The sequence below is a fragment of the Formosa haliotis genome, from assembly GCF_001685485.1.
GTDB classification, from domain to species: Bacteria; Bacteroidota; Bacteroidia; order Flavobacteriales; family Flavobacteriaceae; genus Formosa; species Formosa haliotis.
The window spans coordinates 985,172-1,042,842 of the sequence record NZ_BDEL01000001.1; the positions used below are offsets into that span (position 1 = coordinate 985,172).

At 34.6% G+C, this 57,671-nt stretch carries 48 protein-coding genes, 2 pseudogenes and 2 riboswitches (1 of these 52 cut by a window edge); of the genes and pseudogenes, 26 read left to right on the forward strand and 24 right to left on the reverse strand.

Going from position 1 to position 57,671, the window contains the following annotated elements; genetic code table 11:
* Both nusB and A9D35_RS04155 read right to left on the reverse strand, forming a co-directional pair.
* On the reverse strand, nt 1–894 hold the 5' portion of the coding sequence (gene nusB, locus A9D35_RS04150) for a transcription antitermination factor NusB (protein ID WP_235817847.1). It extends 51 nt beyond the left edge of the window; the window shows 894 of its 945 coding nt (coding positions 1–894); the start codon lies at nt 892–894; the stop codon falls past the left edge of the window.
* Between the two features lie 126 nt (nt 895–1,020).
* Nucleotides 1,021–2,124 carry a Glu/Leu/Phe/Val family dehydrogenase gene (locus A9D35_RS04155; protein ID WP_066219427.1) on the reverse strand — a complete coding sequence of 368 codons (1,104 nt, stop codon included), beginning with the start codon at nt 2,122–2,124 and terminating at the stop codon, nt 1,021–1,023.
* Between the two features lie 139 nt (nt 2,125–2,263).
* On the opposite strand from A9D35_RS04155, the pseudogene A9D35_RS04160 reads away from it, so the two are divergent.
* Together A9D35_RS04160 and A9D35_RS04165 are read left to right on the forward strand one after the other, a co-directional pair.
* Nucleotides 2,264–4,023, forward strand: a pseudogene (locus A9D35_RS04160) (ABC transporter ATP-binding protein).
* A 114-nt stretch (nt 4,024–4,137) separates the two neighbouring features.
* Entirely contained in the window at nt 4,138–4,527 is a 390-nt protein-coding gene (locus tag A9D35_RS04165; protein WP_066225751.1) for a PUR family DNA/RNA-binding protein, read from the forward strand.
* A 76-nt stretch (nt 4,528–4,603) separates the two neighbouring features.
* Here A9D35_RS04165 and A9D35_RS04170 read toward each other — a convergent pair whose 3' ends face one another.
* Both A9D35_RS04170 and A9D35_RS04175 read right to left on the reverse strand, forming a co-directional pair.
* Nucleotides 4,604–5,641 (reverse strand): 1-acyl-sn-glycerol-3-phosphate acyltransferase, encoded by a 1,038-nt coding sequence (locus A9D35_RS04170; protein ID WP_141675467.1) that lies wholly within the window; start codon nt 5,639–5,641, stop codon nt 4,604–4,606.
* Nucleotides 5,642–5,829: 188 nt separating this feature from the next.
* A complete protein-coding gene (locus A9D35_RS04175; protein ID WP_066219431.1) occupies nt 5,830–6,165 on the reverse strand; it encodes a tRNA-binding protein in 336 nt (111 codons plus the stop codon).
* 45 nt (nt 6,166–6,210) lie between these two features.
* Between A9D35_RS04175 and A9D35_RS04180 the strand changes: the two genes are divergently transcribed.
* Nucleotides 6,211–6,768 carry a thioredoxin family protein gene (locus A9D35_RS04180; protein ID WP_066219433.1) on the forward strand — a complete coding sequence of 186 codons (558 nt, stop codon included), beginning with the start codon at nt 6,211–6,213 and terminating at the stop codon, nt 6,766–6,768.
* Nucleotides 6,769–6,771: 3 nt separating this feature from the next.
* On the opposite strand, the gene A9D35_RS04185 is transcribed toward A9D35_RS04180, so the two are convergent.
* The 5 genes from A9D35_RS04185 to A9D35_RS04200 all read right to left on the reverse strand — a co-directional run bounded on the left by A9D35_RS04185 (nt 6,772) and on the right by A9D35_RS04200 (nt 10,355).
* Nucleotides 6,772–7,317 carry a YfiT family bacillithiol transferase gene (locus tag A9D35_RS04185; protein WP_369692146.1) on the reverse strand — a complete coding sequence of 182 codons (546 nt, stop codon included), beginning with the start codon at nt 7,315–7,317 and terminating at the stop codon, nt 6,772–6,774.
* 30 nt (nt 7,318–7,347) lie between these two features.
* Nucleotides 7,348–8,583: a DcaP family trimeric outer membrane transporter gene (locus A9D35_RS04190; RefSeq protein ID WP_066219438.1), complete on the reverse strand. Its 1,236-nt coding sequence runs from the start codon at nt 8,581–8,583 to the stop codon at nt 7,348–7,350.
* 114 nt (nt 8,584–8,697) lie between these two features.
* Complete coding sequence (locus A9D35_RS04195) at nt 8,698–9,633, reverse strand: peptidylprolyl isomerase (protein ID WP_066219441.1); 936 nt, start codon at nt 9,631–9,633, stop codon at nt 8,698–8,700.
* Nucleotides 9,634–9,787: 154 nt separating this feature from the next.
* Entirely contained in the window at nt 9,788–9,907 is a 120-nt protein-coding gene (locus A9D35_RS19100; RefSeq protein ID WP_235817848.1) for an arabinogalactan endo-1,4-beta-galactosidase, read from the reverse strand.
* A gap of 43 nt (nt 9,908–9,950) precedes the next feature.
* Nucleotides 9,951–10,355, reverse strand: coding sequence for a glycosyl hydrolase 53 family protein (locus tag A9D35_RS04200; RefSeq protein WP_066219444.1), 405 nt, complete (start codon nt 10,353–10,355; stop codon nt 9,951–9,953).
* A 410-nt stretch (nt 10,356–10,765) separates the two neighbouring features.
* Between A9D35_RS04200 and pta the strand changes: the two genes are divergently transcribed.
* Together pta and A9D35_RS04210 are read left to right on the forward strand one after the other, a co-directional pair.
* Nucleotides 10,766–12,859: a phosphate acetyltransferase gene (pta, locus tag A9D35_RS04205; protein WP_066219446.1), complete on the forward strand. Its 2,094-nt coding sequence runs from the start codon at nt 10,766–10,768 to the stop codon at nt 12,857–12,859.
* Nucleotides 12,860–12,893: 34 nt separating this feature from the next.
* Nucleotides 12,894–14,081, forward strand: coding sequence for an acetate/propionate family kinase (locus tag A9D35_RS04210; RefSeq protein ID WP_066219450.1), 1,188 nt, complete (start codon nt 12,894–12,896; stop codon nt 14,079–14,081).
* 167 nt (nt 14,082–14,248) lie between these two features.
* Here A9D35_RS04210 and A9D35_RS04215 read toward each other — a convergent pair whose 3' ends face one another.
* Nucleotides 14,249–16,450, reverse strand: coding sequence for an ATP-dependent DNA helicase RecQ (locus A9D35_RS04215; RefSeq protein WP_066219453.1), 2,202 nt, complete (start codon nt 16,448–16,450; stop codon nt 14,249–14,251).
* 203 nt (nt 16,451–16,653) lie between these two features.
* Here A9D35_RS04215 and A9D35_RS04220 point away from each other — a divergent pair, with 203 nt between their 5' ends.
* The 4 genes from A9D35_RS04220 to lptB all read left to right on the forward strand — a co-directional run bounded on the left by A9D35_RS04220 (nt 16,654) and on the right by lptB (nt 19,620).
* A complete protein-coding gene (locus tag A9D35_RS04220; protein ID WP_066219456.1) occupies nt 16,654–17,622 on the forward strand; it encodes a KpsF/GutQ family sugar-phosphate isomerase in 969 nt (322 codons plus the stop codon).
* Nucleotides 17,622–18,455, forward strand: coding sequence for a twin-arginine translocase subunit TatC (gene tatC, locus A9D35_RS04225; protein WP_066219457.1), 834 nt, complete (start codon nt 17,622–17,624; stop codon nt 18,453–18,455). The genes A9D35_RS04220 and tatC overlap by 1 nt, the downstream gene beginning before the upstream one ends.
* Complete coding sequence (locus A9D35_RS04230; RefSeq protein WP_066219459.1) at nt 18,448–18,798, forward strand: carboxymuconolactone decarboxylase family protein; 351 nt, start codon at nt 18,448–18,450, stop codon at nt 18,796–18,798. Before tatC ends, A9D35_RS04230 begins: the two co-directional genes overlap by 8 nt.
* An 81-nt stretch (nt 18,799–18,879) precedes the next feature.
* Entirely contained in the window at nt 18,880–19,620 is a 741-nt protein-coding gene (lptB, locus tag A9D35_RS04235; RefSeq protein WP_066219462.1) for an LPS export ABC transporter ATP-binding protein, read from the forward strand.
* Nucleotides 19,621–20,263: 643 nt separating this feature from the next.
* Here lptB and A9D35_RS04240 read toward each other — a convergent pair.
* The 5 genes from A9D35_RS04240 to A9D35_RS04260 form a co-directional block, all read right to left on the reverse strand.
* Nucleotides 20,264–21,586 (reverse strand): DUF5074 domain-containing protein, encoded by a 1,323-nt coding sequence (locus A9D35_RS04240; protein WP_066219466.1) that lies wholly within the window; start codon nt 21,584–21,586, stop codon nt 20,264–20,266.
* A 95-nt stretch (nt 21,587–21,681) separates the two neighbouring features.
* Entirely contained in the window at nt 21,682–22,815 is a 1,134-nt protein-coding gene (locus A9D35_RS04245; RefSeq protein WP_066219469.1) for a PKD-like domain-containing protein, read from the reverse strand.
* 13 nt (nt 22,816–22,828) lie between these two features.
* The gene (locus tag A9D35_RS04250) at nt 22,829–23,965 is read right to left on the reverse strand and encodes a YncE family protein (RefSeq protein WP_066219470.1); all 1,137 of its coding nucleotides are present in this window, start codon (nt 23,963–23,965) and stop codon (nt 22,829–22,831) included.
* Between the two features lie 16 nt (nt 23,966–23,981).
* Entirely contained in the window at nt 23,982–26,045 is a 2,064-nt protein-coding gene (locus tag A9D35_RS04255) for a TonB-dependent receptor plug domain-containing protein (RefSeq protein WP_141675468.1), read from the reverse strand.
* A 55-nt stretch (nt 26,046–26,100) separates the two neighbouring features.
* A riboswitch (cobalamin riboswitch) is annotated at nt 26,101–26,289 on the reverse strand.
* A gap of 329 nt (nt 26,290–26,618) precedes the next feature.
* A complete protein-coding gene (locus A9D35_RS04260) occupies nt 26,619–27,383 on the reverse strand; it encodes a CDP-alcohol phosphatidyltransferase family protein (RefSeq protein ID WP_066219473.1) in 765 nt (254 codons plus the stop codon).
* A 215-nt stretch (nt 27,384–27,598) separates the two neighbouring features.
* On the opposite strand from A9D35_RS04260, the gene A9D35_RS04265 reads away from it, so the two are divergent.
* Together A9D35_RS04265 and lnt are read left to right on the forward strand one after the other, a co-directional pair.
* Nucleotides 27,599–28,672, forward strand: a complete 1,074-nt coding sequence (locus tag A9D35_RS04265) for a putative type IX sorting system protein PorV2 (protein ID WP_066219477.1) — start codon at nt 27,599–27,601, stop codon at nt 28,670–28,672.
* A gap of 42 nt (nt 28,673–28,714) precedes the next feature.
* Nucleotides 28,715–30,313, forward strand: coding sequence for an apolipoprotein N-acyltransferase (lnt, locus tag A9D35_RS04270; RefSeq protein WP_066219480.1), 1,599 nt, complete (start codon nt 28,715–28,717; stop codon nt 30,311–30,313).
* Between the two features lie 55 nt (nt 30,314–30,368).
* On the opposite strand, the gene A9D35_RS04275 is transcribed toward lnt, so the two are convergent.
* Both A9D35_RS04275 and A9D35_RS04280 read right to left on the reverse strand, forming a co-directional pair.
* Nucleotides 30,369–34,028, reverse strand: coding sequence for an AAA family ATPase (locus A9D35_RS04275; RefSeq protein WP_066219486.1), 3,660 nt, complete (start codon nt 34,026–34,028; stop codon nt 30,369–30,371).
* A 12-nt stretch (nt 34,029–34,040) separates the two neighbouring features.
* Nucleotides 34,041–35,243, reverse strand: coding sequence for an exonuclease SbcCD subunit D C-terminal domain-containing protein (locus tag A9D35_RS04280; protein ID WP_066219489.1), 1,203 nt, complete (start codon nt 35,241–35,243; stop codon nt 34,041–34,043).
* Nucleotides 35,244–35,513: 270 nt separating this feature from the next.
* Here A9D35_RS04280 and A9D35_RS04285 point away from each other — a divergent pair, with 270 nt between their 5' ends.
* The 3 genes from A9D35_RS04285 (at nt 35,514) to A9D35_RS04295 (ending at nt 38,475) form a co-directional block, all read left to right on the forward strand.
* Nucleotides 35,514–36,461: a phosphatase domain-containing protein gene (locus A9D35_RS04285; RefSeq protein ID WP_066219491.1), complete on the forward strand. Its 948-nt coding sequence runs from the start codon at nt 35,514–35,516 to the stop codon at nt 36,459–36,461.
* A 4-nt stretch (nt 36,462–36,465) separates the two neighbouring features.
* Nucleotides 36,466–37,368, forward strand: coding sequence for a diacylglycerol/lipid kinase family protein (locus A9D35_RS04290; protein WP_066219494.1), 903 nt, complete (start codon nt 36,466–36,468; stop codon nt 37,366–37,368).
* A 225-nt stretch (nt 37,369–37,593) separates the two neighbouring features.
* Nucleotides 37,594–38,475, forward strand: coding sequence for an NAD(P)-dependent oxidoreductase (locus A9D35_RS04295; protein WP_066219497.1), 882 nt, complete (start codon nt 37,594–37,596; stop codon nt 38,473–38,475).
* Between the two features lie 119 nt (nt 38,476–38,594).
* Here A9D35_RS04295 and A9D35_RS04300 read toward each other — a convergent pair whose 3' ends face one another.
* From A9D35_RS04300 to A9D35_RS04325, 6 genes are all read right to left on the reverse strand, one after another.
* Nucleotides 38,595–38,870 carry a hypothetical protein gene (locus A9D35_RS04300; protein ID WP_066219499.1) on the reverse strand — a complete coding sequence of 92 codons (276 nt, stop codon included), beginning with the start codon at nt 38,868–38,870 and terminating at the stop codon, nt 38,595–38,597.
* 65 nt (nt 38,871–38,935) lie between these two features.
* Complete coding sequence (locus A9D35_RS04305) at nt 38,936–39,451, reverse strand: GNAT family N-acetyltransferase (RefSeq protein ID WP_066219501.1); 516 nt, start codon at nt 39,449–39,451, stop codon at nt 38,936–38,938.
* 70 nt (nt 39,452–39,521) lie between these two features.
* Entirely contained in the window at nt 39,522–40,103 is a 582-nt protein-coding gene (locus tag A9D35_RS04310) for a hypothetical protein (protein ID WP_066219503.1), read from the reverse strand.
* Between the two features lie 120 nt (nt 40,104–40,223).
* Nucleotides 40,224–40,316, reverse strand: a riboswitch (SAM-I-IV-variant riboswitch).
* 172 nt (nt 40,317–40,488) lie between these two features.
* Entirely contained in the window at nt 40,489–41,541 is a 1,053-nt protein-coding gene (locus A9D35_RS04315; RefSeq protein ID WP_066225757.1) for an ATP-grasp domain-containing protein, read from the reverse strand.
* Nucleotides 41,542–41,733: 192 nt separating this feature from the next.
* Nucleotides 41,734–42,465 (reverse strand): hypothetical protein, encoded by a 732-nt coding sequence (locus A9D35_RS04320; RefSeq protein WP_141675470.1) that lies wholly within the window; start codon nt 42,463–42,465, stop codon nt 41,734–41,736.
* 239 nt (nt 42,466–42,704) lie between these two features.
* Nucleotides 42,705–43,652: a hypothetical protein gene (locus tag A9D35_RS04325; protein ID WP_066219509.1), complete on the reverse strand. Its 948-nt coding sequence runs from the start codon at nt 43,650–43,652 to the stop codon at nt 42,705–42,707.
* Nucleotides 43,653–44,058: 406 nt separating this feature from the next.
* On the opposite strand from A9D35_RS04325, the gene A9D35_RS04330 reads away from it, so the two are divergent.
* Complete coding sequence (locus tag A9D35_RS04330) at nt 44,059–45,063, forward strand: sugar kinase (protein ID WP_066219512.1); 1,005 nt, start codon at nt 44,059–44,061, stop codon at nt 45,061–45,063.
* A 147-nt stretch (nt 45,064–45,210) separates the two neighbouring features.
* Here the strand turns inward: A9D35_RS04330 and A9D35_RS04335 are convergent, their stop codons facing one another.
* Nucleotides 45,211–46,332, reverse strand: coding sequence for a TlpA disulfide reductase family protein (locus A9D35_RS04335; protein ID WP_066219514.1), 1,122 nt, complete (start codon nt 46,330–46,332; stop codon nt 45,211–45,213).
* A gap of 115 nt (nt 46,333–46,447) precedes the next feature.
* On the opposite strand from A9D35_RS04335, the gene mnmE reads away from it, so the two are divergent.
* The 11 genes and pseudogenes from mnmE (at nt 46,448) to A9D35_RS04390 (ending at nt 57,573) form a co-directional block, all read left to right on the forward strand.
* Entirely contained in the window at nt 46,448–47,842 is a 1,395-nt protein-coding gene (gene mnmE, locus A9D35_RS04340; protein WP_066219517.1) for a tRNA uridine-5-carboxymethylaminomethyl(34) synthesis GTPase MnmE, read from the forward strand.
* Between the two features lie 185 nt (nt 47,843–48,027).
* A complete protein-coding gene (locus A9D35_RS04345) occupies nt 48,028–49,122 on the forward strand; it encodes a site-specific integrase (RefSeq protein ID WP_066219519.1) in 1,095 nt (364 codons plus the stop codon).
* Nucleotides 49,119–50,135, forward strand: a complete 1,017-nt coding sequence (locus A9D35_RS04350) for a hypothetical protein (protein WP_066219522.1) — start codon at nt 49,119–49,121, stop codon at nt 50,133–50,135. The genes A9D35_RS04345 and A9D35_RS04350 overlap by 4 nt, the downstream gene beginning before the upstream one ends.
* A 231-nt stretch (nt 50,136–50,366) precedes the next feature.
* Entirely contained in the window at nt 50,367–50,666 is a 300-nt protein-coding gene (locus A9D35_RS04355; protein ID WP_066219525.1) for a helix-turn-helix domain-containing protein, read from the forward strand.
* Nucleotides 50,663–50,959: a helix-turn-helix domain-containing protein gene (locus A9D35_RS04360; RefSeq protein WP_066219527.1), complete on the forward strand. Its 297-nt coding sequence runs from the start codon at nt 50,663–50,665 to the stop codon at nt 50,957–50,959. Before A9D35_RS04355 ends, A9D35_RS04360 begins: the two co-directional genes overlap by 4 nt.
* Nucleotides 50,946–51,866, forward strand: coding sequence for a BT4734/BF3469 family protein (locus tag A9D35_RS18305; RefSeq protein ID WP_083191604.1), 921 nt, complete (start codon nt 50,946–50,948; stop codon nt 51,864–51,866). Before A9D35_RS04360 ends, A9D35_RS18305 begins: the two co-directional genes overlap by 14 nt.
* A complete protein-coding gene (locus A9D35_RS04370) occupies nt 51,867–53,684 on the forward strand; it encodes a DUF3987 domain-containing protein (RefSeq protein ID WP_218017721.1) in 1,818 nt (605 codons plus the stop codon). It abuts the gene before it with no gap.
* 98 nt (nt 53,685–53,782) lie between these two features.
* Nucleotides 53,783–54,085, forward strand: coding sequence for a helix-turn-helix domain-containing protein (locus tag A9D35_RS04375; protein ID WP_083191765.1), 303 nt, complete (start codon nt 53,783–53,785; stop codon nt 54,083–54,085).
* Nucleotides 54,086–54,089: 4 nt separating this feature from the next.
* Nucleotides 54,090–55,034, forward strand: a complete 945-nt coding sequence (locus A9D35_RS19395; protein WP_066219530.1) for a class I SAM-dependent DNA methyltransferase — start codon at nt 54,090–54,092, stop codon at nt 55,032–55,034.
* Between the two features lie 44 nt (nt 55,035–55,078).
* A pseudogene (locus A9D35_RS19400) lies at nt 55,079–56,287 on the forward strand (N-6 DNA methylase); the annotation flags it as partial.
* A 5-nt stretch (nt 56,288–56,292) separates the two neighbouring features.
* The gene (locus A9D35_RS04390; RefSeq protein WP_066219535.1) at nt 56,293–57,573 is read left to right on the forward strand and encodes a restriction endonuclease subunit S; all 1,281 of its coding nucleotides are present in this window, start codon (nt 56,293–56,295) and stop codon (nt 57,571–57,573) included.
* The last annotated feature ends 98 nt before the right edge of the window (nt 57,574–57,671 follow it).

Consider the following 57,671-nt stretch of genomic DNA (forward strand, 5'->3'; position numbering starts at 1 on the left):
CTTAACTAGCTTATCTAAAATACCATTTATAAAAATACTACTTTTTGGAGTCGAATATTCTTTGGCAATTTCTAAATATTCGTTAATAGTAACCTTTACCGGAATAGATGGAAAATATTGAAGTTCGCAAACCGCCATTTGCATTAATATATAATCGATTTGTGCAATACGTTCGGCTTCCCAGTTTTTTGCTTTTTTATCAATTTCTGCATTTAATTTTGACTGATTTAAAATGGTCTTTTTAAACAGATTAATTGCAAACTCTTTATCGTCTAAATCCTTATATAATTTAGGCACAAAATACGAATCGGCTACGCTAGGTTTAGATTTGCGTAATAATTTTAAAATGGTTGTATTTACCGTAGGTAAATCGTCTAACCAAGTTAAGTTTTTGTCTTCTAAATAATCGTAAAGTTTTTCGTTTGGCGCAATAATTTCTTTGTACACATCTACTATAAAGTGCTTATCGGATTTAAAGTCTGATGTTCGCGTTTTCATATAATCGGCATAGATTTCGCTAGATAAAATCTCTTTATATATAACGTCTACATATTCGTTATCTAATTCCCAATTATCTACACCATAATTTCTAATGGTATCTTCTAACAAACTGTTTTGTCTTAATAACTGAAGGACTTCGTTATTAACTAATTTTTTGTTTGGATTTTTATCTTCGGAAGTAGCAAGATGCTTTAATTGCGATTTATCAAGATGATTTTCTACGCGTTTTTGAACCTCAATAAGTAACGATAATTGTAACAAGTATAAATGATACATATCGTCTAAACTATGAACTAAAAACTTTTGATCTGTTCTAAAATCATCACTTTCTCCACCTTTAAAAGCATAGATGGTTTGCATTACTTTTACGCGAATATGTCTTCTATTAAGCATAGTTACAAAGAACTTTTAACCTCCTTTAAAGGAGCATGAATGATAGCCTTAATGGCATTAAAATAAAAAAGCCGAAAGTTTTAAATAACTTTCGGCTGCAAAAATACGCTTTTTGGGCAAATAATATTATTTATTCCCTTCTTTTTTTCGTGTTTCAATTCTGGATTTTGCTACTTCTAGTGCTGCCTGATTTGGTGTTATATGGTGTATATCTGCATTGTTTAAAATTTCTAAAGTTGTATTGTAGATGTTTTGAGTTTTACTCATAATTTCATCTTTACCATAACCTGCAATTTCTGCATATACATTGATAATACCTCCTGCATTAATTAAAAAATCTGGTGCATAAACAATACCGCGATCTTGTAAAATAGGGCCATGAACCAATTCGTTTGCCAATTGGTTATTTGCCGCACCGGCGATAACTTTAGCTTGAATTTGATGAATGGTGTCGTCGTTTATTGTAGCTCCTAATGCACAAGGCGCATAAATATCTACAGCCTCGCTATATAAATTAGAACCTCTGTAAATTGTAGCACCGTAAGTTTTACTAACTGCTTCTAAGCGCGATTCGCTAATATCACTAATAATAACCTGTGCTCCTTCTTTAGTTAAATAATCTACTAAAGTTTCACCTACATGGCCAATGCCTTGAACTAGGATCGATTTACCTTCTAATTGATCTGAACCGAATTTAAATTTTGCGGCAGCTTTCATTCCCATATACACCCCATAAGCTGTAATTGGCGATGGGTTTCCTGCTCCCCCTTTAGATTCTGAAATTCCGGTTACATAAGGGGTTACTTCACGTACTAAATCCATGTCTGATGTTTCCATTCCTACATCTTCCGCAGTGATATATTTCCCGCTTAACGAATGTACAAACTCCCCAAAACGTTTCATTAATTCTGGTGTTTTTTGGGTTTTAGCATCACCTATAATCACCGCTTTACCACCACCAAGATTTAACCCGGTTACAGCCGCTTTATATGTCATTCCTCGCGACAAACGTAAAACATCATTTAGGGCTTCCCATTCGTTATTATAGTTCCACATTCTAGTTCCTCCTAAAGCAGGTCCTAATACCGTGTTATGAATACCAATAATTGCTTTTAAACCTGTATCTTTGTCATTGCAAAACACAATTTGCTCATGATTATTAAATGAGTGTTGACCAAAAACAGGGTCAACTTTATACAGTTCATTTGCTTTTAAAACTTCTGAAACCATTTTTAATTATGTATTAAGTATTATTGATTGTTTTGAAATATTAATAAAAACTAGTCGCAAATCTAAGTCAATATTATCATATCTTCAAATTAATCATTGTTAAATAACGAATAACTTAAAGTTAAAATTATATCGGTTAATGAAAGCCCTTAAACATCTCAATAAATACTTCTTAAAATATAAATACCAATTACTTGTAGGAATAGCCATTACAATTATTGCTCGAATCTTTTTATTATTCACACCCCGTTTTGTTCGTGAAATTTTTAAAGTTGTAGAAGATTACAATCAAGGTATTATCACCGAAGTTTCTGTCGTACGATCAGAGCTTTTAGAAGATATTTTATACATTATTGGTGCTGCAATTATTGCGGGGATATTCACCTTTTTAATGCGACAAACCATTATAAATATGTCGCGCCATATAGAATACGATTTAAAAACGAAATCTATCAGCAATACCAACGTTTGTCTTTAAATTTCTATAAAAAGAATCGCACAGGCGATTTAATGAATCGCATAAGCGAGGACGTTAGTCGTGTTCGTATGTATGCTGGGCCAGCAATTATGTACACCATAAATACCATAACCCTATTTATAATCGCCCTTATTTATATGTATAGTGAGGCGCCATCACTAACGCTATATACGGTATTACCACTTCCTATATTATCTGTTGCCATTTATAAATTAAGTAAAGAAATACACAAACGCAGTACCATTGTACAGGTGTATTTATCTAAACTTTCTACGTTTACACAAGAGAGTTTTAGCGGAATATCTGTTATAAAGGCTAACGGAATAGAACCGCAAACTTCCGAGAATTTTGAAATCCTTTCACAGGGAAGTAAAGAAAAGCAACTCGCCTTAGTACGCATTCAAGCTTTATTTTTCCCGATGATGATTTTACTAATAGGGGTGAGTAATTTAATAGTGATTTACATTGGAGGTAAACAATATATTAATGGCGAGATTGAAAGTTTAGGAACTATAGCAGAGTTTATAATTTATGTAAACATGCTAACCTGGCCTGTAGCTACCGTAGGTTGGGTAACCTCTATTATTCAGCAAGCCGAAGCTTCTCAAAAACGTATTAATGAATTTTTAGATATTGAACCAGAAATTAAAAATACGATTGAGGCACCGTCTCATATTTCCGGAAATATTGCTTTTAAAAACGTGTCGTTTACCTACGACGACACCAATATCCAGGCCTTAAAAGATGTTAGTTTTACAGTAAATCATGGAGAAACTCTAGCCATTATTGGAAAAACAGGATCTGGAAAATCGACCATCTTAGATTTAATAGGTCGGCTTTACGACTGCGATAAAGGAACTATTTATATTGACAACATTGCTATTAATCAACTCAATTTATACAGTTTAAGAGATAGTATTGGCTATGTGCCACAGGACGCCTTTTTATTTTCCGACACTATAAAAAACAACATCAAATTTGGGAAAGAAGATGCCACAGATCAAGATGTCATTCAAGCCGCAAAATTAGCACAGGTACATGGCAATATTTCAAAATTCGCTAAAGGCTACGATACCATTTTAGGTGAGCGTGGTATTACCTTGTCGGGCGGACAAAAGCAACGTGTTTCTATAGCCAGAGCCATAATTAAAGACCCTAAAATATTGTTATTCGATGATTGCCTTTCGGCGGTAGATACAGAAACCGAAGAAAAAATTCTAAAAAACTTATACCAAGTGGCATCTGGTAAAACAACTATAATTGTGAGTCACCGAGTGTCTTCTGCAAAAAATGCAGACAAGATTATTGTGTTAGACGAAGGCCGAATCATTCAAGAAGGATCGCATCAAGACTTAATAAATACAGATGGGTACTACAAAACCTTATATTTAAAGCAACTTAGTGAAAAAGAAATAACATAATTTGTTGGTTAGTATTTCTTTTTTTAGATTTTTGAAAGGAAATTGCTTTACGTTTATAAAATAAATTGCAACTTAAATTATACATTTTAAATCTTATTAATAGTAAATATGACTATGGATACTAATGACATGATGGAGAAAGAGGAGATTTTTTCTAAAGTATTACGAGCAGGGAGACGAACATATTTTTTTGATGTTAGAGCTACAAAGGCAGGTGATTATTATTTAACCATTACAGAAAGTAAAAAATTCACCAACGACGACGGGTCGTACCACTACAAAAAGCACAAAATATATTTATACAAAGAAGACTTTTCTGAGTTTAGAGATATTTTAAATGAAATGACCGATTACATTATTGATGAGAAAGGCGATGAAGTAATAAGCGAACGCCATCAGAAAGATTTCAAAAAGGATTACGAAACTAATCAAAGTGAAGAACCTGTTGAAGCTGGACATGCTTCTGCTGAAAAATTTACAGATATCGATTTTGATGATATTTAATTAAAATTGAATATAACTGATACGAACCGTTGCTTTTAGTAACGGTTTTTTTATGCTCAATCGTCATAATAAAGAACTACAATTTTACCGCTAGAAGGTCTACAACAAGAATTGCCATAATACTTAAAAAGGCTATGGCCCACCCCCAACTAAAACCAATAATTAATAGCAATACCAATAACCAAATAGGAACTAAGGTAACTCCTAAAGCAAACCGAAATGTTCCTACAAACTCCTTTTCCTTTATTTTGGGTTGCGCAACAAATTTCCAGAAAAGATAAACTGGTAACAACATACCCTTTAATACTACGGTAAAACTTGTTTTTGCAGGTTTTAACCATGTTTTTTTGGTTTTAAACCCCTCTCCTTTTTCGCCATGTTTTAAATAATGATTTAGGGCTTTCGGGTTTAAAAAATCTGCGCCTTCGGCTTCTAACTGCTGTAAGCTAGAATCATAATCATCAAAAATATGGGTGGTCAATTCTTTTATTTCGGTTTCTACATCCGTTTTCAAGATCTTAACCGCTTCGGTCCTTTCTAAAGTTTTATAACGGTTTGCAGAAATAGGAGCGCCTATATTTAGTAACATACTATCTGCAAAAGCTTCTGGCGAATTGTAGTTCACTCCAACAGGAATTAACTGCAAATCTATATCTGGATGGGTATCTAAAGTACCTAATACAATACGCGTAAACCCTTTGCTAAGCGGGCGGACTTTTCTAATTAAATTATGACTTCCTTCTGGAAAAATAACAAGAGCTTCTCGCCTACTTAATAAGTGTTTACAGGTTTCAAAAATGGCATTATTATTCAGTACCGTTTGCCAACCATCGCGTACACGATAAACTGGCAACATATTTAAACTTTTTAAAAATTTAGAAATCCAAGGTTTTTCGAACACCCCCGCTCGGGTTAAATAATAACAAAATCGTTCTAAACGTGTTGCCATTATTAACGGGTCTAACAAGCCATTTTGATGATTAGAAAGCAGTAAAACCGCTTTGTTTTTCGGAATAAACTCCGAGCCTTTAACACTTATCTTTTTATAATAAAAAAATAAACCTAAAGTCATATAACTTTTAAGCACCCTTAATTTAATCTGTTTTAAAATCATGCACACTTGTTGTTGGTTTACACCTATAAAAAGCCAAAACTAAAATTAATCTTAATAATAAAATACCATAGCCGAGAAAATTCAATACAAATGAAATGCTTAATGGAAAGAGATCAACCTATCTCCATTAAATATCCAACTCGATACCTGATCTAATTGAAAATGTTCCCGTCTATTTTCAACAAATACTACAATACTGGAGTTCCATTTTTAATAGGTTGCTCGGGATGTAAAAGCATAACATCGTTTTCTTTTACTGCACCCAACACCAAACATTCACTCATAAAATTTGCAATTTGCTTTTTAGGAAAATTCACAACTGCCACTAATTGTTTGTGCATTAAATCTTCCTTTTTATATAAGGTGGTTATCTGAGCCGATGTTTTTTTAATACCTAAATCCCCAAAGTCTATGGTTAATTGATAGGCTGGTTTTCTGGCTTTAGGAAAATCATTAATGGCGATAATAGTTCCTACGCGTAAATCAACAACACTAAAGTCTTCAAAATTTATAATCGGTTTCATTTTTTAAAAGTACAAATTATTACGAACTTTGATAAAAACAGAATTATGGCCGACACACCTTCTAATATGATGCCCCTTGGAACGCAAGCTCCAGATTTCAATTTACTAGATACCGTTTCTAATCAATTCAAATCCTTAAGTCAACTTAAAGGCACACATGCCACTGTTATCTTTTTTATTTGTAACCATTGTCCGTTTGTTATTCATGTAAATTCCGAACTCGTTTCACTAGCAAAAGATTACAAGGCACAAGGGGTTAACTGTATTGCCATTTCTAGCAATGATATTGAAATGTATCCGCAAGATGCGCCCGATAAAATGAAAATAAATGCTAAAGAGCAAGGTTATCCTTTTCCGTATTTGTTCGATGATACTCAGGCGGTAGCCCATGCCTACAATGCTGCGTGCACACCCGATTTTTATGTGTTTGATGAAGATTTAAAACTGAAATATCGCGGACAATTAGACGATTCTAGGCCAGGAAATTCACTTCCTGTAACGGGTAAAGACATCCGCCATGCCTTAGATTGTATCCTTGAAAATAAAGAAAATACAGCACTACAAAAACCGAGTATTGGCTGTAGTATAAAATGGTTTAAATAACCATTACATTTTAATCCAGCCTTTACGTTCTAACGCTTTTACTATATGAGCAAAATGATGATTGCTGTGCCACGCATAAATACCTATATTTTCTTTTAGTGGCACAACTTTATTGGTTTCTGGATGAATGAAACTTTTATTTAAATCCGTTTCACTTAAAGATTTTAAAAGGTAAACTAAACGCTTATGAACCGCCTCTATATGTAATAGCGACATACTCACTGGCGCATTAATAGCATCTTCTAAATTAGACCAGTTATCTTGATTGTAAGCCTTAATAACCGGAGTATCCTCTGTTAAACTCCATTTAAACCGGGTGTAACTATGATGGTGACTATCTGCTATATGATGGACCAATTGCCTAATCGTCCAACCTTCTGGTCGATATTCTGTATCTAATTGAAAATCGGTTAACGGTTTCACTAAAGCATTTAATCGCGATGGAAATCGGTTTAACACATCGATCCACGCTTTAACATCTTTATCTGTAATTGGGTTAGGACATTCAAACTGACCTATTGGGTATTTAAGTGATTCTAGAGTTTCCATAACCATTGCATTTTACTATAAAAAGTGTTTTTAAAACGAATACATAAAGCCAAAACTAATTCGCATAGCATCTCGGCTTTTATCGTTAGAAAGATACAAATCATTTGCCAAACCATCAATAGCCAATGTCTTTACCCCGTAATCTAATTCTAATCCAACAGTCATACGTTCGTAAGCATCATACATAAAATTAAACAAGCCATAATATTGTAAATGGTCTACATTTCCATTTAAATAAACATCATCTAAATCGGTGTTTACATCCGTAACAAGTACCCTAGAAACATCTTTTAATTTAAAATTTGTATAGCCCAATACGGCATTGGCATGAAGTTTTTTTGTGATATAATACTCGTAAGATGCCCAGCCACCAAAAGCGGGTGTTGCAGTAAATTCGGAATTGGTTGCTGCATACCCGTCATAACCTCGGCCTCCAATAGTAGTCATATAGGCAGTAATACCTTTACCACCTATAAACTGAAACTGCACATTGTTATTTCTCTCAGATTTATAAATACCACTTACCGTAAATCCATAGCCTATAAAATTATCGATTTCACCTTCAAGTTTATATCTAATATTTCTAAATATAGAGGACACTCTTAAATGTCCCCAATCTCTATTATATTTCAAGGCTGCCGTAACATCTGGTGTTACCTGAGGAACTTCCTCAACTAAGGGTTTAAATTCTAAAAACGATTCGTAATCGGCTACAGGAGCTTCTAAACTCACCTGATAAATAAAATCTGGATTCCGAAACGTGTTAGAATATTTTACATGAGGATTTCGTACCCAAACCCCAGAAGGAGGTCCTTCCCATTCCATAATATTAGGCCAAATATCTTCATCTCCAAAATTATTCCAAGTCTGCCCTATTTGCCAATGTTCGGTTTCTACATAAGCTTTTCTTAACCTTATTCTACCATTCCCTCCCCAAAAATCGGATTCAACTACAGCCGTCAACATTCTGCCATTTTTCATGATATACGTGGACTGTAATTTAATTTGGGTTTGGTACATATCAATGCTCAGACTTTTAGTGTCATCGGTACCAAAGACATTTATATACCCAACATTAAAGGTATCATTATCTTGAAGGCCGCCAAAAATATCAAAATAACCATTGAGTTTCATGTTAACACCCAAACTACTTTTTAATTTAGGAATACCATCTATAGAGTCTTTAGAAGCTATAGTTAAAAACGGATCTTGTGCAAAAGCGAACAGCCCGATGCAAAAACAAATTGTGGTTAGTAGGAGTTTCATTGCATATTGGTTTTAGAATATGAAATTACTCTAATTTAAAGAATCTCCTAAAAAATACGCATAAAAAAAGCTGCTAAAAAGCAGCTTTTTAATATTAATTAAAATGAAGTAAACTTATTTTACATCCATTAATTCTACATCGAAAATAAGTGTAGCATGTGGAGGAATTACACCACCTGCTCCTTGTGCACCATATCCTAAATCGCTAGGAATTACTAAACGTGCTTTATCGCCAACTTCTAATAACTGTATACCTTCATCCCATCCAGGAATAACTTGACCTACACCTATTGGAAATTCAATTGGTTCTTTACGCTTATAAGACGAATCGAAAACGGTACCGTCTTGTAATTGCCCCTTATAGTGTACAGAAACTGTTTGTCCTGTTTTTGCTTTTTTACCACTTTTAGATGCTTGTAGCACTTGGTAACGCAAACCACTATCGGTTTTATTAAATCCGGCAGAGATTTTATCTAATTCTGCTTCTTGCTTAGCTTTAGCTTCTGCTAAAAGCTTTTCGCGAGCGCCTTCGAAAGTTCTAAACGCTTCAACAGCATTAAAATCTTCTGCAGCTTTACCTACTCTAATTATCTCTAAATTCTCAATCGCATCTCCTTGTGCAATCGCGTCAACAATATCTTGCCCTTCAACAACATGGCCAAACACAGTATGTGCATTATCTAACCAAGGCGTTTCAACATGCGTTATAAAAAACTGACTTCCGTTTGTACCAGGACCAGCATTAGCCATAGAAAGAATTCCTGGACGATCGTGCTTTAAGTCTGGGTGAAATTCATCGGCGAATTTATATCCTGGATTTCCAGTACCTGTACCTTGAGGACACCCCCCTTGAATCATAAAATCTGGTATCACACGGTGAAATTTCAAGCCATCGTAATATGGTTTTCCTTGTGGCTTTGCCGAGTTTTCTAAATTACCTTCTGCTAAAGCTACAAAGTTTCCTACCGTACCAGGTGTTTTTTCGAATTCTAAAGCTACTAAAATGTCGCCTTTTGTAGTTTTAAATTTTGCGTATAAACCGTCTTGCATTTGTTTCTATTTTTATGAGCGGCAAATATAGAAAAATGATTCGCCATTTAAAACAATCTGCACGTTATGATGTTGTTAAAAACCAAAACACAATACATAGATTTTACACCAAATAATTATGGCTTTTAAAGACGCCTTTCCTTTAAAATTGAAATTATTTTAAAGCTGCATGATAAAATTGCAACCCTAAATTGGCCTTGTTATTAAAATCGAAGAGCGTAGCATTGTCCCAATGCGAACCCGATCCCCAAAGGGTGTTACAATGGGTAGACACCCAAGCAGGCTCCCAATATACTAGTCCTTCTCCACCAGTGTCTTTAATGATTTCGGCCTGGGCGATCAGGAAATGTCCAAGAATCCAAATAATAAAAATCTAACAACACCTGCATGCCTAATTTTTTCGCTCTAGAAATAGACTTTTTCACATCATCGTAGTTAGAATAATGGGTCCAGGTTGGGTTATGCCATAAACGAACACGAATCAAATTAGCTCCACAATCGCTAAAAATTTTATAAGGATCTTCGGCAACACCGATTTCGTTTTTATAAATAGCACCACAATCTTCCATTTCATTCACATAAGATAAATCTGCACCATAATAAAATGAAGTAAGAACTTCTGGACTTTCAATTTCTGGTATGTTTTGCCGAACTTGATCTGAACCACAAGCGACAAAAAAGATATAAAATAAGAGTGAAAGCGTTAAATATTCCATTTTCATGTGCTGAAATGATTAAAATTTCGAATAAAGTGAGATGAAACTGTAAAAAAATATCTAATTTCTATTAATTTTTTTTTACCTCATAAATTTACAGAAAAACACTCAAATCTGTGGTTAAAAACCCAAAAAGGAAGACCTAAATTTTAACAAATTTACACTTCATTAAAACGGCTGTATTTCACTGACACAGATTGGTTTACCAGTTTTAAAATTGTAAAAAAATACGGATTTTGTTTTATTAAAAATCTCGTTTTCAATACACTACAAAAATTTAACACGAAAACGTTTTCAATTTAACACAAAAATAATTTTAATTTTTTTTTCGCTTAAAATGTTAAAATTTAAGAAAACTATAACCTTAAAGCAGGGCTAAAATTGTTAATTTTGTGCCAAATAAAATACACATAGTGATGAGCAAAGGACTTTATATTGCCACCTTGGAACCCAACAGTGGAAAATCTATTATTTCGCTTGGTTTAATGCAAAACCTTTTAGGTAAAACCGCCAAAGTTGCCTACTTCAGGCCAATTATTGACAAAGATGCTAACGATAAACGAGATAATCATATCGATACATTAATGTCTCATTTTAATTTAGATATTCCTTATACCGAAACTTACGCCTTAACACGTAATGAAATCATTCAAAATAGAAATTCTGGAAACATCGGAAGTTCTATAGATACAATAATTAAAAAGTATAAGGCGTTAGAAGACAAGTACGATTTTATTTTAGTAGAAGGTACCGATTTCTTAGGAGAAGGTAGTGTATTTGAATTTGATTGGAATGTAAATATTGCAAAAAACTTAGGTTTACCAACATTAATTGTAAGCACAGGTGTCGATAAAACCTTAGAAGAATTTACTAACAACATTGAAATGGCTTATAAAAGTTATAAAAGTCACGATGTTGAAGTACTTGCTTTAATTGCTAATAAAATTGAACCTCAAAATATTGATGCGCTTCAAAAATCATTAAAAAGTTTTACACCAGACAATGTAGAAGTTATAGCCATTCCTATGGTAAAATCTTTAGCCTCTCCTACTATGAAGGAGATTAAAGAAACTTTAAACGGGAATGTTCTTTTTGGAGATGCTCATTTAGGGAATCTTTCTGGAAAATTTGCTGTTGGAGCTATGCAATTGCGAAATTTCCTTACACATATAGACGAAGGATCTGTAGTAATTACTCCTGGTGATCGTGCCGATTTAATTTTAGGTTCTTTACAAGCTCATATTTCTAGTAATTACCCAAATATTTCTGGTATTATTTTAACTGGAGGAATTCTTCCAGAAGAACCAATTTTAAAATTAATTGACGGTTTAACAACTGTTGTGCCTATCATTTCTGTAAACGATGGTACATTTAATACAACACATAGAATCGGGAATATTAAATCGAATATCTATGCAGAAAGTAAAACCAAGATATTAACGTCTATTGAAACGTTCCAAAAACATGTGCCTGTAGAAAACTTGTTAGAAAAACTTTCGTCTTTCGAAAACAAGGTGATTACACCACGTATGTTCCAATACAACTTAATACAAAAAGCACGAAAAGTAAAAAAACGTATTGTTTTACCTGAAGCGTCAGACCCACGTATTTTAACTGCGGCAGCGCGTTTAGAAGTTTTAGATTTAGTTGATATTATTTTATTAGGTAATCCTAAAGAAATTAAAGAAAAAGCTACCGAACTAGGCTTGACTTTAGATTACAATAAAACAAAAGTTATTTTCCCTTCAGATTACGAGAAATTCGAAGACTATGTAGAAACCTTCTACGAATTACGTAAACATAAAAATGTAAACATGGATATGGCTAGAGACATGATGAACGATGTGTCTTATTTCGGTACCATGATGATTTACAAAAACGACGCCGACGGAATGGTTTCTGGAGCGGTTAACACTACAGGACACACCATTCTACCTGCATTACAATTTATTAAAACAAAACCAGAATGTTCTATTGTTTCGTCTGTATTCTTTATGTGCTTAGACGACCGTGTTTCTGTATTTGGTGATTGTGCTATTAACCCTAATCCAAATGCTGCACAGTTAGCAGAAATTGCTATTTCTTCTGCAAGAAGCTCTGAAGCCTTTGGTATAGAACCTCGTGTTGCCATGTTATCTTACTCTTCTGGATCTTCTGGAAAGGGTGAAGATGTAGACAAGGTAAGAGAAGCTACAGAAATTGTAAGAAAACAATGTCCAGATCTTAAAATTGAAGGTCCAATTCAATATGATGCGGCTGTAGACTTAAAAGTTGGTCAAAGTAAAATGCCAGGATCAGATGTTGCTGGGCAAGCTACCGTGCTTATTTTCCCTGATTTAAATACAGGAAATAACACTTACAAAGCCGTGCAAAGAGAAACTGGAGCCTTAGCAATTGGCCCAATGTTACAAGGTTTAAACAAGCCTGTTAACGATTTAAGCCGTGGTTGTACCGTAGACGATATATTTAACACTGTAATTTTAACGGCTATTCAAGCACAAGGTATTTAATACTCACTATTATTATAATTATATAAAAACACACATGAAAATTCTTGTTATTAATTCTGGTAGTTCTTCTATTAAATTTCAACTTATCGAAATGCCAGCTGAAGTTGTCGTGGCCTCTGGTCTGGTTGAACGTATTGGTTTAGAAGAAGGCGCTATCCATTATAAGGATCAAACAAACGCTGTATCATTAACAATGCCTATTCCAAACCACGCTGCTGGTTTATCTAAAGTTGCAAGCATGTTAATGGACGAAAAAACAGGTGTAATTAAAGATGTTGCAGAAATCGATCTAGTTGGTCACCGTGTCGTTCACGGCGGAAAAAAATTCTCTGACCCCGTAGAAATCACTTCTGAAGTTAAGGACAGTATCCGTAACTTATTTTTATTAGCACCACTTCATAACCCACCAAATTTAGAAGGTATTGAAGTTGCTGAAGACATTTTTACATCAGCAAAACAAATTGCACTTTTCGACACAGCTTTTCACCAGTCTTTACCAGAAGTAGCATACAAATATGCTATTGCTAACAAATACTTAGAGGAAGATGACGTTCGTGTTTATGGATTCCACGGACTTTCTCATAAATATGTTACAGAAAAAGCAGTTGAATTTTTAGGAAAACCAGATGCTAAACTTATTTCTATTCACTTAGGAAACGGGTGTAGTATGACAGCTGTTCACAACGGTCAGAGTTTAGATCACACCTTAGGATTTGGTCCTAACGATGGTCTTATTATGGGTACTCGTAGTGGTGCTATCGATCAGTCTGTAATTTTCTTTTTAATGGATAAATACAAGCTAAACAAAGACGAGATTGTAACTATCTTATCAAAAGAAAGCGGTATGTTAGGATTAACTGGATATAGCGATTTAAGAGAAATTGAAGCTGAAGCTGAAAAAGGAAATAAAGAATGTATGATTGCTTTAGACATGAATACATACCGTGTTAAGAAATTTATTGGTGCATATGCTGCAGCTTTAAACGGATTAGACGCCATAATTTTTACAGCTGGTATTGGTGAAAACAGTTCTACTATGAGAAAAATGATATGTGAAAACATGGATTATTTCGGACTTGAACTAAACCAAGAGGAAAATGCTCAACGTTCTCCAAATGTTCGTGAAATTAGCACTCCAGAATCTAAAACTAAAATATTAGTAGTACCTACTAATGAAGAATTAGAAATTGCAACACAATGTTATTCAATTTTTAAAGCTTAATAGTTTTAAAGTTTTGAATCTTTTATGCTGTTAAATTACAACGTATGTTGAACATATTTAGCTATGTTCTAGACCGCAATAATACAGACATAAAAACTATAAATACTAAAAAAGCCTCGTTCATCATGATGAACGAGGCTTTTTAATTGATTGGTTACTACTGATTTTTAATTGGCAACTTCACTAATGAATTTAATACGGTATAATCGTAATTCTTCATCGTCATAATCTCCGTCAAATTCTTCAATAGCCAAATCTATTTTGTCGGTTTCAGATTCCATAAAATAATCATGAATTTCTTCCTGCTGATCTTCGTCTAAAATATCGTTTATCCAATAATCAATATTTAATTTGGTTCCAGAAAATACAATGGCCTCCATTTCCTTAATAAAATCTTTCATCTCCATACCTTTGGCAGAAGCAATATCATCTAAAGGTAATTTTCTGTCTATATTCTGAATAATATACAGTTTTAGCCCCGAATTGGAACCTGTAGATTTTACAACCAAATCGTCTGGACGCACAATATCATTATCCTCTACATATTGGGCTATCAATTTTACAAAATCTGCTCCGTATTTCTTTGCTTTTCCTTCTCCCACCCCATGCACATTAGATAATTCTGTCATAGAAATAGGATATTTTAAAGCCATATCTTCTAACGATGGATCTTGGAAAATAACAAAAGGTGGCACTCCTAATTTTTTAGCATTCTTTTTACGTAAATCCTTAAGCATACGCATTAAAGCAGCATCGGTAGTTGCGGCGCCTCCTTTAATAGACGCAATGGCATTGTCCTCTTGCTCGCTACTAAACACATGATCTTCGGTCATCATAAACGAGGTTGGCGATTTAATAAAAGCCTTACCAGCTTCATTAATTTTTAAAACCCCGTAAGTTTCAATATCCTTTTTTAAATACCCGGCTACTAAAACTTGTCGTAATAATGCCATCCAGTATTTATCTTCTTTATGCTTTCCTTTGCCGAAAAAGGGTTGTTCGTCGGTTTTATGCGATTTAATTAAGGCATTCGATTTACCAATAACCACATTAACTAAATCTTTCGACTTATATTTTTCTTTAGTATTCACCACCGTTTTTAAAAGCAAGACGGCATCGTCTTTAGCTTCGGTTTGCTTTTTAGGGTGACGAACATTATCATCCATATCTCCACCTTCTCCGGTTTCGTTATCAAACTCCTCACCAAAATAATGTAAAATAAACTTACGCCTAGAAATGGAAGTCTCTGCAAAAGCTACTACTTCCTGTAATAACGCATGGCCAATTTCTTGTTCGGCCACAGGTTTACCAGACATAAATTTTTCAAGCTTTTCAATATCTTTATAGGAATAATAAGCTAAACAATGGCCTTCGCCACCGTCACGTCCAGCTCTACCCGTCTCCTGATAATAACTTTCTATACTTTTTGGAATATCGTGATGAATTACAAAACGCACATCGGGTTTATCGATACCCATTCCGAATGCTATAGTAGCAACAATAACATCGACATCTTCCATTAAAAACATGTCTTGATGTTTTACACGCGTTTTGGCATCTAATCCGGCATGGTACGGCAAAGCCTTAATACCATTAACTTGTAATACCTGTGCTAATTCTTCAACACGTTTTCTACTTAAACAATAAATAATACCAGATTTGCCTTCGTTTTGCTTTACAAACCGAATAATATCGCTATCTACTTGTTTGGTTTTAGGCCGTACCTCGTAGTACAAATTAGGTCTGTTAAACGAGGCTTTAAAAGTTACCGCATCGTGAATACCTAAGTTTTTAAGAATATCTTCCTGAACTTTAGGCGTTGCGGTTGCCGTTAAACCAATAATAGGCACGGTCTCGTCTATACGTTTTATAATTTGTCTTAGGTTACGGTATTCTGGTCTAAAATCATGACCCCATTCACTAATACAGTGCGCTTCATCTATAGCTACGAAAGACACTTTTACAGAGCGTAAAAACTCTACATTCTCTTCTTTCGTTAAGGATTCTGGGGCGACATACAATAATTTAGTAACGCCATTTGTAATATCCTCTTTTACACGTTTAATTTCTGTTTTATTAAGCGAAGAATTTAAAACGTGTGCTATACCTTCTTCGTTAGAGATCCCACGAATGGCATCTACTTGATTTTTCATAAGTGCGATTAATGGAGACACAATAATCGCTGTACCATCTTGCATTAACGCGGGGAGTTGATAACATAAAGATTTACCACCTCCTGTCGGCATGATTACAAAGGTATCTTGACCTTTTAATAGACTTTCAATAACCGATTCTTGTAACCCTTTAAATGCGTTAAATCCAAAATGTTTTTTAAGTGCAGAATGCAAGTTAACTTCAACTTTTGACATGAACTGTTTTTATATTAATTTTACACATTTCATACATCGAAAAAAAAACAATTGCTATTAGTTAATTCGTTGTATTTAGAGAACCTTCATAGTTTTTTTCGTTAGTTTTGCACTGCAAACTAATCGAATTTATATTTGAAAAGTTCATATATGTTTAAAGGTAATAAAATCTTTAAAGCATTAACCTAAAAAAATATTAAATTTTGAACAACTACAATACCATCATAGACTCTGCAAATCAAGTGTTTGAGCTAGAAGGTCAATCTATTTTAAATTTAAAATCATACATAAATGACAACTTTGTCAAAACTGTAGACCTTATTTACAAGTCTAAAGGCCGTGTTATTATTACTGGTATTGGTAAAAGTGCCATCATTGCAAGTAAGATTGTAGCGACTCTAAATTCTACAGGAACACCTTCTATTTTTATGCATGCTGCCGATGCTATTCATGGCGATTTAGGACTTATTTTAAAAGACGATGTGGTGATTTGTATTTCTAAAAGTGGAAATACTCCCGAAATAAAAGTGTTGGTTCCGTTAATAAAAAGCACCAAAAATCCACTTATCGCTATTACTGGAAATGCAGATTCGTTTTTGGGTCAGCACTGCGACTATCTTTTAAATACACATGTGGAAAAAGAAGCCTGTCCTTTAAACCTAGCACCAACCACAAGTACTACAGCACAATTAGTTATGGGTGATGCCTTGGCAGTTTGTTTATTAGAATTACGCGGATTTTCAAGTGGCGATTTTGCTAAATATCACCCTGGAGGCGCACTTGGTAAAAAACTATATTTACGTGTTGTAGATATATCATCTGTAAACAATAAACCCGAAGTACATCCAGATACAAATATAAAAGACGTTATTATTAACATTTCTAAAAATATGTTAGGTGTAACAGCTGTGGTAGAAAACAAAAATGTAGTGGGTATTATTACCGATGGTGATTTAAGACGAATGTTATCTAAAACCGATAATTTTATAAATCTTAAAGCCAAAGATATCATGGGGCAATCTCCAAAAACCATTAATGAAGATGCTATGGCAATAAAGGCATTAGAGCTTATGGAAAAAAATGATATCTCTCAACTCCTAGTGTGCAAAGATGATAACACCTATGCTGGTGTGGTTCATATTCACGATTTAATAAAAGAAGGTATTATATAATGGCTAATAAAAAGAATGTAAACGAGATGTCTTTTTTAGATCATCTTGAAGATTTAAGATGGCATTTAATTCGAGCTACGGGAGCTGTAATGATAGCAGCCGTAATTGCCTTTTTAGCTAAAAGCTTTATTTTTGACACTTTACTTTTTGGACCTACAAGACCAAGTTTTTTTACCTACGATATACTATGTAAAATCTCTCAGTCTTTAGGTTTAGACGATAGTTTTTGTTTTAATGAGGCGGCTTTCGAAATACAAAGTAGAACCATGGCTGGTCAGTTTTCTGCTCATATTTGGACAGCAATTACCGCCGGGTTTATAATAGCATTCCCATATATTTTATTCGAATTATGGCGTTTTATTAGCCCTGGAATGCACCCTAGCGAGCGTAAAAATTCAAGAGGGTTTATTATTATTTCATCTATTTTATTTTTTATGGGTGTTCTGTTTGGATACTATGTTATTTGCCCGTTGTCTATAAACTTTTTAGGAACCTATCAAGTCAGTGAAAAAGTACATAACGACTTCGATTTAAGCAGTTACATTAGCTTAATACGATCGTCGGTTATTGCCTGCGGACTTATTTTTGAGTTACCTATAATTATATACTTTTTAGCAAAAGTTGGTATTATAACCCCAGAAATTCTAAGAAAATACAGAAAATTTGCCCTAGTTATCGTACTTATTGTTTCAGCAATAATTACACCTCCAGATATCGCGAGTCAAGTTATTGTGGCTATCCCTGTATTAATTTTATATGAAGTAAGTATTTATATTGCAAAGTTTGTAACCCGAAAAGAACGTAAAAAATCTAAAGCCATAAGAAATGTCTGATATCGTAACCGAATTTAACGACTATAGAGCCAAAATGAACGACCGCATTTTGAGCGACGATAATAAAATTATAAAACGTATTTTTAATTTAGATACCAATGCCTTCCAAGAAGGTGCTTTAGATGTTAAGACTAAAGAGCTTTTAGGCTTAGTAGCGTCAACTGTTTTACGCTGCGATGATTGTATAAAATATCATTTAGAAACGGCTTTCAAACTAGGAATCTCGAGAGCACAAGTTGTAGAAACTTTAGGTATAGCCACTCTAGTTGGTGGTACTATTGTTATTCCTCATTTACGTCGTGCTTACGAATTTTGGGATGCTTTAGAAGCGTCTAAATCTTAACCCAACACCCAAAAAAGTGATACTATTTTAGTATTTTAGCCACTCTGTATTAAAAATCGGAACTCATAAAAACACCAAATCGTGAAACTAAAAGCTGAACATTTAATGAAGTCCTACAACGGACGAAAAGTTGTAAAAGATGTCTCTTTAGAGGTGAATCAAGGTGAAATTGTGGGTTTATTAGGTCCGAATGGCGCCGGAAAAACAACCTCTTTTTACATGATTGTTGGTCTGGTGAAACCTAATGGCGGAACGATTCATTTAGAAAATACAGAAATCACAAAATATCCCATGTATAAACGTGCCCAAAATGGAATTGGATATTTGGCACAAGAGGCATCGGTTTTTAGAAAACTGAGTATTGAAGATAATATTTTAAGCGTATTACAACTTACCAAACTAAGCAAAAAGGAACAACTCATGAAAATGGAGTCCCTTATTGAAGAATTTAGTTTAGGACATATCCGTAAAAACCGAGGCGATTTATTATCGGGAGGCGAGCGTAGACGAACAGAAATTGCTCGTGCCCTTGCGACCGACCCAAGTTTTATTTTACTAGACGAACCTTTTGCAGGAGTAGATCCTGTGGCGGTTGAAGATATTCAGCGTATTGTTGCCCAACTTACCAAAAAAAATATCGGAATTTTAATTACCGATCATAACGTTCAAGAAACTTTAGCCATTACAGATCGTACGTATTTAATGTTTGAAGGTAGTATTCTTAAAGCAGGAGAACCTGAGGAATTAGCTAGCGACGAAATGGTTAGAAAGGTCTATTTAGGCCAGAATTTTGAGCTTCGTAAGAAGAAATTGGATTTTTAGGTCCTCACTTTTTTATTTCAAGTTATCTGATATCAGTTGTCTGTTGTCAGTGAATAGTGAATAGTGAATAGTGAATAGTGAATAGTGAATAGTGAATAGTGAATAGTGAATAGTGAATAGTGAATCTAAATTATGTCTAAAACAATCTTGGTTCTAAACGCTCTTATTTTTTCTCTATTTACTCCATTTTCAAATTAACTTCTTAAAACTTTACTACATTAAAGTAATGCATCTCAACTCCGCTCGATGTGACAGTCTGATTTGTCATTCCGACAACAGGAGGAATCTCATTTTCAAATCTTCAAATGGCTACATTTATAAATTAGTTAATTATTACATTGACACCCGGTCATTGAGTGCTATAATGCAGAGATATGAAATTGCAGTGTATCGAAATGCCAGATTTAAATTAAGGAATTATTCAGGTTTTCTCGACTAAAACAATTTAGGCAAAATCTTGTCATATCGAGCGAAGTCGAGATATACAAAGTCTTTCTCCTTTAATTTATCTAAATCAAGCTAAAAAATTCTTCTAAAAACAGATTGAAAAAGTAAATTATTATTCATCATAGAATCTTAGTAAAACATAAAAAGGCTTCAGAAACAATCTTCTGAAGCCTTTTACATTAATAAAAATTACGCCTTAATGAAACACATTAATTGCAGGGAAATAATACCCCGTAAAATCGATAGCTTTAGTTTGTGTACCTGTTAACCCATCAAATATGTATAAGGTATTTCGGCTATAACTTTCACCCCAACCTTTATCTAACGCATTTATAACAAGCTGTTCTTTTTCCAAATCGTAACCAATTCCCGATCCGAATATCACTTGAGTTTCTGGCAAACTAACAAACGGACTAGCCAATGAAGTCGCATCGCCGTCATATCTATAAATTTCATTTCCTCCACTCCAAGGGCCATTTTTAGCAATAAAAACAGCATCTGCACTTGCCGCCATAGAACCGGGATGCCATGCTCCCCAAACACCATTAGCTGTAAAACCTAAAGGAATGTTTTCGATTTCTAGTGTTGTTGGATTAATTTTTACTAGCGAAGTACCACCGGCTGTATATACTGTACCATCGGCTGTTTTGGTAATTCCTTGAGACATATTTTCAATAGTTTTTACAACTTCAAAAGTATTCACATCAAAAATTACTAATCCATTTCTAGCTGAAAGTGCATAAATATAATCTCCAGAAACTACCACATCTCCCATTTGCCCAGTAATACCAGCTAAAGGTCCTTGGGTTTCTAGGGTATTTAAATCTATTTTATAAATACCATCACCAGAAGTTAACACCCCTAAATCGTTATTAATTCCGGTAAAAGCTCTCCAACTCAAACTTTTATCAGCTTCAATACGCTTTTCTTCTTTTAAAGTATAGGCATCTGTAACCACTAAAGGTCCACCGGCTTTAGATACCAAATACAACTTTTCATTATAAATGGTTCCGAATTCTAAGGTTGAACCATAGGGTTTTAAATCTTTATCTGGATTCGTTTTCGCAAAAATACTATCCTCAATTTTTTCGGTGTCGTATCTGTAAAAACTAACCGTTCCTGTACCGTGTCCAAACCAACCTTCGTTTACGGTAAAGAATCCGTTTTCGTATGCACCCCAAGTTTTAACATCGTAAGTTAAAGATACAACGCCCCCATCGTTTCCTGCCGAAACGGTAATTTGCGATTCCCCACGGGTGTCTGGTTTATAAACATAAATAGAATCTGTGCTTACTACTTCGCCATTCATTTCCCATTTAAAAGTAGCTGCTTCACGCTGCGATAATTTTGGGTACAACGTGATGCTATCTCCCATAGTTAAGGTTGCACTTAAATCTTGATCTGCTTCAAAAGCTGGCGGAGTTGTTGGCGTAAAATCGTCGTCGTTACTACAACTTAGCCCTAATGCTAATACAAATGCAGCCGCTGCATATTTTAAATTTTTGAATTTGTTTTTCATGTTAAGTATTTAATTAATAATTATTCTATAATGAAACCCTGAAATGAATTCAGGGTGACACGTGACTTTATGAATATTTCTAGACTATTTATTGTTTAGTTTAGTAAGCTTAGATCTGCAATTCCTGATACTTCGGTAGATAATTCTCCTAACCAGCCCATATCGGCTTGAACTCCTGTTTGAATTTTAATAAAATCGATACCTTGAAGTGACACAGAATTCCCTTCGGCATCGATAGCATCGGCAATATCAATTTCATCTCCCCCGGTCGTATTATCGCCATAACCATAGTCGTAAGCCGCACTTGTAATCCAAGACGGATTACTCATATCTATATTAGTATCTGGCAGCATAGTCCCCGTAAGTGTATAAGATTCTGCTGTAATCCATTCTGGATAATAGGCTTGAGAATGGAACATATTTTTAACCACAGCTCCTGTATTACCTTCACTATCTTCCCAAGCAACATCATCGTCGGCCGTAGCTGGTTTAAAGTAAGTTACACTATAATTGCGTTTTGTATCTTCTAAATCGTGACCACTACCTTTAATCTCGTACCAAGTATCGTCTGCTAAACCATTGGCATTTTCGTCTTGCATTACCCAAATAATTCCAGGTTCAGAAAATGTTGGCAATGCATTTCCGTAAACAATAAAGTCTTTTTCATTTTCAGAATTTAAAACCGTATGGTCGAATCCTAACGTGATGGAACCACCCCAAGCTCCTAAACTTACCAGGCCATTTTTTCCGTTTAACACTCCTTCTGCACTTTCTAAATTCCCTGGGCTTTTATTTATAAATTGCCCTGGTGCTGGTAAAAATTCGAATAAATCCGTAACATAGGCTTTACTGTCTGGAGTTGTAGGGCGAATAAGTGCAGCGACTGAAATATTATAGTCGAAAACAAATTCACCAGCATCATTAGACGCACGGTATGTTAGCTCGTATTCTCCAGAAGTTTCAGGCATAAACTCGTACGTACCTACCGAAGACACTAAACTGTCTCCAATAGTCCATGCACTAGAATAAACTGCATCATTTAGGTTGATAGCTTCAAAATTCAGGGTTTCTCCCATAGTCATTTCAACAGCCTGTGTGTCTACCGTCATGCCTACTTCTGGTGCTAAAATAGGATCGTCGTTATTGTCTTTAGAACATGAAAAAAATAATGCCGCACATCCTAATACTAAGGCAGCATATTTACTCTTAAAAAAATTGAATTGTTTCATAGGTATTTATATATTAATGTTGATTAACAAATTGAATTTTGGCAGGAATATCGCCAGTTTGTACTTTCCATTTATATTCTCCATTCTTATCGAAGCAGTACAAATCTCCAGGGGTTACATAATCTTTGGCATCGGTAATGTAAATGTCTTCTGTGTCTGGGTTTATAGCGATCCCGTATGGGATTTGAATGAGTTCATCGTTGCCTTCTGCAAGAAAAGAATCTTCTAAAATGGTTTCTGTTTTTGTATCTATCGCGTCATAGGAAATGGTATTTTTTCCTGTAAAATAATTGAATTCGGTGCTGTAGATGTAAGCCGTATCGTTATGGATAACCATATTGCTAACCGCAAGATCGAAAGTCTTTTTTACCGTTTCGGTTTTGGTGTCTACTACAAAAAGTTTCGATGGTGTTTCAAAATAATCTCCTCTCGAGGACACGTATAAATCGCCTTCACTATCCATTTTTAAGCGGTGCAGATTGATGGCCACTTCAATACGATTGGTTTCAGTAAAACTTGGAATATCGATAACCGAAATAGTCGATTCGTAATTGGGCGGACTATATCCTCCAGAATTAGCTACATAAATTTTATTATTATAAGCGACTAATTCTTCAGGTTGTCTCCCTACATCCACTTTTCGGATAACACTTAAACTTGTGGTATCTATTTCGTTTACCTGCCCTAGTGGTGCACTGGGATCGCCAATAGTTCCTAAATAGGTGCTTAAATAGGCTTTCCCTTCGTAAAAGGTAATGTAGCGGCAATTATCAACATTTATTTGCTTTAATTTTACGCCAGTATTTACATCTAAAACTTCTACTTTATTAGATGCATTTACTACGATATACATTTTAGAACCATATATTCCAATATCGTTTGCAACATCTCCTAAACCTCCTACTTCTGATGGATTTGCACTTTTAAAACGTTCTCTTTTATATTCGCCCGTTTCAAAATCCATATAATCTAAGGAGGCTTTATTCATAAACATATTACCTTCGTTTATAAGGTAAAATCCTTTTAAGGCAGTGTCTGTGTCGTCGGGTAACTCCGGCGTTTGTGGATCTTCATCTGTAGGAATAGGATCTTCTGTTCGGCAGGAACTTAAAACTAAAATGGTGGCAAAAAGGAGGACATAAGTTTTCATTGGTACGTATTAAAATTTAAAGTTTATAATTAAGTGTAAAGCGATACGATCGCCCTGGCATGGGGAAATTTCGTATCACATCGTATTGCTGATCTAAGAGATTATTAATTTCTATACCCAACAGAAGTGGGTTTTTAAACCATTTAAAACCGTAAGTAAGCGACATATCATGCGTATACCAGGGTTGTAAATAATTTGAGGCAATGTTTGCTTTTTGACTATATCGACTCCCAGTATATATAAAACTGTAATTTAAATTGAATGCTTTATAGGCCGCCATAACCGTGGCGCTTCCACTATGCAAAGGGATATAAGGAATTTGATGACCATAACTGTTACTATTTGGGGTAACATCTACCGCGTGCTGATAGGCATAATTAAGCATCGCGGAAAGGTCGACACGCGATGAAATTTTTACAGAAGATTTTAATCCGAGTTCTAGTCCAGTAGTTTCTACTTTTCCTAAATTAAGCATCATCCACCTAAACAAATTAGCCCCAGGCACAGCAACTATTTTGTCTGTAATCCAAACTTTATACACATCGGCTTGAACTTCAAAAAAGTAATTAGATCCTGAATGTTGATACGAAAATCCGAAATCTATTTGTTCAGAATTTTCAGGTCTTAAAAACGTATTTCCAACAAAAGTGTAATACAAATCGTTAAAAGTTGGCATTCTAAAAATATTCTTATAAAAAGCTCTTAATCGGAAATCTGAATTTTTAAAAGGTTGTAAATTGATTAAAAATGAAGGTGAAAATTTTTGAAAATCGTCTGCCGATTCGTAGGCCTGAACTGTTTCATTCACTGTTGTGCTCAAGACACTTAATTGCAGATTTAAACGTTTAAAACGAAGGTTGCTGGCTAGAGCGTTTAACATTGAAAATCGTTTGGGATAAGCAAACCTGTACAAATTGGCATCTAGAGTATTTTCTTCGAAATCTGAAGCTAAAGACAGCTCCCAATACGGTTTTAACTGAACCGTATTTACTAGAGAGGTATAATATTTTTTTTGATGGTACTGATTATCTAATATCCCATCTAACGAAACGATTTCCGGATCGACATAACGCGTAAAATCTGTTTCATACTTAGCTCTAATAACAAAAAAATAAGCATCGTTAACCTGATATTTATATTCCCCTTGAATAAAATTATTTTTATCCCAAAGGCGTTGTGGCCGTGTAAACCGATTGGCTACAATAGCTCCAGGCAAACCACGCTCGGAATTAAAATAATAGTATTTTATATACCAACTCGATTTAGAAGAAGGGTTTCCGTATAAACCTGCTTCTACCCGATGCGATTTGATGTCTGCGTTTTTTCGAACAGCTGTCGTATCGTAGCTGCCATTGGTATATCTGAACTTATATTCGCCATCGGCAGAAACCAATTCCGAACTTATTCGCGTCGCTATTTTATCGCTTAACCGATAATCGAAGGAAAATGACGGATTAAACAAGCCAAAAGAGCCTGTTTTTAGAGTGACATCTGCGTCGTACTTTTTAGTAGCGTCCGTATTAGGCCCTTTAGATTTTAAGTATATACTGTTGGCAGAAGCATAGCCATTCGCCGATAAATCCAGATCGGTTTTTTGTCCCTGATACAAGCTTACTTGTTCCATATTATTTAAGGAATACTTCCCCAGATCGACCTGTCCGTTTTGAGCATTTCCTAAGCGAACACCATCGTAAAACACCCCTGTATGCTGCGAACCCATACTACGGATGTTTACAGTTTTTATGCCGCCAACCCCGCCATAATCTTTTAATTGTACACCACTAAAATACCGAATGGCATCGGCCACATTTAAACTATTTAAGCGCTGTAAAGTGGCACCATCTAAAGTTTGTACGGGAGCTGGAGACACGTGCTTTTTATACTGCGTAGCATTGTATTTTAAAACCACTTCGTTAAGGGTAGTTGCAGAAATACTATCCTGTTCTTGTGCCCAACAAGACATAGAAAAGCAGCAGACTAAATAGCCCGTGAAACCAATACCTAAAAACGATTTTAAAAACGCCACCTCAATTAATTTTGCACCAACGAGGATGGCTTGGCCAAGCATAACTATGGCCATTCCAATAGAGAAGAATGGTAAAATCCTAATCCCAGCTTTTATCCCCGAAAGCTATTTGAATTACTAGAAAATGGCAGGTCTTCTGACTTACTCCTTCCACCTGGCCTTCCCATTCTATTGAATAGTGACCGTAAATTAGGCTTCCGTTAAGAGCTTACAGCTGCGGGACAGTTCCGGATTTTCACCGAATTCCCTTTTAATGTATGCGTTAAAAAACGCAACAACCATTATCCTTTTTTAAATTTTAAAGAGCAAATCTAATCAAATATTTATAGAACAAACCATCTAAATTTGTCCGCCATATTATTAAATTTATTTTTAAACTAATTTTATTTCACTTTTTTTAAGCTTCAAAATTTTGTTTAAAACTGCGACAAATGTAACCGCTAAAAATGTAGATATTCATGACTTTTGTCATGTATAAGATTTATAATTTTAAAGTTGATTTTTTTAAAATTGGTATTGAATTATAGCATGAAATACCATCTAACCATATGCAATTCATACTGAATAGAATTCTATTCTTCAGATGATTGAAGTATTCAAAAAAACACGCCTAGTAAAGGAAAAAATTTAATACGACCCTTTAATAACCACATCTAGCATAGACATGGCTACATACGTAAGTATAATAATAGGAATCGCTGCAAATTTTAAAACAATAAGCAATACAATACTTATTATTAAAAAGATATAACGAATGGCATTGGGTTTAAAATCGAACGATTTAAATTTTAAGGCAAAAAGTACAATAGGTGCATTTAATAAAATGGTACTTGTAATAGTTAAAGCTATTAAAAACCCTTGATTCATGATAATGGCATTTACCATTTCGTTAGGTTGTAATTCTAAAATTAACGGTAACGAAATAATTAATAAGGTATTTGCTGGAGTTGGTAAGCCTTTAAAATAGTCTTGCTGTTCTTCATCTAAATTGAATTTTGCTAAGCGATATGCCGACGATAAGGTTATAAAAAAACCAATAACAGGTAATACCGATGGCATAATGGCATCGCCACTAAAATAGGCATTCCACGATCCTTCATCGGTAACCATTTCTGGTCTTTGCATGCTTAAACTTAATAATTTATACATCACTATACCAGGAACAACGCCGCTGGTAACCATATCGGCCAAAGAGTCTAATTGCAAGCCTAGTTCTGAAGACACTTTTAATTTTCGTGCTGCAAAACCGTCGAAAAAATCAAAAAAGATACCACCAAATACAAAGGCTGCTGCCGCTATAAAATGACTATGAGTCGCGAAGATTACAGCTATACATCCACAAAATAAATTCAGTAAAGTAAGGGCGTTTGGAATGTGGTTTTTAATCGACATATTTAAAGTTAGTTTTTGTAAAAAAACAAAGAAATAAGGTGTAAAACAAGGCCCTTTGTAAAAATAACACAATAAGATATCATTTTGTAAGTTACATATTTGGTCTGTTTATTATATGAACCGACTTTATAAACTGATTTGCAACCGAAAGAGAATGCAGAAAATAAAGTTTTTTACCCAATAAAATTATCTGCATATTTGTAAAAAATTTAGCATTGAGAATCCTTTTCACTATCCTATGTGTATTCCTTACGGCCTCGGTATTTAGCCAAGCTGCGAGAAAATACTCCAACGAATTTATGAATATTGGAGTAGATGCAGCCGCTTTGGGGATGAGCCACTCGGTTACGGCACAAACTGCCGATGTAAATTCAGGATATTGGAATCCCGCAGGATTAATTCATTTAGAAGATAATCAGCTCGCTTTAATGCACTCCAGCTATTTTGCTAACATTGCAAATTACGATTATGCTGCATTTGCAATGCCTATAGATGATAGAAGCGCGGTTGGGATATCGTTAATACGTTTTGGTGTTGATGATATTTTAGACACTACACAATTAATTGACGATCAAGGAAATATTAATTACGACCGCATCCAGCTTTTTTCTACCGCCGATTACGGTGTAACCTTTTCGTATGCTAGACAACCTGTTTTTCTTGAAGGTTTCAGCTATGGGGTAAATGCCAAAGTTATTCGTAGAATAATTGGAGATTTTGCCAATTCTTGGGGATTTGGTTTAGATGCCGGAATTCAATACCAAACCAATTCTTGGAAGTTTGGTGTTATGGCCAGAGATATAACAACCACTTTTAATGCTTGGCAAATAGACGAAGATAAATTTCAAAATATTCAAGATGCCATAGGCGATCAAAATCAGGAGTTACCTGAAACCACAGAAATTACCATTCCTAAATTACAAATAGGAATTTCTAAAACGTTCATTTTTAATTATGATTATGTATTAGAAACCGCTGTAGATTTACAAATGCGATTCGAGCAAAATAACGATATTTTTTCTACGGAAGTATTGAGTATTAACCCATCGTTCGGATTTGAATTTGGGTATTTAGATATGGTGTATTTACGTGGTGGGATGGGTAATTTTCAGAATGAATTACAAATCGATAATACCGAGCAACTCAGCTTTCAACCTAGCTTAGGGGTTGGTTTTAAATATCAAGGGATACAGGTAGATTATGCCTTCACCGATATTGGCGACCAAAGTGTCGCTTTATACTCGAATGTATTTTCATTAAAACTGGATTTTAGTATCTTTAGGCGATAATACACAGGATGTAAAAATCCTTTTAAATTCTGTTTTAACACTGTGAAACACCTACTTTTAGCCCTAGCAACGGGATTATTATTAGCCCTTGGCTGGCCCACTTATGGATTCCCTGTCTTACTTTTTGTCGCGTTTATCCCCTTACTTTATGTCGCTCACGATATAAAAGTAAACGACACTTTAAAACGTAAAGGTTGGCGACTCTTTGGATTAGCATATTTATCATTCTTTATTTGGAATTTTATAACCACCAATTGGTTACAATATGCCGATGTTTTTGGAGCGAGTTTTGCCATTTTAGTGAACAGTTTATTAATGGCTTTACTTATATTACTGTACCAAGCAGTATCTAAACGTACTACAGTAAATAAGGCCCTTTTATTTTTAATAACCCTATGGATTTCTTTTGAAAAACTACATTTAAATTGGGAGTTTTCTTGGCCTTGGCTAAACTTAGGAAATGCCTTTTCCGAATACCCAAAATGGATTCAATGGTACGAGTATACCGGAACTTTTGGCGGTACACTCTGGATCTGGATGGTAAATGTTATCCTTTTTAAAGCCTTTTTAAATTATTTTAAAACTTCTGAAAAAGGATTTTTAAAACGAGCCGCTGTACTTACCTCAGCAATCATTTGCATACCCATAATCTTTTCTGTGGTACGTTTTTATACCTATACCCCAGAAACAGAAACCATAGAAGCTGTTGTGCTTCAGCCCAACATCAATCCCTATACCGAGAAATACAATTCGACGAATAAGCGGGTTGGAGATCTTTTACAAAGGTTGGCCAAAAAAAAACTTACTAAAAAAACAAATTTATTAGTCGCTCCCGAGACGGTGATGGCAGAAGGCTATGGTGTAAATTTACCTAAATTTAATAGAAGCCCAGAGTTTTTTCAAGCTAAAGCTTTAGTGTACAGATATCCGGAATTAAATTATTTACTCGGTTTCCAATTCTACCAAAAACACACCAATAAGGCCGATATTTTACCTACTTCAAATCAGTATAACGACCATTTGTGGATAGATTATTTTAATTCTGCCGCCTTAATTAATTCCGATATTCAACCTAAAATTTATCACAAATCTAAGTTGGTTGTGGGCGTTGAAAACTTCCCGTACCAAAGTGTTTTAAAACCTATTATAGGAGATGCCATGTTAGACCTTGGTGGTACAGTGGCTATGAAAACCACCCAACATACGCGTACGGCTTTCAATATAAAAGACACAAATTATAAGGTTGCGCCTGTAATTTGCTACGAATCGGTTTACGGCGAATTTGTAACCGGATATGTAAGAAATGGTGCTAATATTTTAGCTATCATGACCAATGATGCCTGGTGGGGAAAGACCCAAGGCCACAAGCAACATTTAAGCTATGCCAAATTACGAGCTATTGAAACTCGGCGTGCCATTGCTAGAAGTGCCAATACGGGAATCTCAGCTTTTATTAGTCCAAAAGGAGAGTTATTACAAACTTTAGCCTATAACACCCAAGGCAGTCTAAAGGCAGAACTTCCGGTAAATACAAATCTGACATTCTATGTAAAGGCAGGCGATTATATAGCTAGAATAAGCATGTTTCTCGCGCTTGGTTTATTTATTATAACGTTTTTTAGCAGAAAAGCGAGGGGTTAAAATTTTTAACTATCTACCTTTAAAAGTATTTCAGTTAACACTAAGTTTCAACCACTTATTTCTGAACAATATGCAGGACACTCACACCATTATTCTTTTTAGTAATTTGAATTTGAGTAGGAATCCGTTCTTTTAAATTTTCGACATGCGAGATGATACCAATCATTTTACCTTGAGATTGTAGTGTTTCTAAAGTTGAAATTACCGTTTCTAGGGTGTTACTATCTAAAGTCCCAAATCCTTCATCTATAAATAAAGAGTCTATTTTTACATTCTTACTAGCCAAATCAGATAATCCTAAAGCTAAGGCTAAGCTAATAATAAACTTTTCGCCCCCGCTAGACGTATCGACTAATCTCATTTGATCGGTTTGATAATGATCTATTAAACTAAAATTTAATTCTTCTTTTGGCTTGTAATCCTCTTCCATTTTTAGGGAATACCGTTTGTTTAAATTATACAGATGTACATTCGCTAAATCTAACAAATGCTTTAAGGTTAAACGTTGCACATACACATTAAAGGCGTCTTTAGAATTTCCTATAATTTTAAATAATTCGCGCCAAACTCTACAAATTTCTGCTTGCGCCTCTATTTTTTTATAGGTTTCTAGATTTCTTGACCTAATTTCGGCATCTTTCCTAAAGGCTTCTTTAATTTCTCCTTTACCAGCCAATAATTCATCCTTTTTGGTCTTTAACACTTCAAATTGTTGCCTACTTTCTACTTCACTACTATCAATTTTTTTAGAGGCATGTAGCTCCGATATTGCTTTTAAATTGGAATCTTTAAGCGTTTTTAAACGCAGTTGTTTCTTCTCTAATTCGTCTCTGTTTTTATCGAACTTCTCTTTATCGACTTTGTCTAATAAGGCCGTTTCCACTTCAGCTTTATCTTTAAACTCACTGTTTGTTAACTGAGTTTGTAATGCCGAGTTTAAGTGTTGTTTGTGCTGTTGTAATTGCAACTGACTCTCATTATGCTCAACCTTAAGAGCTTCCTTTTTAAGTTTTGTATCTAATACAGCTTGAACCGATTTTTTACTAACCTCAACCTCCTTAGCTAAAGTGGATTTTGCCGTTTGTAAACTATGTCGCTTCGATTCTACCGAAATATCTAAAGGTAAAATAGCTATACGATCTGTTTTCTGTTGAATGATTTTCGCTTCAGATGTCTTCATATCTGTTTGGATGTTTTCCTGAAGTTCAGACTGCGCTTTTAACTCCTTATCAATATGAATTAAATTAGAATTAAACAACTTAACATCCGCCTTTAATTCATCGAGACGTTTTTGTGCCAGAACATAATTCGCTATAGATTTTTCTATGTTTTCTATAAAAGCATTGGTGTTGACTACAGTTGGTAAATCATAATTAAATTTAGCCAATTTAGTGTTCAAAGCACTCTCTAAACCCAAACTCAGTGTAGTTAACTCTGACTTAGATTTTTGTTTAACTTCAATTTCTGACGTTCCGTTTTTAAAGTTTTCTTCTAGCGTAGCCACTTTCAACTTCAAAACACCAATTGCTTCATTTTGATTATTAAATCGGCTTTGGAGTTTATCTTTATCGGTTTGAAGTTTTTGCGAAAAGGTAAGCGTCTCCCCCAATACTTTCAATCTATCGGTCAAGGTGTTTATTTCGATATTTATTTTAGAACCGTGCTTTAAATCGCACGAAATATCCAATTGACTTGCTTTTAAATGAATTTGCTTTATTGTGTCTAATATGATTTGACTCTGCTTAGATATATTTTGTATTGAGGTTATACATTTTACTTCGTTTTTATCAAATTCAGATTTTGAAGTATTTAATTTTTTTAAGATGTCTTTCCTCTTGTTTAATTCCAATTCCGATTTAGAAACTCCAATGGTCTCTAAATGTTCTGCAAACGGATGCACTTTAGAACCACACAAGCCACAAGGTTTCCCAGCTTCTAAATGTTGCCGATCTGCTTCGTATTTAGAAATACTTTTCTCTAAATCTAATATTTTTTCAGCATCGGAAACGGAAATTTCCTGAGTTTCTATTTGTTGCTTAACTGTTGTTAATTGTTTTTGAACAGTAACTAATTCTGCAGATAATGTTGTTTCCTGTTTTTTTATTTCAGTTAATTCCCTTTCTTGCTTTTGTAAGTCTTCAGAGAGTTCTTTGAACTGTTTCCATTGCGATTCCTTTAATCGTAAAGCTTTCTCTTCGGCTAAAAGGTCCCTTACATTATGTTTTACTAATTGCTCTTGTATGGCATTGATTTTCTTTTCAGTTTCTGTAATGCCGAGCATATTTTTCTGCAGTAGTTCCTTGTGCGATTTTAACTGTACAGAAGTTTTCTCAACGTCTTCTGCCTTTTGAACAATAGATTCCGATAGTGCTTTTAATTCTGTTTTCTTCGCATTTAGAGTGGTTAAATCGCTAGTCCATTTGGATAGTTCTGTATCGACTTCTAGTAAAAATTTGTTTTCAGAAATAAAGGTTTCCCCTATTTTAATTTTTGCTTCGGTTTCTGATAGGTCTTTTGAAATCTTAGTTTTATCTGTATTTAAATTTTCTATTTTAGTTTGCGTTTCACGTACCTTAACTTTCAATTTTGTTAAGTTTTCACCCTCAGTTTTTATTTTGCCATCTAGAGTAGTAATACTATCAAATTTAGGTAACCAAGCATTAAAAACTTCTTCTGCTTTACTTAAAGTATCGGTCTGTGTTTTAAACCGTAAATTTTGCTGCTCAATTTCTGGCTCTAATTGTTTAAGTTCAGCTTCTAAAACTTTTAACTGATTGGATTTGTCTAACAGCGTTTTTTCTGTTCTATTTATTTCGACTAAAAGCTCTTTAAACGGCTCTGCTTTTTCATTTAAATCTAAAGCTTGAAATTCGGGTTTGTGGGATTCAAATTCTTGATGTAATACATGTAGGTCCTCCTCTATTGTTTTTGAAGTTTTTGTCAATTCCGAAAACGAAGTATACCAATTTATAATATGTTGTACAGCATCGATATTCTTTTGTGCTGTAAGAATTTCGGCATCGAGTGCCTGATCTTTTTGAGATAATTCAATTTTCTTTTCGTCGCTTAAAATGTCATCCGAATTAATTTTAGCTTCTAAATCTTTAAGCTTACTATCTTCAAGAGATTTTCGTTCCAAAATTCCTTGTCCGATTTTTTTATAAATCTGTTCTCCGGTTATTTGCTCTAACAATTTCCCTTTTTCGGGACCTTTAGCCGATAAAAATGAAGCAAATTCGCCTTGGGCTAACATAACCGATCTTAAAAACTGATTGTAATCTAATTGGGTTACACGAACAACTTCTGAGAGTACTTGCCGTTTCTGATCGGCTAAAATTTCACCTGTAGTTAGGTTTTTTAAACTGACTTTTTCTTGAGGATTTTGAAGCCGTTTACCGGTACTTGTGCTTAGGCACATACTCCAAATTGCCTCGTAAACCATGGCTTTATTTTCAAAAGTTAGACGACTTATAGCCTCATGGGCACCATGACTAACAACATCGATCAAGCTCCCTTTTGTATTGTTAAAGCGCGGAACACTCTGATATAAGGCAATAGTTATGGCATCTAAAATAGTGGTTTTTCCGGCTCCTGTAGATCCCGTTATGGCGTATAATCCGACGTCTTTAAAGGCTTCATTTTCAAAATCGATAACAATAGGAGTATCAGATTTCAATGAATTTATATTTTGTAATTCTACTTTTAAAATTTTCATTTTTACCGACTCTTATTGATTTTTAACCGATTGTAAGATTTCATTAAACGCATCCCAAATTTCTGGAGTTTGTTTTAAATCGTAGCCCATTTCCTCACATTTCAATTTAAAAACTTCTGTAGGTTGTAACTCTTTTATAGATTTTGTACTTTCTAATAATTCTTCTATACCCTTAATTTTTCGTTGATGTTTTAAAGACATTTTTAAAATTTCGAACGGATACTTTTCTGCTTCTAATTTTAATATATCGGTATTAACCGTATGGTCTTCATCTAGTATAATTTCTACCCAAGGTGTTAATTGATATGGGTTAGACATAAGTTTAGGAAATTCTGCTATACATTCCTCTAACGTACCCGACACCCTGTAAAATTCCCTAAAACGTGGCACCTCCACAGGGGATACATTTTTAATTGCATTATGTTCAACCGTTAAAACCAGAATTTGTTTATCGTAATTAATCTCACTAAAGCTTAAAATATGAGGAGATCCAGAATATCTAACCCGATTAGTACCGCCAATAACTTGTGGTCTGTGCAAATGCCCAAGGGCAATATAATCGAAATATTCAGGAAAATCTTCGGCACCAATATGCCCTAAAGTCCCCACATAAATGTTTTGTTCGCTATCTGAAACAGAGCCACCAGTTGCGAATAAATGGCCCATGCCTATTACCGGTGCATGGGTCGTATTTATTAGTTTACACTGCTCGGCAGATTTTTTATAATGATTAATTAGAGCGGTTTTATATTTATCTGTCAATTCATCAAAAGTTTCTCCTGCTACTGCTTTTCTAATATCCCCGTCTCGTAAATACGGAACAGCACCAATAATAACAGCTTCTCCTTTTACCTCAATTTTAAATACTTCATCGGCTATGTTTTCGGTAGCTTTACCAACCACATGAATAGACAACGCTCCCAAAATATGTTTAGGCGCATTTAAAGTTCCTGCAGAATCGTGATTCCCTCCAGTAATAATAACAGACGAGCAACTGGTGCCTTTTAATTTCACTAAAAAACTGTAGTACATTTCTAGACTTTGATTAGAAGGTGATCCCGTATCAAAGACATCTCCCGAAATTAGCAACACATCAATCTCTTGGTCTATAATATAGTGTTCTATCCAATTTAAGAATAAGGTTTGCTCCTCGAATTGCGATTGTTCGTGCAATCTATGTCCTAAATGCCAGTCGGCAGTATGAAGTATTTTCAATGCAATTTTTTATTAATGAGTTTACTAAATTAGGTTATAAATTGACATCGTATAACCTAACCTTTGAGTTGCTGAAATTAATAATTTAAATCGAAATGAAATTGAGGATAACCGTAAAAGAATCCTATTTTTTTAATATAATAAATGTATTCTAAAGTTTACAAATCAATTATTAAGAAGTCTATCGCTTCCTAAATTATATTAAAATTCTAACAACTAATCTTCAAAATTTAAGTAAATTTCTAAAGGATTTTTAAAAGGAATTTCAATTTGAATAAAAAAGAAAAAGCTGTTGTTATTTGGCATTTAACATGTTTACATTTAGAAGGTAAAACCTTAATAAAAGGAACGCTTCTAGAAAGATTACCTCAACCATATAATGCCAATACAAGAACATACCAACATGCTTCCCATGTATTGCAAACCTATTTGACCAATCCTTATAAAAATGCAGATATTTGGATTGTCACCGAGGCGGAAACCGTTCAAGTCCAAACCGATGATTCCGGTAATTTTCAAATGCTAAGCTCGTATACCCTGGAGAAACAACCGGCTTTTAAAATTTCGGAAGATGGTCCATTTTTAAAGGTAGCACAAACTTACCCGATAACTTTTCCATGTTCCAAGAGCCCCTTTGATGTGATTTCTGATATCGATGATACTGCCATACATTCTTATAGTACTCAATTTTTAAAACGTGTTATTAAAATACTTTTTTATACTCCATCGGAAAGAGATGTAGTAAGCGGCACACAACAATTATTGCAGGGATTTAATTTACATGGCGCACGCATAAATTATGTTTCTAAAAGTGAAAGCAATTTGTTTTACCTTTTAGCAAAAGTTTTTAAAACTCATAAATTACCCCAAGGTGCCATGTTGCTTACCCCCTATCTAAGCCTGCTTGAACTACTAATACCGAAAAAGGGATTAGATTTTAAATTTGAAACCATTCAATTCCTACTAACACATACGCCTCATAAAAAATACGTATTAATTGGCGACGATAGCCAGAAGGATGTTGTGGTATACACTAAAATAATTAAAGCTTTTCCAAATCGTATTTTAAAGGTATATATACGACAAACACAACCTGAGTTACAGGCCAACCAAAAAGAAAATCTAGATGCTTTATTGGCCACACAAGTTCCGGTCTTATACTTTAAACAGGATAACTTTATCGATGTAAAACAAGAACTACTAACACTAAAACAATAGAGAAATGAAACTATTATTCGTAGTTAACCCCATATCTGGAGGTATAGATAAAGAACCTTTTTTAACAGATGCCAAGGCATTTTGCAAGAAATATGCGATCACTTATAAAGTGTTTAAAACTTCAGGATCGCAGGACGAAGAAGGTTTAAAAATTGTTTTAGATACTTTTAAACCAGATCGAGTGGCGTCTGTTGGTGGTGATGGTACCACTCTGTTTACGGCCATAGTTTTACAAAACACGAATCTTCCCATGGGAATTATTCCTTTAGGTTCTGCCAATGGTATGGCTACAGAGCTTAATGTAAATTCAAAACCAATAGAAGCCTTAAAAGACTTAATCATTTCTGAAGTTATTGGAGATTTAGATATGGTTTTAGTAAACGACACGTACCATTCTATACATATTGGCGATGTGGGTATAAACGCTAAGATTGTTGAGGCTTACGAGAAAGATAAAAATAGAGGAATGGTGACTTATGCGAAATATTTTTTAGAAGAAATACAGAACATAGAACCTTTTGCTATTACCATAGAAGCCAACGACAAACATATAGAGGAAGAAGGTGTCATGCTAGGCATTTCGAATTCTCGAAAATATGGAACGGGCGTTCCTTTAAATGCCGAAGGGAACCCTATGGATGGTAAATTTGAACTTGTTGTTGTAAGAAAAATTGATGCCAATCTTTTGTTGAAAGCCGGCTTATCTAAATTTGACGATCGCTTTTACGATGGTGAAAACCAATTCATTTTAAGTACCGATAGTGCTAAAATAAGTTTTGAAACACCTAGAATGTTACAACTGGATGGTGAAATTATAGGAAAGTTTAAATCCCTTAAAGTAGACATTCTAAAAGGTGCTGTAAAACTGATAACTCATCATGATAATATGTATATAAAGCGTAAATAATAACTTCTTATTTAAGAATTACGTTCTATTTAAGAAGAAAATTATTACCCCTAACCCCCTCTTAGTGTATTTATTATCTATGCTAAAGGAGCCATTTTAGTCGTTTTTTATGCCAAACATTAGAATTCATCTTAAGAAAACGTTATAGAATGCGCTTTTATTAGCCGAAAACGGTATTTTATAAAAGAGATGTATATCTTTGCATCAAACATTTATAAATAAAATATGGAAAAACCAACTATTGGATTTATTGGACTTGGCCTTATGGGTGGAAACATGGTAGAAAATCTACAAAAAAGAGGGTTCGAGTTAATAGTAATGGATCTTAATAAGGACGAAGTTGCAAAAGTTATCGCTCGCGGTAATGCTACGGAAGCGTCTTCTCCTAAAGAATTAGCTGAAAAAAGTGATATTATAATGTTCTGTCTTACAACATCTGCTGTTGTAGAAAAGATCGTTTATGGTGAAAATGGTATTTTAGCTGGAATTAAAGAAGGTTCCGTTTTGATTGATTTCGGGACATCTATTCCTGCTTCTACAATCAAAATTGGTAAAGACTTAGCAGAAAAAGGTGCTGGAATGATTGATGCGCCTCTTGGACGTACTCCTGCACATGCGAAAGACGGCTTGCTTAACATTATGGCAGCTGGAGATAAAGACACATTTGAAAAAGTAAAACCTATTTTAGACCAACAAGGTGAAAATGTATTTTACTTAGGCGGACTTGGATCTGGTCATACAACAAAGTTAATTAACAACTTTATGGGAATGACAACTGTAGTTGCTATGTCTCAAGCTTTTGCTGCTGCAAAACTAGCTGGAGTAGACAAGCAACAACTTTTTGATATCATGTCTTCTGGACCATCTAACTCACCATTTATGAAATTCTGTAAAAACTACGCTGTAGACGACGTAAGTGATTTAGGATTCTCTATTGCAAATGCCAATAAAGATTTAGGGTATTTTGTACAAATGATGAATGATCTTGGAACAGTTTCAAAAATTGCTGAAGCAACATCTTCAAACTTACAAGCTGCTTTAAATGCAGATATGGGTAGTGGTAATGTACCAGAAATTTACGATTACTTCGTATCTTTAGAAAAATAATTCGGTAGCTTTTTATACTGATTAGTAACCCGCCTGAATAGGCGGGTTTTCCTTTTTATAAAACACCCATTGTTCTAAATCTATGTACTCTAGACGAGGAACATAAAATACAGAATTCTCTAATGTTTTTTCAAGCCCTTATTAACACGCCCTAAAAAAAGCAGCAAATCGTTATCTATATCTTTTGCGTTATCTAAAATCACTTCTAGGATTTTTTCGGAAGTTTTAAGAAACTCTAGTTCGGCATCTTCTAAAGCTTTGCCATAGTTTAGCATTTCAACAAAAAACAGAGTCACAGCATCCTTTTCTTCGATCATCTTAGTACTAGCAACAATTTCAGAAAACCGTTTGTTTCTGTGCTTATTTCCAAATTCCTCAATATCGATATCCGTCATTTAGTTTACTTTTTAAAAATTATATTTAGTTTAGATGAATTAATTAGCCCTACCATCCCTAGAAATTAATATTTCAGGAACATGATATGATTAGGGTTTGAGCGCGTTTCCGATATTTTAAAATTATAGGCTCCGGCAATCTTAAACCCCATTTTGTTATAAAAATCTATCGCTCGTTGATTATTCACCCAAACAGCTAACCAAATCCCTTTCTGATGTTCATTTTTAGACAATTGTATATTATAATCAAATAATTTAGCACCTAATCCTTGACCGTAAAATGCGTTTAAAAGATAGAGTCGATCAAGTTTAGTAACATTCAATTCTGGGATATCTTTATTGGGTGTGCTCAGTTCTATTTTTGAAAATCCAGCCACTTCCTCATTACAATAAATAATATGATAATGTGCTTTCGTATTTTTAAACTCCTCCGCTATTTGCTGCGTATTATAAGTCTTAGTTATAAAACTATTTAAATCTTCTGCAGAAGCGCTAGTGCCGTGAGATTCTAAAAATGCCTGTCTACCAATTTCAGCAATTAATTCAGAATGCTCAACATTTGCTTTTATTATTTTAATCATAGCATTTAGGGAGACTAACTTTTTTATTCTCCGCGTACAAAATTAATAGATTCAGAGCATTTAATACCCACTATAATGGAAACATACTTTCATAAAGCTCGGGGTAATCTCGTTTTAAATTTTCACATAAGTCCGAATAAAAGGTATTCCATTCTTCTTCAATCATTTCATTACCTGCTTTACCCGTAGCTACCGATATTGCAACCCCACTTCTCCATGGTATTGGTATATTTAAATCCTTTTCAATATTCTTTCTGCGTATGGCTGTAGCTAGCATACCTACACCTGTTCCTCGTGCCGGTGGAACAGCCTCCTTTAGCTGTTTTACCACCGCTTCTTTTACAGATTCTGTTTGATTATAGGCTATATGCAATGTGCTTATTTTGTTTAGTTTATTATTTGAAATGGCTTCATTAATTGGTATTAACAACACCCATTTTGCCTGGGTTTGAACTAAGAAATCGCTTCTATTTTTATTTATTACATAGGTAGTACCGGTAAAATTTTTATCGGTATCAAAATATAATATCTGATAGTCTTTAGATTGTGAAAAATCGAATAGTGTATTCAATGTATAATGCGATTTGTAAAATAAATGGTAACCTTCGGCTAATCTGAGCTCGTGAATTTTAATTATGGTATCCTCTAACAAATTAAGAGACCCTTCTAATTTTTTGATTCTTGGTTACTAAAATGTAGTGTGATAATAGATGTCATACAAATAAGATTTAATTAATAAAATGTTATTTGTATTTCGAAAAAGCCATAGCGTTTTTAACGTTTATTTTGACTGAAAGTCCGTATTGTTTTACCACCGTGGTGTCTTCACTCGGTTGGTACCCATATAGGATTCGAAATACCTGATAAAGATATAAAATTTACTTGGCTTATCCTTAAAGGATAGGACAATATTTTGATTATTCTATTTAGGAAGGTTTATCTTGAATGGAAAGAAGTTTTCAGTATATAGTTGGTAGTTAATCATTAAACACGACTTGAGCCGTAATTATTACACTTTTTAAATGTTATACTTTTCTTTACTTATCACTAGCTTTCCATTTTAGGTTTAGAATATTACTCAATAAATCAAAATAATTCCATCCAATTTTTCTTGCAGAAAGCAAAGTTAGACTATCCTGATTTTTTCTATGAGGCCTTGAAGGTCCAGTCATATTCGGTTTCATGTTGAGATCGAATAAAAAGTATTTGCCTTGTTTATTAGCCCTACAATCTATTCGAATAGGAGCTTTTATTTCAATTAACTCTGCCGCTTTGATACAATGCTTATACACTTCCTGAATTTCATTGGTTAGAAGTTCGTCATCACTCAAAACTTCACTGTTCTCCATTACAGCAACAACCCCATTATAAGGAGCTATTCCGTTATTATGATTAAATCTTTTTACAGCTGGCAAACACCAAGGTCGGCTAAAAAATTCTTCGGTATTATTTATTATATAATTTCCTTTTGGCATCACTGTAATTGTAATTTCCTGTCCGTTTAAAAATGGCTCAACATAAGCCAAGTTACCAAATGTTCCCTCAGAAAATAATTTATTTAAACATGCTATGAGTTCATTTTGGCTATCAATTTTAGTCACGCCTTGACTTCCCCTTCCTCTAATGGGCTTTAAAACCAATGGAAAATCTAACGATAAATCATTAAAATTCGTACTGGTAATTAATTCATTTTTTGGAATAGGGATTTGATTAGATTTTAATAAATTGTTTGTAACCATTTTATCATCAAAAACACCAACCGTTTCAGGTATTTGTCCTACAATTTCGATTCCCCGATCTAAAAATGATTCTATCGGATGATTTTTGTATAGCACCGTATTCAACCAAAAGATATTTGCTCCATGATTTAATGCGAGTTCTATTCCATTTTTTGTATCAGGAAAAACCCAATCTTTATCTAAATTTAGATTAGGATTTTTTATAGGCGTCAGTACATCAATATTGTTTTTGATTAATTGAAATGCAATATCTGCTCCGCTGTCGGAATAACCACCTGGTTTCATAGGTTTTTGTACGCCGTCAATTGACGGTGGACATTGAGCTTGGTACAATATTGCGATGTTATTCATTTTTCTCATGATTTTTTTCCTGTATAAAGGAATATAATTCCCATACATATTCCAAAAAACAAGGTATACAAGCCTCTATGATCCAAAATCTAGCCGGTCGCCAAAGCCAAATCCCGCTGATATCGTAAATAAAGAATTCCTGATTCAAGGCAATCACCTAGATTACCAAAGTTTATTCTATAGTTTTATAACCTATTTTTTATAAATCGGCGTAAGTTTTGCAAGATACGCTAGCGTTATTTTGTAAGCATCTTGCGTTTTCCAAAATGAAGCATGTTCTTTACTGAACAGATTGTCTCCTTTATCACTATAAATATTCATCGTAATATTCGTTGAATAATTTTGTGTAGAATTGCTATATGTACTAGTATTACTGCTTTGATTATTATTCCAAATATCTCCAACAATATGACCATTTTTATCTACATAAGCCTTATTTGGTTTAGATGTTGTTGTGGTATTACTATAATTAGTTACTTCCGAAGGTTCTATAGAAACTAAACCTTGAACAACATATTCTACACTCAAAATATTACAAATCTCACCCATAGTGTAACCCTCTAAATTGTTATTATGTACTCCAGCCTTTGCCAATAACGCATTTGTTGTTGATGGATCTTGAAATTCTAAAAGTGAAGCTTTCTTTTTAAAGATATCAAAAGTCTCCTGTTGAATTTTTTTTGTCATTAACCCATTACTAGTTTCTTGATTGTTAATATATCCAAAAGGTAAAATTGCTACTTTGTTATGATGTTCTTCTAAATCTAAATTGGAATTATTATCTAACTTATTATAAAACTCAACACGTCCTGAAGCAAAAGTAATTTTAACAATATCTGACTTTTTAACCGTATATTCTACAGTTTCATTTTGATAAATAAATTGAAGATCATCAGAATTAATTTTAATAACCTTTCCGTTCATCTCCTCCCCATTAATTTTTAGAATAACGTCTGTTTGTGCATGAGTAATATTTACAAGGAAAAGGAAAAAAAGGAAAAAAAATAACTGTTCTTTATTTATTCGAATCATAATAATTAAGAAATGGGTTTAATTCAATTAAAATTGCCTTACGGCTTTGCTTAGTTTCTAAAATAAGCATTTTTTTTATCAAGTGTTACCCTTAGTTTTATGAATTAAAATACTTCTCAAAGCCTTTAACCTTATTTTACCAGCTGTAACTCTTCTCGCAATTTTTCGTCAGTTCGTTTTTTTTGATTCCAGTACGGTTCGTTTATACTCATTATTAAATGAGCTTCTGTAATTAATCCATTACCATCATCTTCTATCCATGACAGGATTTTATAAGGAAAGTGTTTTTCAACCTGTATACTCACCGTTCTGTTATAATTCTGGTATGCTATAGTATACTGCATCGTGGAATCAGTTTCTGTTTTGCTGATATTAGCTTTGGCAACATCCAAATCCTTATGTGCAAAACGACTATATAAAGTGGATAAAATTATGTCCGTATCGCCTAATGGTAATTGTCCGTTACTTATTCGAATTCGGGACATAAGTTCGTCTTCTAAAAGCGCAATAGAAATGTTTTTTTCGGTATCACCCTCCGATTCAAAATACGAAAATTGTTGAAATTTATATTGGGTTTCTCCCAGATTTAATTGCGTAAAGGTATGGCCGCACCATTCTTGAACACTCGTATTAACCTTTAAAGTGTTAGGATATTTTTGAGTTTGTATAGGCGTAAATGTAGATGTCACGATAGAATAATCGTAAATACCGGTATTAAATTTTCTTATGTTATTTAATTTCAAAACCGAAATTTTATCAGATCCTGCTGCTTTTGGCCGATCTAGTTTCACCTGCTTACTTAACGAAAAGGGTTCTGTGACAAATATAAGTACCACTTCCCCATCACGGATTTCGCCATAACGAGATTGCTTTAAAGCATAACTATTAATTTCTGCTTTTCCAGAATACCAATAAGCCTTAAACTCATCGCTAATCGGGACCTCTTTTTCTTGATTTGAATTGACCGCTACCGCCGTTTTTTCTTTTGCTACTGTCTTCGTCGCTCCAGACTGGTCTTGTTTACAAGACCAAAATAAAATTGAAAGGAGGATGCAGTATGTTGTTATTAAGTGTCTCATTTTAATAATCTTTAATGTGCTATGATTAATATTAAAAATTGTCTGCTATTTTACAAGCAATTAGCATTTATATTTTCCAGAATATATGTCTTTTACTTTTCATATTTTTTTTCAAATGGGGGCTTTGGTGGCTACAGTTTCCCTCCCTTCTCAAACCGTTCATTTTCAACCTATTCCCCTACCTTTTTTCAATCTTAGGCATTCTAGTAATAATGTAAGAAAAAAATAGAAACACGAACAAGATTTTCGTTTCCTTTAATAAAATTGTATTTTTAAGAGTCTAAAACATCTTAACCGCATAAAAATCGCTATAGTTGTTAAACCTATCTAAGATACATTAAACTTTAAAACAAAGGAGTAAATACCTTAAAATCACAAATTAAACGAATAAAATAAAACAAAAAATATGGCAAAAAGACTGGTAACATTTGGTGAAGTAATGATGCGCTTATCGCCTCCAGGATATTTAAAATTTTCGCAAGCAAATTCTTTCGATCTTGTGTACGGTGGCGGCGAAGCTAATGTTGCAATTTCATGTGCATATCTTGGTATGAAAGCGGCCCATATGACTCGCTTTCCTGATAATTCCTTAGGAAGAGCTGCCACTCAATTTTTAAGAAAGAATTGGTTAAGTACCGATCAAATTATATACGGAGACAATAAGTTGGGTATGTATTTTCTAGAGAAGGGTGCTGTTCACCGTCCTAGTGTTGTGGTTTACGAAAGAGAAGGTTCTGCGTTTTCTTTAATACAACCCGGAATGATTGATTGGGAAGATGTTTTAAAAGACGCCGATTGGTTTCATTGGACAGGAATAACACCTGCCATTTCTGAAGGTGCCGCCCTATCTTGTTTAGAAGCCATTAAAACAGCAAACAAAATGGGCATCATAGTTTCTGGCGATATAAACTCTAGAAAAAACATGTGGAAATATGGAAAAAGCATGCAAGAGGTTATGCCCGAATTGGTACAACATACCGATATAGTGATTACTAGTCCGAGAGGGATTAACGAAATGTTCGGCCTTGGAGAAGTAGGCGGGAAATTTAAAGATTCTGCTAAAGCCTTAATGGATGCTTTTCCTAGAATACGAAAAGTAGTTGGTAAAAAAAGAAAATCTATAAGTGCTTCTGAGCAAGAAATTCAAGGGCGAATTTGGACAGGAACAGAATATATTAAAACCGAGATATTCGAAATATCGCATGTTATTGACCGTGTAGGGACTGGTGATGCTTTTGCCGCCGGATTAATATATGGACTTCTACATTACGACAACGATTTAGATGCCCTTAATTTTGCATCGGCAGCCTGTGCCTTAAAGCATACCATACTTGGAGATGTAAATATGGTGTCTTTAGAGAATATTACTAGCCTAATGGGTGGTGATACTTCTGGTGCCTTAAAACGTTAGTCTATAAAACGTAAAAAATCTATTGAAATTTATTAGACTAAAACATAAATAACAGAGGGTGTTATTCTAAATTTATTCCCTTAAAAACGTAAAAAACCGCTAGCTCAAATTCGAACTAGCGGTTTTTTAATTTCGGTTAAACCTTTCTTAGTTTAACAACTCGGCAATTTTATTTTCTAATTCTTGACCTCTTAAACCAGATGCAACAATTTTACCATTGGCATCAATAATATAAGTTGCAGGGATAGAACGAATGTTAAATTGTTTCGCGATAGGATCGTTAAAATAGTCTAAGTTAGACATGTGGTTCCATGCTAAACCATCTTTTTCGATAGCGGCTAACCACTCGGCTTTAGCATCTTTTTGTCTTGGTGTTCCATCTAAAGACACGCCTAAAATTTCTAATCCTTTGTCGTGATATTGATTGTAAACCTTTACTAAGTTCGGGTTTTCCTTTCTGCAAGGTCCGCACCATGCAGCCCAAAAATCGATAATAGTAACTTTTCCTTTCACTTCGTTAAGAGAGATTGTTTTTCCTTCTGGGTTTGGTGCAGAAAAATCTTCAACAACACTTCCTACAGCTGTAGCAGCTTCAGCTTTTAAAGCATCACCAACCGTTTTTCCAGCTCTTGTGTTTTTTAATCCTTCAGTAAAATTATCGTAAATCGACTTTTTTTGTTCAAAATCAATATTCGGATTTGCTAAATGACGTTCTAAAATTAAAGCAGATACCACAGCATCATTGTTTAATTTCATAAAATCAAGATCATGAGCTAAACTTTCGTCAACCATAGTCTTGTAACGGTTTTGAATATCTACAGCTAATAATGAATCTCTAGATTGTTGAGCCGATCTAAATTCTGCGCTTAATTCTTGGTTCTTCTTTTGCAATTCTTTCATATATTCTTGATAAGAATTAAATGCATCGTTTTCCTTACTTCCTTGAACACGTGTATTAAAAAGACTATCTGTATCTATAGAAACGGTCATTTTTTCATTTTCTAAAATCACAGGTACATTCCCACGAACTTCATCAATACTAATAAAATAAATATCTGGAGTAGTTACCGCCCCTTCTAAAAGTGCTTTACCATTGGTAACAGTTGCAGAATCAATTACCACTTGTTTTTGGCCATCGGCTTTAAATAATTTTATCGATTTACCATTTACAGCATCGTTAAATGATGCGTCTATTGAAAATCCATCTTTTTCTTTAGCACAAGAAAATGCTAAACCTACTAAACAAAGTAGTGCAATCTTTTTAAACATATTACGTTGATTTTATTATTTGGCACAAATATAACAGAATAAATACTGAATTTTAGTTAAGATTTTGATAAGTCTATAGTTAAAAGAGTTTCTGGATTATGCTTACTTTTGCCACATGAATTATAACGACACCATTATTGCCTTGGCAACGCCTTCTGGGGCTGGAGCTATTGCCATCATCAGACTTTCGGGAAAACAAGCTATTGCTTTAGCTAGCGATAGTTTTAAATCGGTTAGCGGTAAAATTTTAGAGCAGCAGCCTACGCATACTATTCATTTAGGCCATATAGTTGATGATTCTCGTGTAATTGACGAGGTGTTGGTGTCTATTTTTAAAGATCCGAAATCGTATACAGGCGAAGATGTAATCGAGATATCGTGTCATGGTTCGCAATACATTCAACAAGAAATTATTCAATTATTTCTTCGGAAAGGTTGCCGCATGGCAGATGCAGGTGAATTTACTTTACGTGCTTTTTTAAACGGAAAATTAGATTTAAGTCAGGCTGAAGCTGTAGCCGATTTAATTGCAAGTGATAATGCAGCGAGTCATCAAATTGCGATGCAACAAATGCGTGGCGGATTCTCTTCAGAAATTGCTAAACTACGCGAAGAACTCTTAAATTTCGCGTCTTTAATCGAGTTAGAATTAGACTTTGCAGAAGAAGATGTTGCCTTTGCAGATCGCACACAATTTAGAGCTCTCATAAAACGAATTACGTTTGTTTTAAAACGATTAATCGATTCGTTTGCTGTTGGTAACGTGATTAAAAACGGAATTCCGGTAGCCATAGTTGGTGAACCAAATGTGGGAAAATCTACCTTATTAAACGCCCTTTTAAACGAAGAACGCGCCATAGTTAGTGATATTGCAGGAACCACCAGAGATACCATTGAAGACGAATTGAGTATTGGAGGTATAGGCTTTCGCTTTATAGATACAGCTGGAATACGAGAAACTAGCGATGTGGTAGAAGGTCTTGGTATTAAAAAAACGTTTGAGAAAATAGAACAATCGCAGGTGGTTGTATTTCTTTTTGACGGTACTACTTTAGAAACAGAAACGGCTATTGCCGGTTGTAAGATAGAAATTGAAAAAGTAAAAAATAAATACCCTTTAAAACCCATGGTTATTATCGTGAATAAAGTCGATCAGCTTTCAAATGAGGCCATCGCTTTATTACAATCGACCATTCCCGAAGTACATTTACTATCTGCTAAAACTGGTTTAGGTGTCGAAGAACTAAAAACTAAATTATTAGACTTTGTAAATACTGGTGCTTTACGAAATAATGAAACCATTGTAACTAACACCCGCCACTACGACGCCTTATTAAAAGCGTTTGAAGAAATCCAGAAAGTACAACATGGTTTAGACACCGATTTATCGAGCGATTTAATGGCGATAGATATTCGCGAGGCCTTGTATCATTTTGGAGTTATTACGGGTCAAGTGACAAATGATGAGCTTTTAGGAAATATTTTTGCTAACTTTTGTATCGGGAAGTAATTACACTTCCTTTGATTGGTTAAACCCTTCTTTTATTGGTGTTTACGAAGATTTAACTATTTTTCTTTGTTGCTAATTTGCCCTTTTTTACGTATCTTTCGTTTCTAATTTGTTGTTATAGAAACAAATTTTGTTGCTAACAACAAGTTTGCTGTTACAGAAACAACTGCAAATTTTTTTGAGATATGAAGGTTACACTAAGAAAACGCAATCAAGGTGGTAAGACCAGTTTATACTTGGACTACTACCATAAAGGCAAACGTAAAACAGAGTATTTAAAACTCTATTTAGACCCTAATGCCAAAACCAAGGATGAAAAGGAAGTCAATAAAAAAACGCTTCAATTAGCTGGGACAATTCGGGCACAGCGACAAATCGAAATCCAAAACGGTGTTTATGGCTTCCGTGATAATGAGAAATTAAAAGCCAGTTTTACCAACTACGTTCAGCTTCTTACCGATAAGCGAAAAGACAGTTCAGGTAATTACGGTAATTGGGATAGTATGCTAAAGCATTTACAATCCTATATTCCTATGGACATCACTTTTGCGGAAGTTGACAGAAAGTTTGTCCAGGGCTTTAAAGAATATCTTGATAAAGATGCCAAAACAAAGAGTAACCAGAACTTATCTCAAAATTCAAAGTATTCCTATTTCAACAAATTAAGAGCTGCATTAAAACAAGCTGTTAAAGATGGTATCATTCCAACCAATCCTTCTGAAGGTGTAGATGCCTTCAAACAAGGAGAACCTCAGCGAGAGTTTTTAACTCTTGAAGAATTACAAGCTGCGGTACAAGCGGAATGTGAAATTCCACTAATGAAAACAGCATTCATATTTTCTTGTCTTACCGGATTGCGTTGGTCAGATGTAAATAAGTTACTTTGGTCAGAAGTTCAACATTCAAATGAAATGGGCTACTACATCCGTTTCAGACAAAAGAAAACTAAAGGAGCGGAAACCCTTCCTATTTCAGAACAAGCCTTCGGCTTGCTCGGTGAACGTCAGGATAAGGACGAAAGAGTATTTAAAGGATTGCGTTATTCAGCTTGGCACAACTTAAAGTTGCAGCAATGGATGATGAGAGCAGGAATTTCTAAAACCATAACCTTCCATTGTGCGAGACACACCTACGCTACATTACAGCTTTCCGCAGGAACAGACATCTATACGGTTTCAAAATTACTTGGTCATAGAGAATTGAAAACCACTCAGATTTATGCTAAGGTAATCGACCAACAAAAGAAAGAAGCCGCTAACAGAATTAAACTGGATTTATGAGTAAGCAAAATAACACCTTAGATAAAATCCTTGATTATGAGTTAAGACCTTGGCTTGCTCAAAATAGTATGGATGATGTATTTGCTTCAAAATTTAGAGGTTTAAAAGAATACACACCTCAACAACCTTTACAGTTTGAAATCGAATTTTACAGACCATTTGACAATAAAACAAAATACTATTCAAGGCTTATTCTAAATACGGTTAAATCTGATTTTGATACTTTGTATCAAACCATTGATGAAGATAGAAACGAGAACCTAATCCGTTACTATCTTAATGACACACTCAATAAGCGATTAAAAACACGGTTGAAAGACCTTGGTAATCTTCTAAAGGAAAAGGATTTTGCACTTGCATACGCTAATCCTAAAAACACTTCTCACCAATTAGACTTGGCACATAAAGCCAACACCTATATAATGCAGCTACTCAAACTTGCTTATATGCAATTGTACTTGGAGGTTCAGGAGGCTTTCAAAGATTGGGTAGATGATGAATTTATTGTGGAGGACTTTTATACTCAACTATTAAACGAGCCAATTCCCGAAAAACTACCTATCAGAAAACTACAAGTTATTGAGGTTGCTCCAGAACCAGTCAATAAACCTAAGTCAAAGAAAACATCAAAACCCATTCAGTTCCATTCATTCTTTTATAATGAGTATAATACCAATCCTGATAAGCTTGTAGATTTATGGGATAGTTTAAAGCTTAACAATTTTATTAGTGCTGATACTCCATTGGCAACTTTTAAAAAAGTATTCTCAGGAACTGAAATCAATACACCTGTTACTTGGACTGGAAATATTAGCGAGCTTTTTTACTTCGTAAAACGCATTCACAAAGATTTAAAATTGGTATCTGACTTAAAACAAAAGCAATGGCAAGTTACCTGTATTTGCTTTGTAGATGAAAACGGAGAATCGTTTGACCGTTCAAAATTCAGGTCATTAAAACGCCCAAATCTTACAGGTGATAAAATAGATAATGCCGTAAACCTTTTAAAATAGGTTACTCTGCACTTTACACTTCCTATTCTTTTTCAGTTTTTATTTAGCCCTTATTCTAATCCGATAAGGGTTTTTGCTTTTGTTTTCCCACTCTGCACTCTGCACTCTACACTGCACCTTGTTTCTGCACCCCATAACAGCCTTAAAGTCAATCTACTTTAGCACTGTATTCGGACTTCGAATATGACTTTAGGCCTGAAGTCTTTTACAAATTTTCAAACCCATAATAAGATGGAAGAGATTTTAAAAAGACTTGAAATTATCGAGAAACACGTATTAGACCAAAATCTAATACTAAAGAATGTACTCAACTTCAATGAAGCTTGTCAGTACTTGGAATTATCGCAATCTCACTTGTATAAACTCACAAGTGCGGGAAGCATTCCACATTACAAACCCAACGGTAAGAAACTCTATTTCAACCGTGAGGAATTAGACCAATGGTTATTGCGTAACCGCAATGCCACTACTGATGAAGTCGAACAGCGAGCAGCTGATTATCTAATCAAAAAAGGGAGGGTAAAGCTATGACTGAAATAATCGATTTATTGGTGGCACTCTCTCAGGAAGTTAGAGACCTAAGAACACGTATTGAATTGCTTAATGCAACAAAGGTTGAATACCTAAAAAATGCGTGGGTAGACAATCAGGATGTAATGCAGATGCTACACATTAGTCCACGCACTTTGCAAACATTCCGAACCAACGGCACAATTCCTTACAGTAAAATAAGCGGAAAGTTTTACTACAAGGTAGCTGATATTGAGGAGCTTTTACAGGCTAACTATTACAATCCAAACTTCAAGTGTGATGGATGTAAATAGGGAAGCCATATTAAGCAAAACACATTACGGCCTAAATATTTATGCCTATGTGTTAAGACAGTACTATCCGGGCGAAACAGTTCTTTCCCTTTCGGGAAGGGACTGTAACCCCACTAAAAACCCATTTAATGCAGGCAAGCCTACATTATGGGTTAAGGTAGTAGATAATTGTGCGGTGCATACCGATAGCGAAGAAGCTATTGCAGACGGCAATGTATTTGATTTTGCAGCACTTCATTTTAAGCTTTCTGGTCAGGAATTACTGGATAAGCTAAATGAAGAATTGCATTTGCGTATTGGTCAGAAAAACGGTTTTTACAATCAGGAGGAAGTAATATTTACAGAACCTGAACCCGAAATTATAAAACCAAAACCACCAGTATTCAGCTATTACAAAAAGCCTGTCACCAATGTAACACCTACAAAAGAGATAAGCTTGATAGAGGTTTACAACCTCATCCAAGGCAATGAATTTGCTACGTGTACAAGTACACTACGCAATATTCAAGATGTAAAGAAAGCCCGAAAATATAAGGCGTTTAATTTCGATTATGTCACCTTCTCAGGTGCATTTTCAAAACGAAATGATAAACACCTCAAAAAGCATTCAGGACTTCTAACGATTGACTTTGACCATATCAGTAATATTTCCACACTAAGAGAAGAACTACTCAAAGATGAATACTTTGAAACAGAACTTCTTTTTACATCGCCTTCGGGTGATGGTTTAAAATGGGTTATTCCTATTGAATTAACCAAAGTCAAACATCAAGATTATTTCAAGGCGGTTGCCAATTACATCCAGCACACATACAGCTTGGAAGTAGATGGTTCAGGTAAAGACATTTCAAGAGCCTGTTTTTTACCTCACGACCCCAATGTATTTATCAATCCAAAATATTTATAGATGATGGAAAAGAAAACATTTAATCCGTTGGAATGGATGGATAATTCAAACCAACAACAGCAACATACAGAACAGAACTACCAAACAGTTACAGACGATAATTCAGAAGTTGAAAAAGTCATTCAGAATATAGAAGCTAATCATATTGATATTGCTCCAAATTACAACGATTGGATAAATATCGGTTTCGCTTTTGCTGATGAATTTGGAGAGTCTGGAAGAAGCCTATTCCATAGAGTAAGCCAATATTATTCAGGTTACAACACTAAAGAATGTGATAAGCAATTTGATAATTGCCTAAAGTCAAAAGGTCAAGGTGTTTCATTGAAAACCTTTTTCTTTCTTGCCAAACAAGCAGGCGTTTCTATTTTAACACAATCCAATGAACAGTATAACGCTAAAAGTAGTAATCACAAATCAACAAAGGCTACACCAGTACAAGAATACCAGGAAGAAGAACCGATTAAGGAAATAATGCCAACATTCCCTAAATCCTTATATCCTGAGCTTCCCGAATACTTACAACAAGTGGTTGATGTAGCTACATCAGATGAAGAAAGAGATATTTTGCTCTTAGGGTCATTAGCGGCTATTAGTGCGTGTTTCCCAAAACTCTACGGTATTTATGACGGTAAGAAAGTATTCTGTAATCTATTTCTATTTATTACGGCACAAGCATCCGCAGGAAAAGGACGTTTGGTGCATTGTCGTCAATTAGTAAATCCTATTCACAAGGAATTACGAGAAGAAGCCAAATTGCATAAGCAACATTTTGAGTTGGAAATGGCGGAGTACAACGCCAATAAAGGCAAAGTTGAAGGGGTTGAAAAACCAGCCAAACCACCTGAAAAAATGCTCTTTATTCCTGCAAACAATAGTTCAACAGGTGCATACCAATTATTGGGTGATAGTGATGGTAAAGGGCTAATTTTTGAAACCGAAGGAGATACTTTGGCACACGCCTTTAAAAGTGATTACGGAAATTATAGTGATGGTTTCAGAAAAGCATTCCACCACGAAACCATTTCCTATTACCGTAGAACCGACCGTGAGTTTGTAGATATTGAAAGTCCTTGTCTATCGACCGTCCTTTCAGGTACGCCAAAACAAGTTTCGGCTTTAATACCAAGTGCAGAAAACGGCTTATTCAGCCGCTTTATTTTCTACTTTATGAATGTAAAGCCTGTTTGGAAAAACGTATTTGCAAGCACTACTGATAACGGATTGGATGATTACTTTGAGAATTTAGGCAACCAGTTCTACGAACTGTATAAGTTGCTCAAAACTAATGGCGATTTTCAGTTTTACTTAACCGCAGACCAACAAGAGCAATTCAATCAGTTTTTTAGCGAGATACAAGTAAAATACCTCAATCTTCAAGGGATGGACTATATGGCTACCATTAGAAGATTAGGGCTAATTGCATTCCGTTTCTGTATGCTCTTTTCAGCGTTAAGGATATTGGAAACAGGAGACACCTCTAATAAACTCATTTGTGAGGAAAGGGATTTTCAAACCGCATTGGCTATGATTAAAGTATTGGTAAAACATTCCAGTAAAGTATTTGGTGAGCTTCCACAAGAAGAAGCCAAACCTACCCGAATGAACCGTAAAGAGAAATTCCTATACGCTTTACCACGAAACTTTAACCGTCAGAAGTATTTAGAAGTGGCTAAAAAACTAAACATTCCTGCAAAAACAGCCGAAGGCTATATCACTGGTTTTATAAAGTCCAACCTCATTCACCGTGAGCAACAGGACACCTATACAAACCTCTCTATTGAGGAAATTAAGGATGTTGAGGAAATTAAGGATTAATTATCCTTAGTTTCCCCGGTTTCCTCAACTTCCTGAAATGCTATTTTCATATTAAATTTATTTCATTATATTTGTTTGACAAACTTGTCCAAAATATTATGTCAGACAATTGGAGTAAAAAATTAGGAGCAATTATTAAGGAGTACAGGGAGGCTAATAATTTACCACTTAGAAAGATTGCGGCTAACTTAGATTTAGACCAGTCCACCCTTAGTAAGATTGAGAAAGGAGACCGTAAAGGCAATATCGAAATGATACCTACCGTAGCTAATCTGTTTAATTTGGATTACGAAGGCTTACAGGTCGATATTTTGAGTGATAAATTAATCGAAGAGAATCAGGAATACCCGCTCTTCAAAGAGGCTTTGGAAGAAGCACTTAACAAGTTAAACCGTAAATAATTAAATGATAACAAAACAGCAATTAGGTAATTTTTTATGGGGAATGGCAGACATTCTCTATGGTAAAGTAGAAGATTACAAATCATATATTCTAACCTTATTATTCTACAAACGTCTTTCCGATAACTATCCGTGGGAAGAAAAACAAAAGGTTCAGGAGCTCGAATCGGAATATGGTACAGAGCTTAATGCAAAACAAAAAGAAAAGGCATTAAAAAATGCCCATTTATTTTATATCCCTGAAGGTCACTTTTGGAAAGATGTAGCAGATGCTCCTTTAGATGATAAAAACGAAAAACTGGATAATGCGGTTAAAGCCATTGCAGATGCCAACCCTAAACTAAAAGGAATTATCAATACCGTAAATTGGAATGCAGCAGCTCCCGATGGTTCTGGTGGAAAAAGATTAGATCCTAAAATTTTACAGGAATTAATCAACCATTTAGACCCTATGGATCTTTCTAATGCCAATGTGCCTTTAGATATTTTAGGTCATGCCTACGAATATCTTATCAAGCGTTTTGCCGATGAAAACAAAGGCGGTACAGTAGCGGGGCAATTTTATACCCCACCAGAAGTGGTAGAATTAATGGTGCGTTACATTTCTCCTAATAATGGGATGCGTGTATATGACCCAACCTGCGGTTCGGGAGGTTTCTTAATCAAAGCTGCCGATTACGTTAGGGAAAGTCAAGGCGAATTAAAAGGCTTACGCCTGTATGGTCAGGAAACCATTTGGAACACCTGGGCAATTGCTACCATGAACTTACTTTTACACGGTTTAGAGGGCGAAATCCGTCAGGGTGATACCATCCAAAACCCTAAGTTTAAAAAGAATGACAGCGAAATTGAAACCTTCGATGTTGTTTTGGCTAATTTCCCATTCTCTGTAGAAAACTGGGCAGGTAATGGTACGCCTAAAAAAGATAAAAAGGAAAGGCTGTTTTAAATAAAGATGGGTCTCCTAAATACGATTACCCGTCTAAAGACACCTATGCAGACCCTTACAATCGTTTATTGTTTGGTACACCAAACTTTACCAATGGCGATTTCGCTTTCCTACAACACATCATTGCTTCTTTAGAGCCTGATGGTATGGCAGGCGTGGTTTGTCCTAATGGTGTATTATTTAAAGGACAACCTGAAAAAACTGAAGAAGAAGATGGTCAAAACCGTAAGGCAGATGACGACTACCTAATCCGTAGAGGTTTTATTGAAGGTATAGGAGAGGAAAACAAAAACATCATCGATGCTATTGTAGCCTTACCTGAAAATGTATTCTATGGCAATACTATTCCAGGGGCGATTATCTTTTTTAACAAAAACAAGCCTGTAGAGCGTAAAGACAAAATCCTTATGGTTTGGGGTGCTAAAGAAGGTTGGTACAAATCAGAGCCCGACCAGAACGTGCTACGTCCGCAAGACGTCATGCGTCTTTTGGTACAGTTACTTAGTTATGGTGATATAGAACGTGCCAAGGCTATTATCCCTTCTCAAGAGCAGCGTTTATTCGCTTTGGTAGATGATAATCTTGATTTCAAACTTTTAGAAATCAACGAAAAGTACATCGATGAGGAAACCGAATTGTCAGGTCTGGAATCTGAACTTTTACAAACCAAAAGCTATCTGGAAGCTAACAATGCCAACGTAGAACTTACCTTAAAAGACGGTACGATACTAAATGCCAACATTCACAAAGGGAAGTTGGAGCTAAGTTTAAAAGACCAACGCAAAACAAGTATTCCGGTAAACGAAAAAGGCGAAATAGAAATTCTGTTTGGTGCAGAGCAAATTATTAAAACCAAACTTAAAGCGGGGAACAAAGCTGCTTTTACTAAAGCCAATATTACCAAGATAGAAAACCGTATAGAAAAGCTTCAAGGTATCATTGACCAAAAAGACAATGACATTGCCGAAGCTAAAGCAGATGCAGAACGCGAAAAAGTAGCCATACAGGTGGTGAGCCAGGAAATGTTAGGGGTATTTGCCGACCCTGTACTGCGCAGAAAATACTTTGCTTTGGTAGATATGGAAGAGTTAATTGAAAACGAGTTCAACCTAAACCTACCGCGATATATCGATACCGTAGAGCCTGAACCTGAAATTCCTATTGCCGAAGCCAAAAAAGAGCTTAATACGGCTTTAGATGCCGAAAAGCAAGCAGAAGCTGAATTAAACCAATTACTTGAAATCTTGAATTAATACCAATGGAAATAAAAATAACCAAATACGGAGATTTTCCATTGGACTGGAATGAATTTCGTTTGAAGGATATTGGAAATATTATAACAGGAAAAACTCCTCCAACGGATAATGAAAAGAATTTTGGAAGTGATTATATGTTTGTAACTCCAGAAGATTTAGATCAAGGAAAGTACATTCTAAAAACTTCAAGAGGTTTATCAAAGCAAGGTTCTGCTCACTCAAATACTATTAAAGAAAATTCAATATGTGTAGCGTGTATTGGATATATTGGCAAAATTGGAATTGTAAAAGAAAAGTCTTTTACTAATCAGCAAATTAATAGCATTGAAGTATTTGATGATTTTGATTTAGATTATGTTTATTATTTAGTGGAGTATAGCGCAAAAAGAATTGAATCTATTGCAGGAATTACGGCTGTACCTCAAATAAATAAGTCAACATTTGGTAAGTTTAAATTTTGTTTGCCCTCGCCAACAGAACAAACCCAAATTGCTAATGCGCTTTCCACAGTAGACAAAACCATACAAGCCACCAAAAACAGCATTGCCAAATTAGAGAAGTTAAAAACCTCACTAATGCAAAACCTGCTTACCGGTAAAATGAAACCCGATGGTTCTTGGCGTACAGAAGATGAGTTTTACCTCGATGAAAAGTTTGGGAAAGTGCCTAAGGGATGGATAGTATCAAATATAGGTTCATTTGGTCAAGTAAAAACTGGTAAAACACCTCCCACGGTAGATGAAAAAAATTTTTCAATTAGTAAAGATATTCCATTTGTTACTCCTGGGGATGTTGATAATTCTGTTTACATATTAGATACTGAAAGGTATGTTACTAAGCAAGGTCTTAAATTTTCCAATTCAATTCCCAAAGATTCAGTTTGCTTCATTTCAATTGGTTCAACCATTGGAAAAATAGCTATTACAACAGAATTGTGTTGTAGTAATCAACAAATCAATTCAATAATACCAGACAAAGACAATTATTTTTTATTCGTTTATTATCAAACTATGTTTAATAGTCCTAGAATTAAATCAATTGCAGGAGTAACAGCTACGCCTCAAATTAATAAGTCTGATTTATCAAAATTTAAACTAATCAAGCCAAATAGTTTTAATGAACAAAAATTAATCGGGGAAAATTTAATTACAATAGATGATTGTATTGTTAAAAAACAAGTATCAATTAAACATTTTGAATCTTTGAAAAAGTCACTTATGCAAAACCTACTGACTGGTAAAGTAAGAATCCATCCTCAAGAAAAAATTAAAGGATTAGATTAATTCAGTATGGCTAATAAGAATTAAAACAATTTAGGACATGAGCAGAACCTGCAACTTACGAAAGAACAAATCAATAATGAGCATAACCAAAAGTTTTG

What these genes read in the sequence shown, in the direction of transcription:
- A9D35_RS04155 (WP_066219427.1), bottom strand. Translation starts at nt 2,124, where the DNA reads ATGGTTTCAGAAGTTTTAAAAGCAAATGAACTGTATAAAGTTGACCCT.
- A9D35_RS04165 (WP_066225751.1), top strand. Translation starts at nt 4,138, where the DNA reads ATGGATACTAATGACATGATGGAGAAAGAGGAGATTTTTTCTAAAGTA.
- A9D35_RS04170 (WP_141675467.1), bottom strand. Translation starts at nt 5,641, where the DNA reads ATGATTTTAAAACAGATTAAATTAAGGGTGCTTAAAAGTTATATGACT.
- A9D35_RS04175 (WP_066219431.1), bottom strand. Translation starts at nt 6,165, where the DNA reads ATGAAACCGATTATAAATTTTGAAGACTTTAGTGTTGTTGATTTACGC.
- A9D35_RS04180 (WP_066219433.1), top strand. Translation starts at nt 6,211, where the DNA reads ATGGCCGACACACCTTCTAATATGATGCCCCTTGGAACGCAAGCTCCA.
- A9D35_RS04185 (WP_369692146.1), bottom strand. Translation starts at nt 7,317, where the DNA reads ATGGAAACTCTAGAATCACTTAAATACCCAATAGGTCAGTTTGAATGT.
- A9D35_RS04190 (WP_066219438.1), bottom strand. Translation starts at nt 8,583, where the DNA reads ATGAAACTCCTACTAACCACAATTTGTTTTTGCATCGGGCTGTTCGCT.
- A9D35_RS04195 (WP_066219441.1), bottom strand. Translation starts at nt 9,633, where the DNA reads ATGCAAGACGGTTTATACGCAAAATTTAAAACTACAAAAGGCGACATT.
- A9D35_RS04200 (WP_066219444.1), bottom strand. Translation starts at nt 10,355, where the DNA reads ATGAAAATGGAATATTTAACGCTTTCACTCTTATTTTATATCTTTTTT.
- pta (WP_066219446.1), top strand. Translation starts at nt 10,766, where the DNA reads ATGAGCAAAGGACTTTATATTGCCACCTTGGAACCCAACAGTGGAAAA.
- A9D35_RS04210 (WP_066219450.1), top strand. Translation starts at nt 12,894, where the DNA reads ATGAAAATTCTTGTTATTAATTCTGGTAGTTCTTCTATTAAATTTCAA.
- A9D35_RS04215 (WP_066219453.1), bottom strand. Translation starts at nt 16,450, where the DNA reads ATGTCAAAAGTTGAAGTTAACTTGCATTCTGCACTTAAAAAACATTTT.
- tatC (WP_066219457.1), top strand. Translation starts at nt 17,622, where the DNA reads ATGGCTAATAAAAAGAATGTAAACGAGATGTCTTTTTTAGATCATCTT.
- A9D35_RS04230 (WP_066219459.1), top strand. Translation starts at nt 18,448, where the DNA reads ATGTCTGATATCGTAACCGAATTTAACGACTATAGAGCCAAAATGAAC.
- A9D35_RS04240 (WP_066219466.1), bottom strand. Translation starts at nt 21,586, where the DNA reads ATGAAAAACAAATTCAAAAATTTAAAATATGCAGCGGCTGCATTTGTA.
- A9D35_RS04245 (WP_066219469.1), bottom strand. Translation starts at nt 22,815, where the DNA reads ATGAAACAATTCAATTTTTTTAAGAGTAAATATGCTGCCTTAGTATTA.
- A9D35_RS04250 (WP_066219470.1), bottom strand. Translation starts at nt 23,965, where the DNA reads ATGAAAACTTATGTCCTCCTTTTTGCCACCATTTTAGTTTTAAGTTCC.
- A9D35_RS04255 (WP_141675468.1), bottom strand. Translation starts at nt 26,045, where the DNA reads ATGGCCATAGTTATGCTTGGCCAAGCCATCCTCGTTGGTGCAAAATTA.
- A9D35_RS04260 (WP_066219473.1), bottom strand. Translation starts at nt 27,383, where the DNA reads ATGTCGATTAAAAACCACATTCCAAACGCCCTTACTTTACTGAATTTA.
- A9D35_RS04275 (WP_066219486.1), bottom strand. Translation starts at nt 34,028, where the DNA reads ATGAAAATTTTAAAAGTAGAATTACAAAATATAAATTCATTGAAATCT.
- A9D35_RS04290 (WP_066219494.1), top strand. Translation starts at nt 36,466, where the DNA reads ATGAAACTATTATTCGTAGTTAACCCCATATCTGGAGGTATAGATAAA.
- A9D35_RS04295 (WP_066219497.1), top strand. Translation starts at nt 37,594, where the DNA reads ATGGAAAAACCAACTATTGGATTTATTGGACTTGGCCTTATGGGTGGA.
- A9D35_RS04300 (WP_066219499.1), bottom strand. Translation starts at nt 38,870, where the DNA reads ATGACGGATATCGATATTGAGGAATTTGGAAATAAGCACAGAAACAAA.
- A9D35_RS04305 (WP_066219501.1), bottom strand. Translation starts at nt 39,451, where the DNA reads ATGATTAAAATAATAAAAGCAAATGTTGAGCATTCTGAATTAATTGCT.
- A9D35_RS04315 (WP_066225757.1), bottom strand. Translation starts at nt 41,541, where the DNA reads ATGAATAACATCGCAATATTGTACCAAGCTCAATGTCCACCGTCAATT.
- A9D35_RS04320 (WP_141675470.1), bottom strand. Translation starts at nt 42,465, where the DNA reads ATGAACGGAAAGGTTATTAAAATTAATTCTGATGATCTTCAATTTATT.
- A9D35_RS04325 (WP_066219509.1), bottom strand. Translation starts at nt 43,652, where the DNA reads ATGAGACACTTAATAACAACATACTGCATCCTCCTTTCAATTTTATTT.
- A9D35_RS04330 (WP_066219512.1), top strand. Translation starts at nt 44,059, where the DNA reads ATGGCAAAAAGACTGGTAACATTTGGTGAAGTAATGATGCGCTTATCG.
- A9D35_RS04335 (WP_066219514.1), bottom strand. Translation starts at nt 46,332, where the DNA reads ATGTTTAAAAAGATTGCACTACTTTGTTTAGTAGGTTTAGCATTTTCT.
- mnmE (WP_066219517.1), top strand. Translation starts at nt 46,448, where the DNA reads ATGAATTATAACGACACCATTATTGCCTTGGCAACGCCTTCTGGGGCT.
- A9D35_RS04345 (WP_066219519.1), top strand. Translation starts at nt 48,028, where the DNA reads ATGAAGGTTACACTAAGAAAACGCAATCAAGGTGGTAAGACCAGTTTA.
- A9D35_RS04350 (WP_066219522.1), top strand. Translation starts at nt 49,119, where the DNA reads ATGAGTAAGCAAAATAACACCTTAGATAAAATCCTTGATTATGAGTTA.
- A9D35_RS04355 (WP_066219525.1), top strand. Translation starts at nt 50,367, where the DNA reads ATGGAAGAGATTTTAAAAAGACTTGAAATTATCGAGAAACACGTATTA.
- A9D35_RS04360 (WP_066219527.1), top strand. Translation starts at nt 50,663, where the DNA reads ATGACTGAAATAATCGATTTATTGGTGGCACTCTCTCAGGAAGTTAGA.
- A9D35_RS18305 (WP_083191604.1), top strand. Translation starts at nt 50,946, where the DNA reads ATGGATGTAAATAGGGAAGCCATATTAAGCAAAACACATTACGGCCTA.
- A9D35_RS04370 (WP_218017721.1), top strand. Translation starts at nt 51,867, where the DNA reads ATGATGGAAAAGAAAACATTTAATCCGTTGGAATGGATGGATAATTCA.
- A9D35_RS04375 (WP_083191765.1), top strand. Translation starts at nt 53,783, where the DNA reads ATGTCAGACAATTGGAGTAAAAAATTAGGAGCAATTATTAAGGAGTAC.
- A9D35_RS19395 (WP_066219530.1), top strand. Translation starts at nt 54,090, where the DNA reads ATGATAACAAAACAGCAATTAGGTAATTTTTTATGGGGAATGGCAGAC.
- A9D35_RS04390 (WP_066219535.1), top strand. Translation starts at nt 56,293, where the DNA reads ATGGAAATAAAAATAACCAAATACGGAGATTTTCCATTGGACTGGAAT.